At 33.0% G+C, this 57,144-nt stretch carries 48 protein-coding genes, 3 tRNA genes and 1 pseudogene; 23 read left to right on the plus strand and 29 right to left on the minus strand.

Annotated elements, in window-relative coordinates; genetic code table 11:
* Positions 1-550: 550 nt before the first annotated feature.
* The 13 genes from ACEN2I_RS16825 to truA all read right to left on the minus strand — a co-directional run bounded on the left by ACEN2I_RS16825 (position 551) and on the right by truA (position 19,882).
* On the minus strand, positions 551-1,387 hold the full coding sequence (locus ACEN2I_RS16825; protein WP_441767269.1) for an NmrA family NAD(P)-binding protein: 837 nt from the start codon (positions 1,385-1,387) through the stop codon (positions 551-553).
* Positions 1,388-1,458: 71 nt separating this feature from the next.
* Complete coding sequence (locus ACEN2I_RS16830; RefSeq protein ID WP_441767270.1) at positions 1,459-2,337, minus strand: helix-turn-helix domain-containing protein; 879 nt, start codon at positions 2,335-2,337, stop codon at positions 1,459-1,461.
* Positions 2,338-2,502: 165 nt separating this feature from the next.
* Complete coding sequence (locus ACEN2I_RS16835; protein ID WP_441767271.1) at positions 2,503-3,102, minus strand: nitroreductase family protein; 600 nt, start codon at positions 3,100-3,102, stop codon at positions 2,503-2,505.
* An 858-nt stretch (positions 3,103-3,960) separates the two neighbouring features.
* Positions 3,961-4,458, minus strand: coding sequence for a TPM domain-containing protein (locus ACEN2I_RS16840; RefSeq protein WP_441767272.1), 498 nt, complete (start codon positions 4,456-4,458; stop codon positions 3,961-3,963).
* A 381-nt stretch (positions 4,459-4,839) separates the two neighbouring features.
* Complete coding sequence (lpdA, locus tag ACEN2I_RS16845; protein WP_441767273.1) at positions 4,840-6,228, minus strand: dihydrolipoyl dehydrogenase; 1,389 nt, start codon at positions 6,226-6,228, stop codon at positions 4,840-4,842.
* Positions 6,229-6,566: 338 nt separating this feature from the next.
* Entirely contained in the window at positions 6,567-7,151 is a 585-nt protein-coding gene (locus tag ACEN2I_RS16850) for an NUMOD4 domain-containing protein (RefSeq protein WP_441767274.1), read from the minus strand.
* A 215-nt stretch (positions 7,152-7,366) separates the two neighbouring features.
* The gene (locus ACEN2I_RS16855; protein WP_441767275.1) at positions 7,367-8,131 is read right to left on the minus strand and encodes a LytR/AlgR family response regulator transcription factor; all 765 of its coding nucleotides are present in this window, start codon (positions 8,129-8,131) and stop codon (positions 7,367-7,369) included.
* Positions 8,132-8,308: 177 nt separating this feature from the next.
* Positions 8,309-9,628: a RagB/SusD family nutrient uptake outer membrane protein gene (locus ACEN2I_RS16860; RefSeq protein WP_441767276.1), complete on the minus strand. Its 1,320-nt coding sequence runs from the start codon at positions 9,626-9,628 to the stop codon at positions 8,309-8,311.
* 13 nt (positions 9,629-9,641) lie between these two features.
* Entirely contained in the window at positions 9,642-12,980 is a 3,339-nt protein-coding gene (locus ACEN2I_RS16865; protein WP_441767277.1) for a SusC/RagA family TonB-linked outer membrane protein, read from the minus strand.
* 22 nt (positions 12,981-13,002) lie between these two features.
* Positions 13,003-15,597, minus strand: coding sequence for a zinc-dependent metalloprotease (locus tag ACEN2I_RS16870; protein ID WP_441767278.1), 2,595 nt, complete (start codon positions 15,595-15,597; stop codon positions 13,003-13,005).
* Positions 15,598-15,682: 85 nt separating this feature from the next.
* Complete coding sequence (locus tag ACEN2I_RS16875; RefSeq protein WP_441767279.1) at positions 15,683-17,164, minus strand: sensor histidine kinase; 1,482 nt, start codon at positions 17,162-17,164, stop codon at positions 15,683-15,685.
* 120 nt (positions 17,165-17,284) lie between these two features.
* A complete protein-coding gene (locus ACEN2I_RS16880; protein WP_441767280.1) occupies positions 17,285-19,039 on the minus strand; it encodes an ABC transporter ATP-binding protein in 1,755 nt (584 codons plus the stop codon).
* Positions 19,040-19,135: 96 nt separating this feature from the next.
* Positions 19,136-19,882, minus strand: coding sequence for a tRNA pseudouridine(38-40) synthase TruA (gene truA / locus ACEN2I_RS16885; protein ID WP_441767281.1), 747 nt, complete (start codon positions 19,880-19,882; stop codon positions 19,136-19,138).
* 188 nt (positions 19,883-20,070) lie between these two features.
* On the opposite strand from truA, the gene ACEN2I_RS16890 reads away from it, so the two are divergent.
* Entirely contained in the window at positions 20,071-20,568 is a 498-nt protein-coding gene (locus ACEN2I_RS16890; RefSeq protein WP_441767282.1) for a metallophosphoesterase family protein, read from the plus strand.
* Positions 20,569-20,673: 105 nt separating this feature from the next.
* Here ACEN2I_RS16890 and ACEN2I_RS16895 read toward each other — a convergent pair whose 3' ends face one another.
* Positions 20,674-22,362 carry a tetratricopeptide repeat-containing sensor histidine kinase gene (locus ACEN2I_RS16895; RefSeq protein WP_441767283.1) on the minus strand — a complete coding sequence of 563 codons (1,689 nt, stop codon included), beginning with the start codon at positions 22,360-22,362 and terminating at the stop codon, positions 20,674-20,676.
* A 451-nt stretch (positions 22,363-22,813) separates the two neighbouring features.
* Here ACEN2I_RS16895 and ACEN2I_RS16900 point away from each other — a divergent pair, with 451 nt between their 5' ends.
* On the plus strand, positions 22,814-22,966 hold the full coding sequence (locus ACEN2I_RS16900; RefSeq protein WP_441767284.1) for a hypothetical protein: 153 nt from the start codon (positions 22,814-22,816) through the stop codon (positions 22,964-22,966).
* A 327-nt stretch (positions 22,967-23,293) separates the two neighbouring features.
* On the opposite strand, the gene ACEN2I_RS16905 is transcribed toward ACEN2I_RS16900, so the two are convergent.
* The 3 genes from ACEN2I_RS16905 to ACEN2I_RS16915 form a co-directional block, all read right to left on the minus strand.
* The gene (locus ACEN2I_RS16905) at positions 23,294-24,982 is read right to left on the minus strand and encodes an ATP-binding protein (protein WP_441767285.1); all 1,689 of its coding nucleotides are present in this window, start codon (positions 24,980-24,982) and stop codon (positions 23,294-23,296) included.
* A 171-nt stretch (positions 24,983-25,153) separates the two neighbouring features.
* Positions 25,154-25,816, minus strand: coding sequence for a response regulator (locus ACEN2I_RS16910; RefSeq protein ID WP_441767286.1), 663 nt, complete (start codon positions 25,814-25,816; stop codon positions 25,154-25,156).
* A gap of 165 nt (positions 25,817-25,981) precedes the next feature.
* The gene (locus tag ACEN2I_RS16915) at positions 25,982-26,395 is read right to left on the minus strand and encodes a DUF4293 domain-containing protein (RefSeq protein WP_441767287.1); all 414 of its coding nucleotides are present in this window, start codon (positions 26,393-26,395) and stop codon (positions 25,982-25,984) included.
* 184 nt (positions 26,396-26,579) lie between these two features.
* Between ACEN2I_RS16915 and rho the strand changes: the two genes are divergently transcribed.
* Positions 26,580-28,370, plus strand: coding sequence for a transcription termination factor Rho (gene rho, locus ACEN2I_RS16920; RefSeq protein WP_441767288.1), 1,791 nt, complete (start codon positions 26,580-26,582; stop codon positions 28,368-28,370).
* 107 nt (positions 28,371-28,477) lie between these two features.
* Here rho and ACEN2I_RS16925 read toward each other — a convergent pair whose 3' ends face one another.
* The 4 genes from ACEN2I_RS16925 to ACEN2I_RS16940 form a co-directional block, all read right to left on the minus strand.
* Positions 28,478-29,494: a M28 family peptidase gene (locus ACEN2I_RS16925; protein WP_441767289.1), complete on the minus strand. Its 1,017-nt coding sequence runs from the start codon at positions 29,492-29,494 to the stop codon at positions 28,478-28,480.
* Between the two features lie 7 nt (positions 29,495-29,501).
* Positions 29,502-30,467, minus strand: a complete 966-nt coding sequence (locus ACEN2I_RS16930) for a DUF3667 domain-containing protein (protein ID WP_441767290.1) — start codon at positions 30,465-30,467, stop codon at positions 29,502-29,504.
* 107 nt (positions 30,468-30,574) lie between these two features.
* Entirely contained in the window at positions 30,575-31,351 is a 777-nt protein-coding gene (locus ACEN2I_RS16935; RefSeq protein WP_441767291.1) for a dienelactone hydrolase family protein, read from the minus strand.
* A 121-nt stretch (positions 31,352-31,472) separates the two neighbouring features.
* A complete protein-coding gene (locus ACEN2I_RS16940) occupies positions 31,473-31,925 on the minus strand; it encodes an Lrp/AsnC family transcriptional regulator (protein WP_441767292.1) in 453 nt (150 codons plus the stop codon).
* A 152-nt stretch (positions 31,926-32,077) separates the two neighbouring features.
* Here ACEN2I_RS16940 and rocD point away from each other — a divergent pair, with 152 nt between their 5' ends.
* The 11 genes from rocD (at position 32,078) to moaA (ending at position 41,629) form a co-directional block, all read left to right on the plus strand.
* Complete coding sequence (gene rocD / locus ACEN2I_RS16945; protein ID WP_441767293.1) at positions 32,078-33,331, plus strand: ornithine--oxo-acid transaminase; 1,254 nt, start codon at positions 32,078-32,080, stop codon at positions 33,329-33,331.
* A gap of 188 nt (positions 33,332-33,519) precedes the next feature.
* Positions 33,520-33,972: a DUF1810 domain-containing protein gene (locus ACEN2I_RS16950; protein WP_441767294.1), complete on the plus strand. Its 453-nt coding sequence runs from the start codon at positions 33,520-33,522 to the stop codon at positions 33,970-33,972.
* A 554-nt stretch (positions 33,973-34,526) separates the two neighbouring features.
* Positions 34,527-35,699: a molybdopterin molybdotransferase MoeA gene (locus tag ACEN2I_RS16955; RefSeq protein ID WP_441767295.1), complete on the plus strand. Its 1,173-nt coding sequence runs from the start codon at positions 34,527-34,529 to the stop codon at positions 35,697-35,699.
* A 99-nt stretch (positions 35,700-35,798) separates the two neighbouring features.
* Positions 35,799-36,545: a sulfite exporter TauE/SafE family protein gene (locus ACEN2I_RS16960; RefSeq protein WP_441767296.1), complete on the plus strand. Its 747-nt coding sequence runs from the start codon at positions 35,799-35,801 to the stop codon at positions 36,543-36,545.
* A gap of 32 nt (positions 36,546-36,577) precedes the next feature.
* Positions 36,578-37,150: a molybdenum cofactor guanylyltransferase gene (locus tag ACEN2I_RS16965; protein ID WP_441767297.1), complete on the plus strand. Its 573-nt coding sequence runs from the start codon at positions 36,578-36,580 to the stop codon at positions 37,148-37,150.
* A gap of 6 nt (positions 37,151-37,156) precedes the next feature.
* Positions 37,157-37,951 (plus strand): uroporphyrinogen-III C-methyltransferase, encoded by a 795-nt coding sequence (gene cobA / locus ACEN2I_RS16970; RefSeq protein ID WP_441767298.1) that lies wholly within the window; start codon positions 37,157-37,159, stop codon positions 37,949-37,951.
* A complete protein-coding gene (locus ACEN2I_RS16975) occupies positions 37,951-38,187 on the plus strand; it encodes a MoaD/ThiS family protein (RefSeq protein WP_441767299.1) in 237 nt (78 codons plus the stop codon). The genes cobA and ACEN2I_RS16975 overlap by 1 nt, the downstream gene beginning before the upstream one ends.
* Before the next feature lie 10 nt (positions 38,188-38,197).
* Positions 38,198-39,277, plus strand: a complete 1,080-nt coding sequence (gene moeB / locus ACEN2I_RS16980; protein WP_441767300.1) for a molybdopterin-synthase adenylyltransferase MoeB — start codon at positions 38,198-38,200, stop codon at positions 39,275-39,277.
* 10 nt (positions 39,278-39,287) lie between these two features.
* A complete protein-coding gene (locus tag ACEN2I_RS16985) occupies positions 39,288-39,719 on the plus strand; it encodes a molybdenum cofactor biosynthesis protein MoaE (RefSeq protein WP_441767301.1) in 432 nt (143 codons plus the stop codon).
* A 1-nt stretch (position 39,720) separates the two neighbouring features.
* The gene (gene moaCB / locus ACEN2I_RS16990; protein ID WP_441767316.1) at positions 39,721-40,635 is read left to right on the plus strand and encodes a bifunctional molybdenum cofactor biosynthesis protein MoaC/MoaB; all 915 of its coding nucleotides are present in this window, start codon (positions 39,721-39,723) and stop codon (positions 40,633-40,635) included.
* Entirely contained in the window at positions 40,622-41,629 is a 1,008-nt protein-coding gene (moaA, locus tag ACEN2I_RS16995; RefSeq protein ID WP_441767302.1) for a GTP 3',8-cyclase MoaA, read from the plus strand. Before moaCB ends, moaA begins: the two co-directional genes overlap by 14 nt.
* Before the next feature lie 157 nt (positions 41,630-41,786).
* Here moaA and ACEN2I_RS17000 read toward each other — a convergent pair whose 3' ends face one another.
* The 3 genes from ACEN2I_RS17000 to ACEN2I_RS17010 all read right to left on the minus strand — a co-directional run bounded on the left by ACEN2I_RS17000 (position 41,787) and on the right by ACEN2I_RS17010 (position 45,114).
* The gene (locus ACEN2I_RS17000) at positions 41,787-42,392 is read right to left on the minus strand and encodes a hypothetical protein (protein ID WP_441767303.1); all 606 of its coding nucleotides are present in this window, start codon (positions 42,390-42,392) and stop codon (positions 41,787-41,789) included.
* A gap of 363 nt (positions 42,393-42,755) precedes the next feature.
* Positions 42,756-44,033, minus strand: a complete 1,278-nt coding sequence (locus ACEN2I_RS17005; protein ID WP_441767304.1) for a DUF2130 domain-containing protein — start codon at positions 44,031-44,033, stop codon at positions 42,756-42,758.
* Positions 44,034-44,232: 199 nt separating this feature from the next.
* A complete protein-coding gene (locus ACEN2I_RS17010) occupies positions 44,233-45,114 on the minus strand; it encodes a LysR family transcriptional regulator (protein WP_441767305.1) in 882 nt (293 codons plus the stop codon).
* Positions 45,115-45,327: 213 nt separating this feature from the next.
* Here ACEN2I_RS17010 and ACEN2I_RS17015 point away from each other — a divergent pair, with 213 nt between their 5' ends.
* The gene (locus ACEN2I_RS17015; RefSeq protein WP_441767306.1) at positions 45,328-46,035 is read left to right on the plus strand and encodes a class I SAM-dependent methyltransferase; all 708 of its coding nucleotides are present in this window, start codon (positions 45,328-45,330) and stop codon (positions 46,033-46,035) included.
* Positions 46,036-46,130: 95 nt separating this feature from the next.
* Here the strand turns inward: ACEN2I_RS17015 and ACEN2I_RS17020 are convergent, their stop codons facing one another.
* Positions 46,131-46,961 carry a M57 family metalloprotease gene (locus tag ACEN2I_RS17020; RefSeq protein ID WP_441767307.1) on the minus strand — a complete coding sequence of 277 codons (831 nt, stop codon included), beginning with the start codon at positions 46,959-46,961 and terminating at the stop codon, positions 46,131-46,133.
* A gap of 576 nt (positions 46,962-47,537) precedes the next feature.
* On the opposite strand from ACEN2I_RS17020, the gene ACEN2I_RS17025 reads away from it, so the two are divergent.
* Complete coding sequence (locus ACEN2I_RS17025) at positions 47,538-50,252, plus strand: S8 family serine peptidase (protein WP_441767308.1); 2,715 nt, start codon at positions 47,538-47,540, stop codon at positions 50,250-50,252.
* Between the two features lie 58 nt (positions 50,253-50,310).
* Here ACEN2I_RS17025 and ACEN2I_RS17030 read toward each other — a convergent pair whose 3' ends face one another.
* Complete coding sequence (locus ACEN2I_RS17030) at positions 50,311-50,916, minus strand: NAD(P)H-dependent oxidoreductase (RefSeq protein ID WP_441767309.1); 606 nt, start codon at positions 50,914-50,916, stop codon at positions 50,311-50,313.
* Positions 50,917-51,145: 229 nt separating this feature from the next.
* Here ACEN2I_RS17030 and ACEN2I_RS17035 point away from each other — a divergent pair, with 229 nt between their 5' ends.
* Positions 51,146-51,991, plus strand: a complete 846-nt coding sequence (locus ACEN2I_RS17035; protein ID WP_441767310.1) for an AraC family transcriptional regulator — start codon at positions 51,146-51,148, stop codon at positions 51,989-51,991.
* A gap of 96 nt (positions 51,992-52,087) precedes the next feature.
* Here the strand turns inward: ACEN2I_RS17035 and ACEN2I_RS17040 are convergent, their stop codons facing one another.
* The 3 genes from ACEN2I_RS17040 to ACEN2I_RS17050 form a co-directional block, all read right to left on the minus strand.
* Positions 52,088-52,573, minus strand: a complete 486-nt coding sequence (locus ACEN2I_RS17040; protein WP_441767311.1) for a hypothetical protein — start codon at positions 52,571-52,573, stop codon at positions 52,088-52,090.
* An 18-nt stretch (positions 52,574-52,591) separates the two neighbouring features.
* Positions 52,592-53,353: a C40 family peptidase gene (locus tag ACEN2I_RS17045; RefSeq protein WP_441767312.1), complete on the minus strand. Its 762-nt coding sequence runs from the start codon at positions 53,351-53,353 to the stop codon at positions 52,592-52,594.
* Positions 53,354-53,423: 70 nt separating this feature from the next.
* A complete protein-coding gene (locus tag ACEN2I_RS17050; protein ID WP_441767313.1) occupies positions 53,424-54,602 on the minus strand; it encodes an acetyl-CoA C-acyltransferase in 1,179 nt (392 codons plus the stop codon).
* A 240-nt stretch (positions 54,603-54,842) separates the two neighbouring features.
* Between ACEN2I_RS17050 and ACEN2I_RS17055 the strand changes: the two genes are divergently transcribed.
* From ACEN2I_RS17055 to ACEN2I_RS17080, 6 genes and pseudogenes are all read left to right on the plus strand, one after another.
* A tRNA-Ser gene (locus ACEN2I_RS17055) sits at positions 54,843-54,929 on the plus strand.
* A gap of 15 nt (positions 54,930-54,944) precedes the next feature.
* Positions 54,945-55,019 (plus strand) — tRNA-Pro (locus tag ACEN2I_RS17060).
* Positions 55,020-55,054: 35 nt separating this feature from the next.
* Positions 55,055-55,128, plus strand: a tRNA-Arg gene (locus ACEN2I_RS17065).
* Between the two features lie 316 nt (positions 55,129-55,444).
* Positions 55,445-55,870 (plus strand): annotated as a pseudogene (locus ACEN2I_RS17070) (site-specific integrase); the annotation flags it as partial.
* A gap of 445 nt (positions 55,871-56,315) precedes the next feature.
* Complete coding sequence (locus tag ACEN2I_RS17075) at positions 56,316-56,543, plus strand: hypothetical protein (protein ID WP_441767314.1); 228 nt, start codon at positions 56,316-56,318, stop codon at positions 56,541-56,543.
* Positions 56,544-56,674: 131 nt separating this feature from the next.
* A complete protein-coding gene (locus ACEN2I_RS17080) occupies positions 56,675-57,094 on the plus strand; it encodes an SDR family NAD(P)-dependent oxidoreductase (protein WP_441767315.1) in 420 nt (139 codons plus the stop codon).
* The last annotated feature ends 50 nt before the right edge of the window (positions 57,095-57,144 follow it).

Below are 57,144 nucleotides of genomic sequence, written 5' to 3' on the forward strand. Positions count from 1 at the left end.
TCAATTTCAATCTTAGTTTCTTTGATGGTTTTAAAAAATAACTTTATGGCATTAACTATCTGATTCTGATAAGAAGCAAGGTAATGGAAAAGAGAGAGCAACTATTTGAAATCGGTCTCTGTTTTCTATTGTGTCAGGTAGATGCCATATGCTTAAGGTTTAACTCCATTTGATACCTTCAAATTGTCTGATCTGTTCAATTAATTGTTGTGTATTTTTTGAAAATAGACAGTGATTCGCATTTCTTTTTATGATGGATTAATTGAGAAGACCAATTCATTTTTTTTGATTTTTAAGAATAATGAATATAAGAAAATTCTGTTTCAAATATTTATTTCAAGAAGATATTTAGAAAAATAGTACGGCCTAATTGTGTAAAAATTCCGATGAAAAACGATTGTTGTATGAGGGATGGAAGCGGTATCCTTTTGTGGAGAGCAACGGAACAAAAGATTTAGCGTACAGCCCGACCCGCTTTTTCTGCGGGACATGCCATAAAAAAATCCGACTCACCTTTGCAAATCGGATTGGTATAGAAGAATATGTTTTTTTATTGGTTAGTCGTATTCCAGATTCCGGTTTGGGCAGTTTCCTTGACGTAGTCGGTAAAATCTTTTGCTTTTCGGCCTAATACCTTTTCAATATCGCTGGTAATACTTGAATTTCGCCCATCTAAAACTTCCGAAAAAAGATAGTTTACCAGCCAAATTTCATTTTCGGGCACCTGGTATTTTCGAAGCATGTTACTATATTCTTCTAAAGAAAGAGCTTGAAAATTGATTTCCCTGCCGGTAATTTTTGCTATTTCGGCAATAGCCTGTTCAAAGTTGAGTAATCTCGGGCCAGTAAGTTCGTATGTTTTTTCGTTATGTTTTTCATGCAAAAGTGCTTCGGTTACCACAGCGGCAATATCATCAGCATCTGTAAAAGGTTCTGGAGTCTGCGCTCCTGGCAAAGCAACATGACCAGCTAAAATAGGTTCTAAAAAGATGCTTTCGCTAAAGTTCTGATTGAACCAGCTGGCTCTGACAATCGTCCAGTTTTTGGCTGTAGCTTTTACAATTTCTTCGCAAACCTGAGCTTCCTTTTCACCTCTTCCCGAAAGAAGCACCAGTTTTTGAACCCCATTTTGAGTCGCCAGAGTTGCAAATTTCTGAATTGTTTCAGATGCATAAGGAACGGCAAGATCGGGTTGAAAGGTGATGTAAACCGTATCAATACCTTCAATAATATCAGGCCAGGTTTCCGGGTTTTCCCATTGAAAAGCAGGAATTCCACTTCTTGAACCTATGTAAACATCTGCGTTGCTTACTTTTTTTAATAATTGTTTTACCCTGCGGCCTGTTTTTCCGTTTCCGCCAAGGACTAAAATTTTCTGATTTCCCATAATACATGATTTTTGATTAATGATACTGCAAAGATGCAAGAGTCATAACCAAATCATTTGTCGGAAAAGAATTAAGATTTGTTTGAAAAGAATTGTTTTTTTATTTCGTTGGGTCTGGATCCAAATTTTTTCTGAAAAGCATTCGAAAACGAGCTCAGACTTTCATAACCCACTTCCCAGGCAGCTTCCTGAACGGTTTTCTCTCTTTGAGAAAGTAATTCATAAGCTTTGTTTAATCGTTCTTCGTGAATGTATTTGTAAACTGGAACCCCAAATAACTCTTTGAAATTCTTTTTTAATTTGGTGCTGTTAAGACCAATAAGTTTTGATAACTCGTTGATAGTTGGAGGTTTTGAATACTGATCGCTCACGATATCTTTTGCCTTAAAAAGTTTCTCTTTGTCCTTTTCGCAAAATTCAGTTTTTTTATCATTAGACAAAAGGGCAAAATAATGGGACAGTAATTCATTAACCTGACTTTTTAAAAACAACAGTCTTGCATTGCCGGAATAAGTAGTGTTGAAAATTTTTTGAACTGCCAGCTGCATATCCAAAGTCATAAAAAAAGATGGCCCTTTTACAAAATGCTCTTTAGGATCTAATAGCTCAGGCAATTGTTTTTCGAAAATTTCTTTTTCGACTTGCGATAAAGTATGTAGGTTTTTAAGTTTCGTAAAGACACTAATCGATTGCAACGGTTTATTGGGCGCAATTTTATGGGCAAATTCTACTTTCTGATTGCCAAAAAAAGAAATCGCCAAACCTGTTGTATTCGTTAAATATTTTGTCTGATTATTGTGTTTGATCTCTAATGCTACATTGCCGGAACCATAAAAGGCAAAACCAACACAATCGCCATCTATTTCACATTTTTGAACAAATGTTTTTTCGGCATTGGAATGCTCGATAAGTACAATAAAATTGTTTAATTCTATGATGTCAGTTGTCATGTAGTGATTGGTTTTTTGCTATTTAAGGTGTTGTAAAGTAAATATATAAAATAAAATCAATCATATTCTAGTGTCACCCTTAGCGGAGTCGAAGGCTTCTAAGCGGAAAGGACTACAACTAATTTTATCCTGAGCGAAGCCGAATGAACTTAGCCCGACATCCTTTTAAATACTTTCAATCACACTTTCCTGAAGTCTTCTGGATTTTGGCGTAACCTCAATTCGGTTAAAATCATCTTCAGAACCGTAACCTACCGCCATGGCAAATAAAGGTTTGTAGGCTGACATATCAAGAATTGTTTTGTATTTATCAGATTCAATACCTTCCATAGCAGTCGAATCCAGGCCTAATGCAATGCTTGCCGTTAACCCAACTCCCAGTGCAATATACACTTGTTGCGACAGCCATATTTTTAAATCGGCTTCAGGCTTACTTGCTTTAATCTGATTGTACCAATTTCTTCTGGCTTCTGGTAATTCGGTATCTACAATTTCCTGAAAAGCATCCAGATCATCTGCAACACTAAATACAACCAATAGTTGAGCCTGATTTATTTTGTCGGTATTGTGCATCGAAACGGAAGCTAATTTTGCTTTGATTTCAGAATTCTGTATAAATGTGAATTTCCACGGCTGAATATTTATTGAAGAAGGAGTGAGGTATAATATTTCTTTCAAGGCTTCAATTTTTTCCTGAGGAATAGGCTTTTCAGCGTTGTATTTTTTTGCCGAGTATCTCTTTTTCATTAATTCTAAAATATTCATAGTGCTGCTTTTTAAACGTTTTGTCACATTAATTATTAGCCGCAAAGTTAATCTGATTACTTGAATATTTTAATAATTTTAGTTTGTTTCGGTGTATTAAAAAAGAATATTATCCTTTAGAACCCAGCTTATTTTTATTTTCTGTCTGTGGTTTTTCCAATGGCATTTAGCTGTCCTTTGCGTGTAGTAATCAGTTTTTGTAAACTATTCTCAATGATAATGAGTCCACGAATATAAAAACAAATTTACTATTTAAAATCAAGAAGTTAAGGATCGAAAAGACAAAATTAAGCGCTAATTCAGACAATTTGTTAATAGGAGTGACATTTGTCTTAATAAGCAGCAGAAGTATTCATTTTACCACAGCTTCTGTCCTGCTGTCCGCTATATCTTTTGTGTCGAACCCCGCCACAAAAGGATGCCGCTCCCATCAGGGCTGGAGTAGAGGTCTGTTTTTTATAAGTGCTATAAATTTAATGAATGCCTTTCCAAACGTTCCTTTAAAGTAGCTGTAAAGATAATTTGACGATTTTTATTACTTTCAAAAATAAAATCCCTGATGATTTGGTTTTTTTTAAATTTCCTCATTATTGAACTCTTTTATATTACAAAAATCAATCGAAAAATTGAGGTTCTTTTTAAATCTGGTGCCGAATGAGGGATAGCAGCGGTATCTCCCGATTTAGAAAAACAAAGCTTTTTAGCCGTAGTTTTTGTTAATTGGGAATTTAGCGAATAGCCCGACCCGCTTTTTTGCGGGTCATGCCATAAAAATTCGACTTGCTTTCATAAATCGGATTCTTAATTTGAAAAGCGTCTAGTAATTTTAGAGGATATAGAGATCTTCAGCTTGTATCTTTATTCTAAATTTTTAAATATTTGCAATACACCTTGTTGTAACCCTTTATTATAATCATCTTTTTTTAATTCGGGTATTATAAAAGTAGCAACAATATTTTCCATTTCTATTTCTTTACCTGTAGTCTTATTAAGCAATTTATTATAGGCTTGTACCTGAATCTGTCTCATTTTTTTGCTTATGATAATTAAAATTGAGGCATTAATCTTTAAATTATCAACTAAATATTTATCTAAATCTGATGCATATTCTGAAAGATCAGTGTAAGGTTCTATCGCAGGAGTCGTTATAATCAAAATTTTTAGATTTGACTTTGTTTCACCCGATTTTAAAATTCTCTTTAGATCTTCAATTTGCTTTTGAGTCAGTATTTTTTCGAAGTCATTTACATAATCGTATGATTTTGCAAAAATATTTTGTGTTTCAGTTTTTGTTTGAGCATAAAAACTATTCAGTAAAACAAAAGAAAGTAAAATAATGAAAAAAGTTTTTTTCATGAGTAGATTTGGTTTTGGGAAATGCAAAATTAGTACTTTATTATGAAACTTTACTTTGGAATCTTATACTAAAATGTTACGAATAGGTATGTTTTATAAATTAAATTTTTTTTAAGATAAATGGAATGTCTTTTTAATCAGCTGAATTCCTCGAGGCCTTGCCCCCGGGGTTATAGAGGAAAGTTTGAAAACCTAAGGTTTTCATAAAACTAAAAAAATTACTTTCTTCCGATTGATACCTAAATGGCTCTGCCTTGGGGTAAACCATCATTATCAACAATTCTTGGGTGTGCTTTGCCGATAGATGTTAATAAAAAAATCCGATTTGCTTTCACAAATCGGATTCTTAATTGAAATTATATATAACCGTAAAATGTTTTATTACAAGTGAATTACTTCGCCGTAAGCATCAGCTACAGCTTCCATAACAGCCTCGCTCATAGTTGGGTGAGGGTGAATCGATTTTAGGATTTCATGACCTGTAGTTTCCAGTTTACGCGCTACAACTGCTTCAGCAATCATATCGGTAACTCCGGCACCAATCATATGACATCCCAACCATTCTCCGTATTTGGCATCAAATATTACTTTTACAAATCCGTCAGGGGTTCCGGCAGCTTTTGCTTTTCCTGAAGCTGAGAACGGGAATTTACCAATTTTTAATTCATATCCTTTTTCCTTAGCTTGTTTTTCAGTTAAACCAACAGAAGCAATTTCTGGAGTTGCGTATGTACAACCCGGAACGTTTCCGTAATCGATTGGGTCTACGTGTAATCCTTTAATTTTTTCCACACAGTTAATTCCTTCAGCAGAAGCTACGTGCGCCAAAGCTTGTCCAGGAGTAACGTCTCCAATGGCGTAGTAACCTGGAATATTAGTTGCATTGTAAGCGTTTACCAGGATTTTATCTCTATCAACAGCGATACCAACTTCTTCTAAACCGATGTTTTCGATGTTTGTTTTGATTCCAACTGCAGAAAGCACGATGTCAGCCTCCAGAATTTCTTCTCCTTTTGCCGTTTTCACGGTAGCTTTTACGCCTGCTCCTGAAGTGTCTAACTTTTCTACAGAAGAATTAGTCATTACTTTGATACCCGCTTTTTTCAAAGATTTTTCAAATTGTTTTGAGATATCTTCGTCCTCTACCGGTACCACATTTGGCATATATTCTACAATAGTAACATCTGTTCCCATAGAGTTGTAAAAATGTGCAAATTCTACACCAATTGCTCCTGAACCTACGATGATCATAGATTTTGGCTGTGTTGGTAATGTCATTGCCTGACGGTAACCAATTACTTTTACACCATCCTGAGGAAGGTTTGGAAGTTCGCGTGAACGGGCTCCTGTAGCAATGATAATATGGTCAGCACTATATTCGGTAACTTTATTGTCTTTGTCTGTAACATCCAGTTTTTTTCCCGGTTTTAGTTTCCCGAAACCTTCAATAACGTCAATTTTGTTTTTTTTCATCAGGAAAGTAACTCCTTTGCTCATTCCTTCTGCAACACTACGGCTGCGCTGTACAACTGCAGAGAAATCTTTGTCAAATTCAGAAACTGTTAATCCGTAATCAGAAGCGTGTTTTAGATAATCAAAAACCTGAGCAGATTTCAGCAATGCTTTTGTTGGGATACATCCCCAGTTTAAACACACACCGCCTAAATTTTCTTTTTCAACTACAGCTACTTTAAAGCCTAATTGTGATGCTCTGATTGCTGTTACATATCCTCCGGGACCACTTCCTAAAACAATAACGTCGTATTTCATTTTTTTGGTTTTTAGTTTTAAATACCGAAAATGAGGTTTATAATTTCGAAACTCACTTTCCGATTTTTCTTTGTTATTTGTGATTGCGAATTTAAGGATTTATTTTAAAAAATGATTTAAAATTTATTTTTACCGTTTCAGATTTTGGCCTTTTCACAGAAATAGCGGGAATTGTTAATTGTAAATTGTGAATTATGAATTGTAAATTGATATTTTGAAGATAAATCTGAAAAACAGGTATGTTTCCAAAATAAACAAAGTCCAGGAACTTTAAGGTTCTTAGACTTATTAGGTTAAATATCATTAATAATTAATAATTAACCATTCACAATTCATAATTAAATTTTTACGTGCCCCCAGTTTTCTCCGCTGGCAATTCGTCTGATCTGCATTTCGCTTACGCCAAATTGTTTTGCAATCATCTTTAATCGTGTTTTTTGCTCAGGACGTGCTAATATTTTTTTGATCAGCATTACTTTTGTAGTGGTTAATTTTCTGCCGTCTGATTTTATATTGTGTTCAATCAGGTTCTTTTTTGCCTGGATAACGTGCGGACTTTTACGGCTGTGTGCAATCATTTCGGCTCTCGTGGCCCAACGCAGGTTTTTAACGTCGTCGTTATTTCGGATATAATCTAAATGAAGTACGTAAGTTTGTTCTTCAGATTGTTTTGGTATAAAATATTGTGCAACTAATTTGTAAAGAAAGAGATATTTATTGATGATTTTATCATCCTTTTTGACCTTGAATCTAAAGGTAGGATATCCATCGCTGAGCCCTCCTTTTAAAAGACGCCCGTTTTGTATATCATCTGTAAAACTAACTAATCTTCCTTTGTTTGAAATCGCATATCGAAATTGTAATGATTCATTAACTTCTATTTCTTTAAACTCCTCATTTGGATAAAATCTAATCTGTGGCATATTCTTTTGCATTGAATTTTAGGAACTCAAAGATAAATAATTCAAAAAAAATAATGCTATAATGCTGGTTATGAACTATTAATTTTATGATTCTTATAACGCTATTTTAACTTTTAAACTGTTTTTTGAACGGCTTAAAAATATAAACTTGTAAAAAAAAAAGATTTTGTGTTTTTTGGAGAATTTTAATTTTTTAAAAAAAACAGAGTTGTGATTTATTGGTCAAGCCAGTTTTTAAAATTATTTATTTCTTTTTTGCTGATAATTATAGGGTCATTTTCGACTGCCGGAACCGTAAGAATCAATTCAATTTTTTGGTTGTTGTGTTTAACAACTTCTTTTATAATATTTCGGTTTACGATATATTTTCGATTTATTTTAAAGAAAATGAAGGGATCTAGATTATTGATGATTTCAGTAAGAGTGCTATTGTATAAATAGCTGTTCCCGGATTTTGCATAGATAAATAAATGTTTTCCTGATGCCGCAAAATAAGTGATTTCTGATTCGTTAATAGAAATAAGCTTATATCCGTGGTTTACGAGAAAATGACGCTGTATTTTGTTTGTTTCCGGATTTTCTAATGCCACTAAAGATTGTAGAGTAACATCACTATTAAAACTGTCTTTTATTTTTTTGAATTTGGTGATGGCTTCTAATAACTCCTGTTCTTCAAAAGGTTTCAAAAGATAATCAATGGTAAAATGTTTGAAAACAGAGATAGCATAAGAATCGTATGCGGTAATGAATATGATTGGGCAGGAGACTGCTGCCTTCTCAAAAATTTCAAGGCTTTTTCCATCCCCAATATGAATGTCCATAAAGGCTAAATCGATTTGGTTCCCAGAAAAAAAAGATACCGCTTCTTTTACCGACTTCAAAACTGTGATTTCTGTTATTGCTAAAATATTTTGCTGTTCTAAAATTGATTTCAGATAACTGGAAGCAAGATATTCATCTTCAATAATGGCAATTTTCATTCTTTTTTGGACGTAAGGTTACAAAAGCTCCAAACAAGTGAAGCTGCTATTTAATTTGCAAATATATCAGATAAGGTTAATAATTAGTTAAAGAAGAAAAATTTTTATTGATTATAAATTAGAAACAAAAAAGGCCCAGTTACAAAACTGGACCCTTTTAAAAAAAAACAATAGGTATTATAGATTGGGATTGTTTAATCTCGCGTTTGCCGGGTAAATAATGGTATATCGCGGATCATTTTGCATTAATGTAAAATCTTCTCCATTGAAAGTGTGAACGATTTGTTTTTGTGAGGTTCTTCTTAAATCAAACCAACGCTGTCCTTCAACAGCAAACTCACGACGTCTTTCTTCTAAGATGAAATTTGTTAAATCAGCTGTATTCATTCCATTAACATCAATTTCAAGCTGCGTGTAAGCAGCTGCTGTGTATCTGTTTTTGATGAAACTTAAAACGGTTGTTTTAGCATCAGAAATATTATTAAGTTGTAATGAAGTTTCTGCTTTTGTCAAATACAATTCAGAAGTTCTGAAAGAACATTTTTGATCATCATTACCTCCTTTTTGAATTCTGTAACGGCTTCCACTTGCTAAAAAGTAAAGTGGGAAACGCAAATCGGTAGTTTTACTGTAAGCCGCAATTAAATCTGGTGAAGCGTATGAAGTTCCTTTAAGACCGTTAATGTAGCCATCTTCCAATGCAAGGATAGATTCTTTAGAATCGTATTTAGTTGCAAAAACCGAAGTAGCTTTTAAATCAACTAAATTATTATTGATTGCTAACGCATTGTTTGCAGCATCCAAAGATTTTTGCCATTGCTGTTGGTACAAATAAATACGGCTTTCTAAACTGTATAAAGCAGCTTTAGAGAAACGGTAATTTTTACCTGCTGTCTGCGTATTTAGGTTTATTAATTTCTTAGCTTCCTGTGTATCAGATATAATTTGGTTATAAATGACTTCAACACTTTGAGGAACAAAAGCTTGTTCTAAATCAATTTCCAACGCCAAAGGAACTCCTTTGTCTGAGGCAGCAGTTGCAGCATTGTAAGGTTTCCCGAAAAGATTAACCAAATCAAAATAAGCCATTGCTCTTAAGGCATATGCTTCTCCAATTAGTTGGTTTCTTTCTTCTGATACAGCTAGTTTTGGAGTTGCTTCATTAATTATCACATTCGTATAAAAAATTGCACTATACAGATCCTGGTACTGAAACGTAGTTGTAATACGATCCGGATTAGTATCTTTCCAGATATAAATGTCTTTATAAACATTAATTTCATCAGCAAATTCATTCATTGTCAACTCATCTGTACGAAGTGCTGTCAGTGATTTGTGTTCAGGGTATGTAATGTAGCCCTGTGTTAAAACGGCGCGGTATTGTTCAAGAGTCTCTGGCATAACACGTCCAACAGGAGTAATGTCCAGATAATCATCACAGCTTGTTACAGCAATTGCGGTAACAAAAAGTACTATATATTTTGAGAATTTTTTCATCTTTAATTTTTTTTTAGAAAGTTACATTACATCCTAAAGTGAATGATTTAGGAACTGGTTGTGCATAAATGCTTCCGAAAGTTTCCGGGTCAAAGTAACCTTTGTAATCGGAACTGATTACAAATAAGTTTCTTGCTTCAACATTGAATCTGATGCTTTGAATGTTTATATAATCCGTCAATGCTTTAGGGAATGTATACCCTAAACGCATACTGCTTAATCTCATATAGCTCATTTCGCTAACCCATGTATCTAAATAATTGTAAGTTGGGATTTGGTTTGATCCGGAATACCATAAATATGACATATATGAATCTCCCGTACCAGAATCCTGACTTGTAATTCCAGGTAAATTAGATGATGTGTTTGTTGGAGACCACGCATTTAAGATATCTCTACTGTAGTTTTGACCTCTGTCTACCTGTGTTCCATTATATGGAGGTGTTCTGGTAACAGTTTGCTTGATATTAAAAGAAGCAGCAATTGTAAGATCGAAATTGCTTACTTTAAAAGTATTTGTAATACCACCTGTAAATTTAGGATCTTTATCTCCCAGGTACGTAAACAAATCTCTGAATTGATCTGGATTTAAAGTTGATTGAGTTAATAACCCAGGGAAAAAATCAGCATAAGGATCATACAAACCAAAGAAAGTTTGTGTATTTACGGTTTCGCCTTTTTTATTCACAAATAACGGATATCCGTTTTCATCAATTCCGTTTGTTTTAAATCCAAATACAGCATTTACTGGATGCCCCTCCTGGTTTGGTAAAGAACTATTATCTCTTACCTGTAAACGGTCTATATTACTCTTGTTGTGGGATAAGTTAATACTTGTATTCCATTTAAAGTTTTGACGGTCAATATTCCTGGTAGATAAAGTAATTTCGAAACCTTTATTGCTTACTTGTGCCCAGTTCATGTTTGTGTACTCAAAACCATTTTCTAAAGGAAGCGCTTTTAAACCAAGTAAGTCTGTACTTTTTCTTCCGTAAAAATCAGTTACAATGTTGATGCGGTTATTAAAAAGACCTATGTCTGCACCAAGGTTAATGTTTTGAGTTTTCTCCCAACGCAATTTATCGTTTGGAGGGCTTGTAACAACAATTGTTGGTTCTGTTTGACCAGGAAGAATGGTACCTGTGCTATTTGATCCTACTACATATGGAGAAGTATTTTTGTCAATATTACCTTGTAAACCATAAGAAGCACGAAGTCTTAGGTTGGAAAGCGTTAAATTCTCTTTTAAGAAATCTTCTTCAGAAACTGTCCAGGAAGCAGATGTTGACCAAAGTGGTAAATATTTGTATTTAGGATCTACACCAAATAAATCTGAACCGTCGTATCTAACACTTCCAAAGAAGCTGTATTTTTTGTCGTATGTATAAGAAGCTGTAGCGAAGAATGATGCAAAAGCATTTTCGTTTTCAGTCTTAGTATACGTTTTATAAGTTGATTCAGTCGCATCCCCAGGATTTGGGAAAACAATCTGCTGTGTAGTTAAATTGTTTTTATCATAACCAAAACCTTTTGTTGAAACTAAAGTATTGTAATTTCTTCTTAACTCATTACCAGCCATGGCTTCAATTTCATGTTTTTCACCAAAAATCTTTTTGTAGTTAACCATCGTCTTTAGGTTGTACTGGAAGAAATCTGTATTTGAGTTTTGAATGACGCCACCTTCAGGAAGGAAATATTTGTAAGATCCGTTACTAAAATAGCGTGATTTTTCTTTTTGATTTCTGGTATAGTAAGTCTCTTTATCAGCGAATTTTTCACTAGAGCTATTATCCAATTGTAAACCTAACTGAGAAGTTACTTTTAAATCTCTTGTGATTTTGTACTCAGCATCCAATAAAGCTTTTACAGCTCTGGTTTTTAAATCATAAGAAGTGTTGTTTCTTTCTTCTAAGAAATTAAAAGGAACCAGACGTTCTGAGAAACCTGTAATATCCTGATCGTATTTATAACTTCCATCAGCATTGTATGGTGTTAAATATGGATTTACATTTCTGGAGTAGTTTGCAGGGTTGGTAAATGCACCAGTATCTGTTAAATAAGATGTAGTTTTATTTTCAGAACCAAAGATTCCAACACCTACTTTAAACTTGTCTGTAATTTCAAAGTTATTTTTTAACGTTAAGTTGTAACGTTTGAAACCAGTTCCAACAGTAGTTCCTTTCTCATCATAGTATCCTAAAGAGAAATAGTAGTCAGATTTTTCTCCACCACCAGATAAACTTAAACCATGCTGTGTATTTACTGCAGTTTGGTATAATAAATTGCCCCAGTCTGCATTATTATTTCTTAAATCGTTAATCGATTGCTGCGTTGCAGGATTCAAAGAAGAGAACCCACCAGTTCTGAATGCATCTAATTCATTAGAACCGTTTAAGATACGGGCAATATCTCCTCCTGTGTCTCTGTAAGTTAAATCGGCACGGCTTGCCATGTTAAGTTCTAAATCAACTTTTTCTGAAGAATTCATCAAATTTAGTTTAGAAAAATCAGGTCTTTGTGTGATAAAAGTGTTGGTATTAAAACTTACCACCATTTTACCTGCTTTACCTTTTTTTGTTGTCACAATAATAACACCATTAGCAGCACGGGCTCCATAAATAGCGGTTGCAGCAGCATCTTTTAAAATCGTAATGTCTTTAATGTCGTCAGGGTTCAGACCAGCAATAGAGTAGTTGTTTAATACGTCAATATTGTCTTTGTCGTAGTTTTGAGGAACTTCATTCCCTTCTAATGGTAACCCATCAAGTACCCACAAAGGATCTTGCGTACCATTAAGAGAAGCCGTACCCCTGATTCTGATTTTTGCAAGTGCTCCAGGTGCTCCAGATGGAGTACTAACAGCAACCCCTGCAATTTGTCCAACTAATAATTGGTCAATACTGGAAACCCCTGTCTGCTGGATCGCAGCCATATCAATTTTGGTAACAGCGGCAGTAAGTTTTCTTTTCTCAATTTTTTGGTAACCTGTTACCACAACCTCCTGAAGCTTTGCAGTTTCAGATTTTAAGTTGATAGTATAGTCTTTCTGTGCAGAAAGTTCTAAAGTATATGAAACATATCCCATAAAAGTTACTCTCAGGGAAGTTACATTTTTTGCTATTTTTAATTGAAATTTACCATCAAAATCGGTAGTAGTTCCAATAGTTGAACTCTGGATAATTCCCGCCATTGACGTTTTATTTGAAATCGAATTGTTTTCGACAAAAATAGAAGCTCCCGGGATAGGAGATTTATCACTTTCGTCCTGAATGATTCCCGTAATAGTTCGGGTTTCCTGCGAGTATCCTGCGATGGCCAGGAACAGCAGTAGGGCATGTAAAATTTTTTTCATGTTTTTGGATTTGGGTTATGTATTAAAAGGTTGTATTATTCAGGGCTTTGTCGATTCGTTGTATTAAATCGCGGTAATGGTTTTGGGTCGATTGATCTCCGGTACTTCTTTTTGTTCTTAATAACTGAAGTACTTTGCTTAGTTCTCCTTTTTTATCTGATGTTACTTCTGTTACTCTTTTTAATGCTGATTGATTGATATTTCTAACCATATGAGCATCATCCAAATAACTGCATAAGTGTGGCATGTTTAAAGTCTGCTGAATTTCGATGGTTTTTTTAACATCTGTTTTTTCAAATAATTTATTTGTCGAAACAATCAAAACATCAACATAATTTTTCTGTGTCATTCTTTCAAGAATAGTCAAAGATTTATTTTGGATGGTTCCTGCAAATACGTTCTGATGTATTTTTTTAAACAACTCATTTACGGTAAAAACGGCCTCTTTGGTTTTGTTTCTTTGATATAGTTCATTTTCTGTCATTCGAAGCAAACGGTCATCACTGAACAAATTATACATAACGTCGTATTGCAATTCTCTTGCAAGTGTGTACGGAGTATATTCGTAAGGTCCAATAGGTGAGTCTTTCAGCGGATTTGTTTTTTCTAAGATGTCATTAAAAAACAGCCATTGTGGAATCGTAATCAAATTTTTAACCAAGTAATCAGTCGCCCTTTTTTGCATTGTTGCCGGAACCGGAACATAACTTTGTTTGTTGTCTCCATGAACCGTTGTATTAAGATAAATACCACCAATATTGTTCATAACGTGGCTATTGTAAATTTGCCATTGCCCAATTGTTCCAATATATAGTTTACCTGTCTCATAATAGGATTCATTTTTATCGTATGTCCAGTTTAGGATATTGTCTACAACACGTTTTAGATTTTTTAAGCCGTATTCACTTGCTTTAACCGCATCATTTCCTAAATCTTCAGACTGAGAACGAGGATCAATTATACTTCCTTGTTGTTCTCCATAAAAATAAATCGGGTCATTTTGGTGCTTTGTGATTAAAGCATTCAAGTTTACAGTTTCGTTTTCGTTTGGGCCAAACCATCTATAGCCCCATTCAATAGCATATTTATCATATTCTCCAATTTTTGGAGTAATTACGGTAACACCATCTTCTGGCTGGGCCACATAATTATAACGGGCATAATCCATGATTGATGGAGCTGTTCCTCCCATTTTTGCCGTGAATTCTTTAGAACGTAAAGATTCAACATCATAAGCAAACGAAGATCCCATATTGTGTTTTAAACCAAATGTGTGTCCTACTTCATGAGACGAAACAAAACGAATTGCTTCTCCCATATGTTCGTCGCTAAAGGTATTTCCTCTCGCTTTTGGATCAATTGGTCCGGTCTGAATGCGCATCCAGCTTTGAAGGGAGGTCATTACATTGTGCCACCAGATAATGTCAGCTTCGATAATTTCACCACTCCTAGGGTCAACAACAGATGGTCCCATGGCATTCGATTTTTGCGAAGCAGCATACGTAATGACAGAATAACGTACGTCATCAACATCAAAATCTAAATCTCTCTCAGTTGGTTCTTTTGCAATAATCGCATTTTTAAAGCCTGCTTTTTCAAAAGCCACCTGCCAATCGTGAACACCGTCAATGATATATTTTCTCCATTGTTTTGGGGTCGATGGATCAATATAATACACGATTGGCTTTTTCGGCTCTACTAATTCGCCTTTCAAATATCGTTCTTCATCATCTTTCTTTGGCTCTAAACGCCAGCGGGTAATCAATTCTTTTTCAAGCATTGCCTGCTGTGCATCGGCAAAATACCAATGCTTTTCGGTAAAGAAACCAATTCGCTTGTCAGAAAAACGAGGTTTCATTGGAGTTTCGTCCAATAAAATAATATTACTTGTCACACCAAGCGTTACCGATAATGCCGGTCCGCCTTCGCTGATAGAAGTTGTCAGCTGTGATTTTACTACAATATTTTTAGGAAAAGATTTTAAACCTTCTATATAAGAAAGCTCCGATTTTACAGATCCGCCAAGACCAATGTTGCTCAAAACATCATTGAAGCTTTTTTGTTTTCCGTCAAAAATCTTATTTACTTTAATTACAACAGCGCTCGAATCGTTGTTTTTGGTTTCAATATCAAAAACCTCTATAATTGATTCAGAGAAATTATCAATGACAGATGCCGTAATCGCATCTTCTTTTGGTGAAGAAACTTTTGGTAAATATGATTTTACCCAGACTTTCTTTGCAATTGTATCTTTATAAAAGGATATTATTTTATTTTCATAATTCATTCCTTTGTTAAGTCCGGTATCATTAACCTGAAAAGGAACCTGAGATAATTTGTTTACAACCAGAAATTCTCTTTTAAATAAACTATCCTGAATTTCGAAATAAATATCGGTTTTAACCTGAATGATATTAAATAAACCTTTTTTAAGAGTGCCTTTTTTTATAAGGTCATTGTATGATTTTCCTTTTTTAGAGGCTGTAGAATCTTTTACGATTTCTGTTTCTGCCTCTTTTTTCTTTTTCTTTTGCGAAAAAACGACAACAGGAATTAATAAAACTAAAATTAGTATGCAGTATAATTTTACATTATGCAGAAATGCCTTTTCCCTCATTTTAAAGTTAAGTTAAAGTTAATTTTTGCCGAAACTATTCGTTTATAGTTCAAAAAAAAAACAAAAGGGAGTGAATGGCTTTTTTTTAGGAGTGAATGGATATTAAAGGTAAAATACAAACGAAATTGCCGTCTTTTTCTGAGGTTTCAAAATTGGTTCTGGAATAAAAAGTATAAATGCTGGAAAGGTATTTTAAACCAAAATTGGTGCTGGTTTCACTATGATTTTTTTTCTGAAGCGTATTGCTAATAATCACTTGGTTCTTCTGAATAAGAATTTTTATAGTCAACGGATTTTCCCTTGTTGCCATATTGTGCTTAATAGCATTTTCAACCACAATCTGAAAAGCGAGGTACGGAATCAATTTTCCCAATGCTTCTTCGTCTTCAATTTTTATGGAAAAGAAGAATTCTTCCTTAAAACGTGTCTGCTGTAAAAAGATATATTTTTCTATAAATAGTAATTCATCTTTCAATGGAACTATATTGTTTTGTGGTGGATCGATCAAATAGCGGTAAATGCGAGATAAATTCAAAGTGAATTTTTGAGCCGTTTTTACATCGCTGCCCACTAACATATAAAGTGAGTTGAGCGAATTAAACAAAAAGTGCGGATTAATCTGCTCCTTTAACTGCTGCAGCTGAATTAATGCTTTTTCCTTTACCACTTTTTCATTTTCGACAAGCAGCCTGTTTTTTTCTTTAATTGCAATTCCTTTTTCTTTGTATGCACGTCTGTTTGCATACGAGAATAAATAGAAAATCAAGAGAAGCATTATGGTCGTGATTGAATATATCCAGGTAGAATATTTTTTAATATATGCGACATTTTCGTTAATAATATTTTTTGGAAAATTAACGCATACAAACCAATGTAAATTTTTAAGGTCTAGTTTTTTTGTAAACCTGATAACATCAAGTTTTAAATACTCAGACATGGCAACTCTTTTTACATAATTTTGTTTTTTGCTGTAAACAGTATCAAGAGAGCGGATAGAAGAAATTTGGAAAATATTTTTGCCTATAAAAGTTGAATCAGGATGGTATATGCATCTCCCATTTTTATCAAAAATAAAAGCGTAGTTATTAGATGTTTTATCAGCAATAGACAAATAATCGCGTATTTTTTTTAGGCTGATATCGTAACCGCAACGAACAGTTGCATGATTTTTAGAAATTAGTTTAAAGTAAACCCGCCAGATCCATTCCTTTCCAAACGGCATAATTGTACTTACATAGTCTTCATTTTTGTGTTGAAAAACAAAATTTTCAGTATTATTAAATTCTGCCCGAATAGCAGTAGAATCAGTTCCAAACTGAATTTTTTCATCGTTAATCTGAAACCAGTTATTTACGACCAAAGAATTGGTTGTCTGTGCCGAGGATAAAACCTTTAAATTAGAAGACAAATTCTCCGGATTGCTAATTTTCAGAACCTGCTTTATTCGGTTTTCCTGTTCCAGCAGTTTTGAAAACTCCTGCGACAAGAATTCCTGTCTCTTGATAAAATCATGCTCTGCCAGAATCTCATTTTCTTTTTCAGTACGGTCAGTAATTAAGTTACTCAAAATGTAAACAGACGAAACAGTAACTAAAATTGTGAATGCGACGTAAATTAAAAATGCACGCCTGGATGTTATTTTTTTTAATTTAAATTTCAAAAGAAGTATATATAAATAGGAGTGTTTTTAATTAGCCACAGAAAATTGAGAATCATATAGGTTTTTATAATACCCATCAGTTTTCATTAATAATTCCTGATGTGTGCCTTGCTCTACAATAAGCCCTTTATCCATCACCACAATTTTATCTGCATTTACAATTGTTGCCAATCGATGGGCAATTACAATAGAAGTTCTTCCTTTAGTAATCGTTTCGGTGGCACGCTGAATTAATTCTTCGGAATAAGTATCAATTGATGAGGTAGCTTCATCTAAAATCAAAATACTCGGATTACTCACGTACGAACGTAAAAAAGCAATCAACTGTCGTTGCCCCGAAGAAAGCATTACGCCGCGCTCTTTTACATCAAAATCGTAATTATCAGGCAAACTCATGATAAAATCGTGAACCCCAATTTTTTTAGCAGCATTCAGAACCTGTTCACGTGTAATTTCGGGATTGTGTAAAGTGATGTTGTTGTAAATAGTATCAGCAAACAAAAAAACATCCTGTAAAACTACTGCAATTTGTTTTCTCAAAGAAGCCAAAGTATAATTCTCGATATTGTGTCCGTCTATAAAAATGGTACCGCTGTTAATTTCGTAAAAACGATTCAGTAAGTTGATAATGGTGGATTTTCCTGCTCCTGTTGATCCCACAATAGCAACAGTTTGACCTGAAGTTACTGACAAGTTAATGCCTTTTATAACTTCTTCTTCCGGAATGTAGCTAAAACGAACGTCCTTAAATTCAATGCTTCCTTGAAAAATGGGTGCTTCAAGAGTTCCTGTATCCTGAATATGATCCTGAGTATCGATAATGTCGAAAACACGATTAGCAGCAATCATTCCTAATTGCATCTCATTAAATTTATCCGCAATCTGTCTTAGCGGGTTAAACAGCATCGCGATGAACATAGTGTAAGAAAATAAATCTCCAAAAGTAGTAAATGGATCACCGTTTAAAATTTTAAATCCGCCATAAACAACCACTACACCTAAAGTAATAGAAGAAATAATATCGGCAATAGGAAAAAATATCGAGTTGTATAAAATCGTTTTTATCCAGGCAATACGGTGTTTGTCATTTATTTCTCTAAATTTTTCAGCCTCGATTTTTTCACGGTTAAAAAGCTGAACGATTTTCATTCCGGTAACGCGCTCCTGCACAAACGAATTCATATTAGCAATCTGCGTACGAACTTCCTCAAAAGCAACCTGCATTTTACGCTGAAAAATTCGGGTAATGTAAACCAGAATAGGCATGGCCACAACCACAATCCAGGTCAGTTTCCAATTCATGTAAAACATAAAAATAAGTACAACAAGCATTTTCATCAAATCACTTATAATCATAAATAATCCCTGACTGAAAATACGAGCGATCGATTCGATATCCGAAACAGATCTGGTAACCAATTGTCCAACCGGAACCAAATCAAAATACTTCATCCTAAAACTTAAAATGTGCCTGAAAAGTTTATTCCTAATGTCTTTTACAATATCCTGCCCGAGCCAGTTCGCCCAAAATACAAAGTAAAACTGAGAAAAGACTTCCATCAAAAGAACAATTCCCATCAAAACAATATATAGTAGCAAACCGCTTTTATCATGTGTTTTGATATAGCCATCAACAGTTTGTTTCAATAAATAAGGACGAAGTGCCGCAAAAATTGATAGCGAAACTGCAAAAAGAATAACGCCGTAATAACGCCATTTATAGGGTTTTGTATATTTTAAAATTCGTTTGAATAATCCGGTATCAAATGCTTTTGCTTTCATTTATTTTTTAAGAGCTATTTACTTCTTCAGTTCGCTATTGCTTGTGTCCTGCTTTTCGTTTCAGTCTTTTTTGTTTGTAAAAGATTTACATTGCAATCAGTGCTGTTTTATAATGTAATCGTAATCAATTTCGGTTAAATATAAACCATGTGCCGGAACTGAAAACCCTGCTTTTTCTCTGCTTTTACTGGCAATAATGTTTTCAAAATCGGTTAGTGTAATTTTATGTAAGCCAATGTTTACCAAAGTCCCTACAATAGAACGAACCATATTTCTTAAAAAGCGGTTAGCCGAAATGGTAAACATAAGTTTGTTGTTTTCTTTTTTCCAATACGCAGCAAAAATCGTGCAATCAAATGTATTGACATCCGTATGTACTTTCGAAAAACATTGAAAATCGGTATGATTGAGCAAAATTTCAGCAGCCTCATTCATCAAAGCTACGTCTAATTTTTGATTAAAATACCAGCTCAATCCTTCCAAAAATGGATTTTTAACCGTATTGATGTGGTATTCATATGTTCTTTTGGTAGCGTCAAATCGGCAATGTGCCTCATTGTGAACCATAATGATATCAAAAACGGCAATATCCTTGGGTAAATAGGAGTTGAGCTTGTGAATTAAATTCGGAACATCAATTGTATTTTCAAAATCAAAATGCCCATACATTTCCTGTGCATGTACTCCGGTGTCAGTTCTTCCGGCACCCATAATATTTATCGAAGAATTTAATAAAACCGAAAATGCTTTGTTCAAAGTTTCCTGAACAGACGATGCATTTGGCTGAAATTGCCAGCCATGATACTGTGTCCCGTTGTAAGCAAATTGAATAAAATATCTCAAGGTAAAGGTTCAAAGGTTCAGATTGGCAAAGGTACAAAGGTTTTTTTGAAGTTGCTAAGATTCTAAGTTGCTAAGGCTCGGTTTTTTTTAATGATAATACTGTAATGATATATCGGAGTTTGTCTTTGATAAGATATTTACAAAAAAAACTTACCAACTTAGTATCTTAGCAGTTCAGAATCTTACTTATGAAAAAAATCCTTCTTCTTTCCGATACACACAGTCATATTGATGATACTATTTTAAAATATGTAGCACAGGCCGATGAGGTCTGGCACGCCGGAGATATTGGTGATTTACATGTTACAGATACCATAAAAAATATAAAACCGCTTCGCTGTGTGTATGGTAATATTGATGACGCTCAGGCCCGATTAGAGTTTCCGTTACATAACCGGTTTCTTTGTGAAGAAGTCGCAGTTTGGATTACGCATATAGGCGGATATCCCGGAAAATATAATCCTGCTGTCAGGGAAGAAATGCAAAAGAATCCACCAAAATTATTCATTTGTGGACATTCGCATATTTTAAAAGTGATGTTTGATAAGAAAAATAACCTTTTGCATATGAATCCGGGAGCAGCAGGTAAAAGCGGTTTTCATCAGGTAAGAACGATGTTGCGCTTTGTAATCGAAAAAGACAAAATAAAAAATTTAGAAATCATCGAAATCGAAAAAAGAGTATAAAACTCTTTAGTGATTAGCTATTGCCTGATTTTGATAGATTTTTATCTAAAACAATAAAGGTTTTAATTATTTAGTGAATACAAACTAATCACTTTTTACTAACTGCTAATCACCCAGAGGAACCGTTACTTTAATACAAGTTCCCTCGTTTATTTTTGATTTTATATTAAAATGACCATTCAGGTTGTTTATTCTGGTTTTTATCTGATTTAGTCCAAATCCTTCAACAAAATTGAAATCGTTAACATCAAAACCTTTTCCGTTATCAGTAATTTCAATAATGAGTTCATTATTTCTTTCTGATAATAAAATCTCAGCCCTTTTAGCTTCACTATGTTTTATAATATTATTCAAAAGTTCTGAAATGATAAAATAGAGTCTTCTTTCAAATGTCTCAGCGTATCTTTTTTTACTTGAAATAGTATTCAGATATTCAAAATGTAAATTAGAATTCGAATATTTTTCACATAAGTCATCAAGAGCATACAACAATCCGAAACGAACTAATAGAGTAGGCAGAAGATCATGCGAAAGATCTCTAATTTTGTCATGTGTTTCGTCCAGAATAAATTTTGTTTTGATGATTTCATCAGGAACGGTGCTATGCTGGGATAAAAACACATTCAAATGCATTCCTGCTGATGAAAGTGAGGCACTTATGGTGTCATGCAAAAATAAGGCAACTTTTTTTCGTTCGCTTTCTTGTCCGTCAATACTGGCATTAATTATATTTTGGTGTATTTTATTCTGAATATTTTTAATTCTGTTTTTTTGTTTCAGTTTTGTATTTTGATAAAAAAAGTAAAAAAGAATTATAATAATGACGAATAAAAGAATTATAATGCTAAAAATCTTTTTGTTTCGATAATGTTCTTCCAGTAATAATTTTTGCTTGTTTTTGTATTCAGCTTCTATTTTATCGACCTCTCTTTTAAATTCGTCCAATTCAAGGTTAACACCAATCAATTTTGTTTTTTTTTCTTTTGCTAAATCGTTGATTTCATTAGTAAGGCGATTAAAGTCTAATATATTTTCATACGCTTTTTTATAGTTTTTATTTTTAAATAAAAAAGCAGCATATTTTTTATGTGTTATGGATAAATCAAATTTCTCATAACTTTCATTGCCTAATTGAATTGCCTTCAAAAAGTAATAATCTGCTTTTAGAGTATTATTTATGTGATCATTATATACGCCATTTAACATATTTAATGCAACTTCTGTTGATTCATCACCGTATTGTTTAAATTGATTTAGATATTTTAAAGATTGTAAACCCTTTTTGAAATTACTAATTTCAAAATAAGCCCAGGTAATACTAAGTTTTCTAACAAATATTACTGATGTATCAGAGGAAAGATTACTATATTCTAAGGACTTTTCATAATGAGCTATTCCTTTTTTATATAGTTTTTTTTCAAAAAAATAAATATTTGCTAAATTATTGTGAATATTACTTTTGAAAATGTTATTATCTGTTTTATTAATATAATATAAAGCTTTCTGGTAAAAAGTAAATGCTTTGTCAAGCATAAATAATTCATCAAAATTAGCTCCTATCAAATTATAACTGCGTGCTATACAATTAGCATCGTTAATTTCAATCGCATTCTTTAAAGCAGTTCTTGATTGTGTTAAAGACTTTTCGTAATTTTTAAGTTTAAATTTTTCTGTAGCATCAGTTAGTAATTTCTCAATTTCATTTTTTGAAAGGGACTTATTTTGAGAATAAAAATTAGAGCTAAAACAAATAAGTAGTATAACAATCAATGTAATGTTTCTAATTTTATGCATTTATGATAGCTTTATGTATTTATATTTTTTATAGATTTTTGTTTCAAATATAATAATTAAATTTATTCTTATTAAAAAGAGTTTTTATTGTAGTAACGATTTGATTTTTAATTTTTTACTATCTACAGGATAATATAAAGACGTATTTTCGGAATATTTAAGTAATTAAGGTTAAAGAAAAAAAAGATGTCTACTTTGGGCTAGTTTTAATAGTCTACGTTATTTGTTTAAATGTTTTTCTGTTAATTTTTTTTCTTGTTTTTTGTATTTTTACTTTTTGAATGAAAATATTTTAGTAAAAGTTGTTTATAGTAATAAAAAATACATTATTATTGTGTGACAGTTTTTTTTCAAATTAGACATTCTAACTGTTATTAATAAAAAGGCATATCTCTTAAGTGTGTCTGCTAATGATTAAAATAATATTAATGAATTTTAAACCATAAAAACTATGTCAAAAAGATTTTTAGAAACAGAAGGAGTACAAGATTTAGCAGTAATCGAACAAACAAATTTCTTTTTCGCGGATGAAAAGGAAGAAAAAGAGCAAGATGAGATGGAAGATAAACCAGATATTGATAAAGGAGGGAAGGTAGGTGTATAATATTACTGCTCCTCTAAATTATTTAATCAAAGCGATAAAAAACAATATAAACCAACAAAAACCATAAAATTATCTTAGAAAAATTTTTGAAGTAAAGGACTATAAGAATTGACTGGAAAAGAGCAAATATACATTCAAGGTGGGGTAGATGCAGATCCAGAAGAAGAGATAGAAAAGGTTGAAAAACAGAATTTTAATAAGTGAAATGAGGCTTATTTAACGATAATTAATTATACAAAAAAAAACGTTTCTAATATTTTAGAAGCGTTTTTTTGTTAAAATTGAATTTCTAAATTAAAAAATTATGAAATCGAAAGTGGAGTTCACTTAAACATTTAAAGGTATACTAATCATAACAGATGTTCCTTCGTTAATTTGTGATCTTACATTAAATTGCCCATTCAAATTGTTTATTCTGGCTTTGATTTGATTTAGTCCAAAACCTTCAATAAAATTAAATTTTTTAATATCAAATCCTTTTCCGTTATCAGTAATCTCAATAATCATTTCGTTATTGTTTTCAATCAATGAAACTTGAGCTTTACTGGCCTGACTATGTTTGATTATATTATTTAAAAGTTCAGAAATTATAAAATAAAGCCTCGTTTCAAACTTTTCGGTATATCTTTTTTTGATTGGAATAGTATTAACAAATTCAAAATGTAAAGTCGAATTGGAGTATTTTTCGCATAAATCATCAAGAGCATATAACAATCCAAAACGAGCCAATAAAGATGGAATAAGATCATGGGAAAGATCACGAACCTTATCATGTGTTTCATCTAATATTAATTTTGTTTTTGTAATTTCAACAGGAAGGCTTTTGTGTTGTGATAAAAAGACATTTAAATGCATGCCTGCTGAAGATAAAGAAGCGCTAATGGTATCATGCAAAAATAAAGCAATCTTCTTTCGTTCGTTTTCCTGTCCATCAATACTGGCGTTAATGATATTTTGATTTATTTTATTTTCAATATCTTTTATTCTGTTTTTTTGTTTCAGTTTTGTATTTTGATAAAAAAAGTAAAATAAAATAAGGCTAATTAGAAATAAAGACAAAATAATTGTTGTCATCTTGTTTTTACGAGCACTTTCAGAATGAAATAATTTTTCTTTTTTTTTACTTTCAATTCCCATTTTGTCTATTTCACGCTTGTATTCATCAATTTCAAGATTAATTCCTGCAATTTTTGCTTTTTTAGCCTTGTCTTCAAGATTGATTTGATCTGTTAATTCTTTAAAGGCATTTAGGTTTTTGTATGCACCTTCAAATTTTTTATTTTTTGATAAAAATTTCGCATATTCCAGATAGAGGTATGATAAGTCGGTTTTTTCATCATACTTTATCGCATTTTTTATTCCCTTTTGAAAATAATAATTAGCTTTTTGATTATCTTTTTTATGAGTATAATGCATCCCATTAAGCATATCTGTAACAGCAATAGTTGTTTCTATTCCATATTTATTAGAGTATTTATTGATGTATTTTAGATAAGGATATCCTTTGGAGAAATGTCCAATGTCAAAATAGGCCCATGCAATGTTAAGTTTGGTTAGAAAAATTTGTGAGGAATCTTTAGTAGCTCTACTGTAATGCAGTGATCTTATATAATATGAAATTCCTTTTTCGTATTTTTTTTTATCAAAACAATAAATATTACCAATGTTGTTGTAAAGCCAGTTTTGAAGTTCTAAATTATTAGATTTTTCCGCATAAATTAAGCTTTTTTGATAATAAAACAAGGCTCTGTCAGGTTCTAGTATTCCATCAAAATTAGCTGCAATTGTGTTATATGCTTTTCCAATTAGATAATTGTTTTGTGATAAAAGAGAATGATTTAAAAGTAATCTGGATTGTATTAGTGATTTTTCGTAGTTTTCTTTATGAAGGTTAAAAGTGGCTTCATCATAAAGTTTTAATAATTCTTTTTGAGAAAAGCTTCTATTTTGGCTTATAGAGTATGTGCAAAAAAGTAATAAACAAATAGTTGTTATAAAATTACGATAAACCGACATGTTGAAAAATTAGTGGTGCAAATATAGTTTATAATTTAAAATTAAATGTATAATAATTTTGTGTGTTATTTTTCAGAAAAAAAACACATTTTTTTTAAATATAGACTATTTGCGAAAAGGGTACTAATTTGTATATTTATGTAGCTTGAAATAATGATTTTTTTGAAACCATTACGATTTAATCAAATTGTTTTTTATAGCATATTTAACAAGCCCAATGGTATTTTTTGTCTGTAGCTTTTTCATGATATTTTTGCGATGTGTTTCTACAGTATTAGTGCTGATAAATAATTGCTCGCTAATTTCTTTCCCACTGTATTCAAGCGAAATTAGGGTTACAATTTCTAATTCACGAGAAGTCAATACAGAGTTTTCAGTAATAAATGTCTTGTTTAATTTAGGATTATTCTCTGTAAAAGTGTTGAATATTTTCTCTCTTACGGAATTACAAAAATATTCTTCACCCTGGTTCACGAATTCAATAGCTTCAATAATGTTTTCGCCGGCACATTTTTTTGTGAGATAACCACTGGCTCCTAGATTCATTACTTCCTTAATAATTTTTAAATCATCATAGCTGGACAAGATTATGACTTTGCAGGGATATCCTTTTTGATGAAATTCTTTTAAGACTTCTATTCCGTCTTTTTCAGGCATACTCAGATCCAGTACCAAAATATGGGCATTGTTAGCCGTTACTTCATCAAAAATATTCAACCCGTTAGAGGATGAGCCTACAATTTCGAACTCAGAAACAGTACTTAATAAATTGGTCAATCCATCTATAAGTACTAAATGGTCATCGGCGAGGTGTATTCTTATTTTATTTGTCATAAAGAGATTTAAATAACAATAGCGAAATTATGAAAATTCTACTAGTAATATTGGATTTATAAAGTTTATTTTCTTTGTTTGTTAGTAAATATAGTGAATTTTCCACAAAAAAACCCGAATCATATAATTCGGGTTCTCTTCGCGCAATAAACTAAGTTTATAGGTTTATCTCAAACGATCCACAGATTTTACGAGATCTTCATCCTTTTTGATGGCCTTATTAGCTAAAACTAATAATACGATAGCAACAATTGGTAGAAACATCCCAATACCTTTCTCAGAAACAGTAGCTGCTTCTCCAGATAAATTTAGTGAGCGGTAAACAAATAATCCTAATAAAATTAAATTTAATATTATGTTCAGTCTGCCCATAACAAACTGATTTTGTCTTTTTTTGTATGAAATGATACTGATGATAGTAAGCATAGTGCTTAATCCCAATAAGATAGTGTAAAACTGGTCCTGCATAAAATAAAAAGGTTTTCCATTGTTTGTTGTCCAAAGAGGAACAAAAAACAGCAAAACGCCTGTTGTCAAAAAGGTAAGCAGTAAATATATCGTTTGAATTCTTTGTATCATGACCTGAAATTGTTTTACAAAAATATATTTTCTTTTTTATAAATACTATTGTATGATAAAATTTTATTCGTATTATTGCATCATAATACCGTAAGCACTTCATACTGCGGTCAATTCAAAATAATTATCTACCTATTTTTTTTACAGTATTTTCCTTTAAAATAATTAAATTCATAGAACATTCATGTTTGATATTTCTGCATTAAAAGAAATGAAGCTTTCTGAGCTTCAAGAAATAGCTAAGTTAGCTAAAACTATAAAGTTTAATGGTGTCAAAAAAGAGACTCTAATAAGTCAGATTCTAGCACATCAAGAGACTACTAATGCACCAACTGCTATAGAAGCGGCAGATGATGATAAACCTAAAAGAGCCAGAATAGTTCCTGCAAAAAAAGCAGCCATTTCAAAAAATGCTCCAGTTCTTGAATTTGATAGAGTAGAGGAAACTCCTGAAAAAGTTGAAACTCCGGTAATTTCAAAACAAAAATCAAAAGTTTTGGAAGCTTTACAACCAGAAGAAATTGTTGAAACTCCGGTTGTAGAGAAAAAAGGACCTAAAATTGTGAAATTTAGTAAGTCCGCTTACGAGAAAAAAGTCGCTTTGCAAAAAGAAAAGGAAGCGGTAAAAGAAGGCAATGCTGAAGAAACAGTTGAAACAGAAACTAATGCTCCTATAGCTGCTCCTGCACCTGAAAAAACTGAAGGAAATACTCCGGTAAAAAAGATTAATCCAAATCAGAATAAAAACCAAAATCCAAACCAAAACCCGAATCAGAATCCAAATCAAAACGGAAATAATGGTAACCCAAATCCAAATCATAAAAACAAAAAGAATAATTTCAGGGATTCAGACTTTGAATTTGACGGAATTATAGAAAGTGAAGGTGTTCTTGAAATGATGCCTGACGGTTACGGATTTTTACGTTCATCCGATTATAATTATTTAGCTTCTCCGGATGATATTTATTTATCAACTTCGCAAATCAGATTGTTCGGTCTTAAAACCGGAGATACTGTAAAAGGAGTGGTTCGTCCTCCTAAAGAAGGCGAAAAGTTTTTTCCGCTTGTAAGAGTGTTAAAAATTAACGGTCATGATCCACAGGTTGTACGTGACAGGGTTTCTTTTGAACATTTAACTCCGGTCTTTCCCTCAGAAAAATTTAAATTAGCCGAAAAAGGCAGCTCAGTTTCAACCCGTATTATCGATTTATTTTCTCCAATAGGAAAAGGGCAGCGTGGTATGATAGTCGCACAACCGAAAACGGGTAAAACCATGTTGTTAAAAGATATTGCTAATGCGATTGCCGCCAATCATCCAGAAGTTTATCTGATCGTTCTTTTGATTGATGAGCGTCCTGAAGAGGTTACTGATATGCAAAGAAGTGTTCGTGGAGAGGTTATCGCATCTACTTTCGACAGAGAACCGCAAGAACACGTGAAAATTGCAAACATTGTTCTTGAAAAAGCAAAGCGTCTGGTAGAATGCGGACACGATGTAGTAATTCTTTTAGATTCGATTACCCGTTTAGCAAGAGCTTATAATACCGTTCAGCCTGCTTCTGGTAAAGTTTTAAGTGGAGGTGTTGATGCGAATGCACTTCAAAAACCAAAACGCTTTTTTGGAGCGGCAAGGAATGTAGAAAACGGAGGGTCATTAAGTATCATCGCAACAGCATTAACAGAAACAGGTTCTAAAATGGATGAGGTTATCTTTGAAGAATTTAAAGGTACGGGTAATATGGAACTTCAATTAGATCGTAAAATTGCTAATAAACGTATTTTCCCTGCAATCGATCTTACTTCATCAAGTACTCGTCGTGACGATTTATTATTAGACGAAAAAACATTACAAAGAATGTGGATCATGCGTAAATATCTGTCAGATATGAACCCGGTAGAATCTATGGACTTTGTAAACGAACGCTTCAAGAAAACCAGAAATAACGAAGAGTTTTTAATTTCTATGAATGACTAGGAAGAAAGTTCTAAGTTTTTTTGAGATTGTAAAAAAACTAAATGAATATAAAAAGGGATGAGTTAAACTCATCCCTTTTTGGTTTTTAAACACTTGAAGTCTTAGAACTATTTCTTATCCACAATCGGTCTATTCTCTCTATTAGCTAAATCCCAGGCAACAACAAATGCTAGTTGAGTTCTTTTAGTTAAGGCATCGTATTCTATTTTTTGTGGCTCATCACCTTTTCCATGATAATCTTCGTGAACTCCGTTAAAGAAGAACACTGCCGGAATACCATGTTTTGCAAAGTTATAATGATCAGAGCGCTCATAAAAATGATTTGGATCTTTAGGATCATTAAACTTAAAATCTAAATCTAACTTAGTGTATTTTTCATTTTGAGCTACGACAATGTTGTGTAAATCTGATGATAATCTATCAGCACCAATTACGTATACGTAATTGTTCGTATTAGCATGTTCAACATCACGACGACCAATCATATCAATATTGATATCAGTGATAGTGTTGGTGATTGGGAACAATGGATTTTCAGAATAGTAACGGGAACCGTGTAAACCATGTTCTTCACCTGTTACATGCAGGAATAAAATAGAACGTTTTGGTCCGTGACCTTCTTTTTTAGCTTTAGCGAAAGCTTTTGCCATCTCAATTACGGCTACTGTTCCGGATCCATCATCATCAGCTCCGTTATAAATATCACCATCTTTAATGCCTACGTGGTCATAATGAGCAGAAATTACCAGCACTTCATCCGGTTTTTCAGAACCTTCAATATAGGCCCAGATGTTTTCAGAATCTGGTAGGTTTTCATTGTGTCTGGCATTCAAAAAAGCTGCCGGAATATGTTGGTAGTAATCAGTTGCCCCTTTAGGAAACGAAACCCCATTTTTTTTATATTGCTCAATCATGTAAAGGCCTGCTTTTTTCTGTCCTTTTGAGCCAGTTTCGCGCCCCTCCATTTCATCTGAAGCAACTACATACAACATGGCTTTTAAATCTTTTTGGGTAATGGTCTTTGCGTACTTAGTTGGATCTGAATTGTCTTTAGGAACAACTGACTGCGCATTTTTACATGAAAATGTTGAGACAATTAATAACAGAATTATAATTTTTTTCATTAGGGGGTTAGTGTAAATTAATGAATATGTAAAAAACATAAAAAGTTAGCAAAAATACAATAAAAATGGAATTTATAATGAATAAGAATACACTTTTAATAAAGGAAACAATTCTGCTTTCTCCATAAAAACGATGGTGAGCAGGATAAAAATAGTAAGACATCCAGATTATGCCAACAAAATTTGTAATATCCGCTATAAAACTTAAACTGTTTCCAAAGAGATCAACAATTTTCTGGAAGATAAAAAGAATTAGGAATATTAAAAGCAAAAATGAAAAATAATGCAGCGTAAATATCCCGTGATCAAAATAATACCATTTCTTTTTATCGTGAAAAATCCACAAAAAGAAAGCAAAGAAAGGCATGATGATAAATAATATTTTGGGAATATTATGAACAAATGATTCAATGAACTTTTCTATAATTTCTGCTTTTGTATTGTTTTCTGTCACATGTACTACTTTTTCATAAACCCAATATTGAAAATCGGTATACTTTTCACTTTCTTTTCCGTATTTTTGAATAGAGTCAATTTCTTTCAGTGACGCTAATTTAAAATGTGTACTTTTATTAAATGTCTTAATGTTTAAATTGTCAGTTTTCTCGAGTTTTGAAGTAATTTCTTTTTCACTCTTATTTAAATTTTCACTTACATGAGAAGGAAATAGTGCAATCACAAGAAAAGTAATAAAACTGATAAAAATATAAAGACGAACCGGAGCCAGATAAGACAATCGTTTTCCGGATAAATATTCTTTAGTTAATGTTGAAGGTTTGAAAAGCAGGTTTTTAATCGTTTTCCAAAAAGCATTTTCATAATGCGTTAAATCTTCAAAGAAATGAATGAATAAATGATGAAATGTCTTTCGGCTATCTGTGTTTTCCTGGCCGCAGTTTGGACAAAATTTTTGTTCTACAACGTGCCTGCAGTTTAAACACGTTTTGTCTTTTCGAATCGGACTATGTGACATTGGTTATTAATTGAAGTGATTTATGGTTTAGTTTTGTTGACACAGATTAAAAAGATTTTTTAAAATCTGTATCAATCCGTTTAATCTGTGGGCTATTTTTTAAAAGTTTATTTTTTCAATACTTCATTCAGAAAAAGCTGTAAATGTTCAAAGGAGCGTTTTGCAGCAACAGCATTGTAAGCAGCACCTTTTGAGTTGTCGCTTCCAGCCTCAGGGTTAGTAAATGAGTGTACAGCATTCGCATAATAGATCATTTGCCAATCGGCTTTTGTGTCACGCATTTCCTGTTGAAAAGCAGTAATTTCTGCTGCAGATTCATAAGGATCATCTGCTCCGTGGCAAATCAAAACTTTTGCAGTAATTGTTTCAAGCGGTCTTGAAGCATCTTTACCTAAGCCGCCATGAAATGAAGCGACACCTTTTACGTTCAAATGACCACGCGCAGCTTCCAAAACTCCTGTTCCTCCAAAACAATATCCAATAGCTGCAATATTATCAGCATTTGCACCTGATTTGATTAATTGGTCTAAAGCCAATTGAATTCGTTTTTGATACTCTTGATAGTTTGTTTTAAAAAAACCGGCTTGTTTTCCTGCTTCTGAAGTGTTCGTTGGATAATTTCCTTCGCCATAAATATCAGCGATAAAAACATGGTATCCTAGTTTTGATAAATTCGCTGCAATTTCTTTAGAAGCATTATCAATTCCAAGCCAGGCTGGCAAAAGTAAAATACCGGGATTGTGATTGCTTTTTTTAGCAGTTTTTATCGATAATCCGTTTAAAACCTGATTTCCGTCATTGTATCTCACGGTCTTTAATTGTGCATTCATAGTATTGCTAAGAGATAAGAGGATAGCTAAAAATAAAAGAGCTGTTTTTTTCATAATTTTCACAATTTTAAACAAATATCTGAAATATTATGGTACAACAAACCTCAAAAGATGTTTTCTTTTGAGGTTTCTATAAAGAATTTAAATAATTGAAAATTATCAGTTTAGAAGTGATTTATAAAGTAATATTTCTTTTAAAAGCACAGCCTAATTCTACAATAGAATCGGTTTTGGCAATACCTGAAATCCGATCAATTTTTTCATAAAGCACTTGTCTCATGTGTTCGTGATTTTTAGCTATTATTTTTATGTACAGTGTAAAAGAACCGGTTACATAATAACATTCTGTAATTTCTGGTATGGCTTTTAATTCTTCAATAATTCTGTCTGAATCAGAATCTTTATTGAGTGTGATTCCTGTAAAAGAAGCCCAGTCATAACCAATTTTTTTCTCATTAACCAAAGGTTTAATTCCCGAGATAATACCTTGTTCGATCAAACGACTTACACGTTGATGTACCATGGTATTTGAAATTTTTAATGTGGTAGCAATGGATGAAAATGACATTCTGCCATCTTTTTCTAACTCGTTTATAATTTTGATGTCAAATTTATCTAATGTATCCATTTTTATTAGTTTTAAAATTAAATTGACTTTTATGTTTTAAGTATTTAATTAAATTGACTTTTAATAATTAAAATAAAGTCAAAAGTATTGATTTATATTGTAAAATAACATAATATCATTATTTTTGTAAAAGATTTTAAAAAATTATAATCATGCCACATACACAAGAAATTCTTTCATCAAAATCGGAGGTTTTGATCGAAAAAGAAAATAAATACGGAGCTCATAATTACCATCCGCTTCCTGTAGTTTTAGAAAAAGGAGAAGGGGTGTATGTCTGGGATGTTGATGGAAAGAAATATTACGATTTCTTATCCGCTTATTCTGCGGTCAATCAAGGGCATTGTCATCCTAAAATTGTAGGGGCAATGGTAGAGCAAGCGCAAAAACTGACCTTGACTTCCCGTGCTTTTTACAATGATCAATTAGGAAATTACGAAGAGTTTGTAACCAATTATTTTGGTTTTGATAAAGTTCTGCCAATGAATACAGGAGCTGAAGCCGTTGAAACAGCACTTAAACTTTGTAGAAAATGGGCTTACGAAGTAAAAGGAATTCATGAAAACTTGGCGCAAATTATTGTTTGTGAAAATAATTTTCACGGAAGAACAACAACGATTATTTCGTTTTCGAATGATGAAAGCGCCCGTAAAAGTTTTGGGCCTTTTACAGAAGGGTTTATAAAAATTGAATATGATAATCTGGATGCTTTGGAAAAAGTATTGGAATCTTCTAAAAATATAGCAGGTTTTCTTGTCGAACCAATTCAGGGAGAAGCCGGAGTTTATGTTCCGAACGAAGGATATTTAGCGAAAGCAAAAGCACTTTGTGAAAAACATAATGTATTATTCATTGCTGATGAAGTGCAAACCGGAATTGCGCGTACAGGAAAATTACTGGCCGTTCACCATGAAAATGTACAGCCTGATATTTTAATTTTAGGGAAAGCGATTTCCGGAGGTGTTTATCCAGTTTCGGCTGTTTTGGCAAATAACGAAATTATGAATGTAATTAAACCCGGACAGCATGGTTCTACTTTTGGCGGAAATCCGGTTGCAGCATCGGTTGCTATTGCGGCTCTTGAAGTGGTAAAAGACGAAAAATTAGCAGAAAATGCAGAACGTTTAGGAATCATTTTAAGAAAAGGATTAAACGAAATTGCTGAACGTAATACCTTAATTACGTTGGTTCGTGGAAAAGGTTTGCTGAATGCTATCGTAATCAATTGTAATGAAGAATCAGATTTAGCCTGGGAAATTTGCCTAAAATTCAGAGATAACGGTTTATTAGCAAAACCTACGCACGGAAATAAAATTCGTCTGGCTCCGCCTTTGGTAATTACAGAAGATCAAATAAAAGAATGCCTTGAGATTATTGAAAAATCTTTAAATGATTTCAAAAATTAAATTTTAGTCTTACAAAAGAGTTAAATTCAGCTGCGATTCATTTGGTTCGTGGCTGTTTTATTTTACACAAATTGGAATTATATAATGAAATGGATTAATTGTATAAATTTTAAATTGTGAATGTGAGTAGTTTTGAAAACTTTACAAACAAGACCTAAATTTGTTTAACCTTATAAAAAACACATCAGATGGCTTACGCAAATAATGATTTAACACGCTTTTTAGATGCACAAAACAAACTTTATCTTACGGCTCACTCCGAACTAAAAAAAGGCAAAAAAGAAACACACTGGATGTGGTTTATTTTTCCACAAATAAAGGGCTTAGGAAAAAGTACAATAGCAAATCATTATGCTATTGCAGATCTTAAAGAAGCAGAAGGTTTTTTAAATCATCCTATCTTAGCGAAACATTTGATTGAGATTTGTAACGTGTTATTAGAATATAAAACAAAATCAATTGAGGCTATTTTGGGAGAATTAGATGCCAGAAAACTTCGTTCTTCGATGACTCTTTTTACTCAGGTAGAAAATGCCGATCCTATATTTCAGGAAATACTGGATGTCTTTTTCTCAGGATATTCAGATCCGCTTACTTTGTCAAAAACAGAAGTTTTATTAGAAATTGCTGTCGCATCCTAAATTTTACTTTCTTATTAGTTATATAAATCAAAAAGCGATTGTTTTTCGGACAATCGCTTTTGTTATAATTGCTTAAAATATCAAAAAAACAATTAATTTTTAGTCGCTGCCCCTTGAATCACTTCATTTTTTTGTTTGAATTTACTATATTGAACTACTCAGGTTTTTTCTGCCCAGTCAAAATATTTAGACGGGAGATCATTTAAAATTCGCAGATTTTGCTGTACAACATTTTTGGTCCCGCATCTTTCATTTTCTAAATTATAATGTTCCATTGGTAAGACGAATAGATAGAAACCAGTTTTTATTTACCTTTCCTAAGTGCTATGTCTCCAGCTCTTTTAGAGAATATGAAAAGATTACGTTTTACTTCTAAAGCACTTTTTTTTCAAAACCAGAATTTTTTAAATGAACTGATTTTATTTAAACGTTGATATCAAATAAATTAGAGTAATTTTATAAATAGAAAATTAAATTAATTTTTTTTAACTACACTAGTGATAAATACTTATATTTGTAATAAGTATTTGTACTTAGTTTTATATTTTTGGTAAATGATACAAGTAAATGAGGCTTTAATAACCATAGCAGAAAATAGCTCAAAAATGCCGTTGCAAAAAAAGGCAGTGAGTAAAGCTCTGGGATATGTTCTGGCAGAAACGATATATTCGCCCATTGCAATGCCGCCTTTCCGACAATCAGCGATGGATGGTTATGCTTTCATACATAGTGAAAAACAGCAATATGATGTTGTAAGCAGTTCACAGGCAGGGGATCATTCTAATATAAAACTGAAAAATAACGAAGCAGTCCGAATTTTTACAGGTGCTTTTGTTCCGGATGATGCTGATACCGTTGTGATGCAAGAGCATGTAATGGCCACGGAAAATTCAATATTGATTACCAGAATGCCGGAGCAATTTGCAAATGTTCGTGCAAAAGGGGAGCAAATTAATAAAGATGAAATAGTTTTTGAAGCCAATACTCTAGTCACACCGGCTGCAATTGGTTTTTTGGCTTGTCTTGGAATTACAGAAATTACAGTTTACAAAAAACCGAAAATTGCCATTTTGGTTACTGGAAACGAATTGGTAAAACTGGGCAAAAAACTGCCAAAAGGTAAAATTTATGAAAGCAATTCAGTAATGTTGCAGGCTGCGCTTCAGACAATAGGTATAAACAAAACAAAAGTTTTTAAAGTAAAGGATAATCTTAAAACAACAAAAAAGGCTTTAAAAGCAATATTGACAAAACATGATGTTGTTTTAATTTCGGGCGGAATTTCAGTTGGCGATTATGATTTTGTAAAAGAAGCATTACTCAAAAATGGAGTAGAAGAACTCTTTTATAAAATCAATCAGAAACCAGGAAAACCAATGTTTTTTGGCAAAAAAGAGGAAACTTTGGTTTTTGCTTTACCAGGAAATCCAGCTTCATCATTGACTAATTTTTATATTTATGTTTGTCCGGCAATTAAAAACAAAATGGGTTTTTCTGTAATTCATGTAACAAAAATTATTCGAAAATTAAACTCAGATCTTACAAATGACACAGGTAAAACTTTGTTCTTAAAAGCTAAATATGACGAAACAACTGTTACTGTTTTAGAGGGGCAAAGTTCGGCAATGCTTAATACTTTTGCCGTAGCAAATAGCTTATTAATCGTACCGGAAGATGTAGAACAATATAAAAAAGGACAATTTGTAACATTGCTGCCAATTGATTAGAATAAAGAGGGAAGAATTTGAGCCTTAAGATGCAGTGTTTAAAATTAAACATATAGTAAAGAACCTGAAACCTGAAACAAAGAAAACCTGAAACAAAAAATGCAGTTACTTACTTTTGAAAATATAATCTTATTCAGCTTTACATTAATAGTAATTGCATTTCTGTATTCCAGTGTAGGACACGGCGGAGCATCTGGTTATTTGGCTTTAATGACCATTTTTGCTTTTCCCGTTGCGATTATGAAACCTTCGGCATTATTATTAAATTTATTTGTTTCAAGTATTTCTTTCTTCTTTTATTACAGGATGAATTATTTTAAACCAAAGTTGTTTTATCCATTTGCAATAGCTTCAATTCCGGCAGCATTTATTGGAGGATTTGTTACTTTAGACAATACGATTTATAAAGTTATTTTAGGAATTGTATTAGTTTTTGCAGCTCTTAGATTATTTGGAATATTTAATTTTGAAGAAAAAGAATCGGTTCAGATAAAATTACCTTTTGCGTTGGCAATTGGATCTATAATTGGATTGTTATCCGGAATGCTGGGTATTGGCGGCGGGATTATTTTAAGTCCAATTTTATTGTTTTTTGGATGGGCTTCGGTTAAGGAATCAGCGGCAATTTCAAGTCTGTTTATATTTGTAAATTCATTTGCAGGAATGTTAGGATTTCTTATGGGAGGAAAAATAATTCCGACAGAAAGTTTTTATTTGGTTCCCATTGCAGTAGTCGGAGGCGTTTTAGGAGGTTTTTACGGAAGTGGATATTTCTCCAACAAAACCTTAAAAATAGTTTTGGGAACAGTGATTTTAATGGCAAGCATAAAATTGATTTTTCCTTAAAAGAAGATGGTTAAACCTGAAACAAATTAATTATGAAAAAACTAACAGCATTTATTCTTTGCGGAGGAAAAAGTTCCCGAATGCAGTCAGAGAAAGGATTGGTTTTGTTCCAGGAAAAACCATTTATAGAGCATATTATTCAGGCTATTTTGCCGGTAACCGAGCATATTCAGTTGGTTACAAATACAGAAGATTATGATTATCTGCCTTATCAAAAAATAGCTGATATTGTTAATGACAAAGGACCTTTGGGAGGAATTTTTACAGCATTGACAAATTCTGAAACCGAATTCAACCTGATTTTGAGTTGTGATATTCCATTGATTTCTTCAGAATTGTTAACGGAATTAATTTCAAAACACAATCAGGAAGCTCACATTGCCATTTTTGCCACAGAAAGCAGAGTACATCCGCTAATCGGAATTTATTCAAAAGCATTATTGCCGGTTATCAAAGAAACAATTGAGAATGATGACCTTAAAATGATGAATTTTTTAGCAAAAGTTCCTCATCAGATTATAAAAATAGAAGAAAGTGAAAACTTTCCTTTAACCAATATTAATTCGGCTGACGAATTAAATGACCTGAATATCAATTTAAGTTAACAGATTATGCAAAACGTAAGAACACCAAAATTAACAGTAGTTGGCGCAGGGCCTGGAGATGCTGAATTGATTACGCTAAAAGCTATAAAAGCTTTAGAAGATGCTGACGTAGTTTTGTATGATGCTTTAGTAAATGAAGAGTTGCTCCAATATGCCACCAACAAAGCAGAAATTGTTTTTGTAGGTAAAAGATTGGGCTGTCATGCTTACACACAGGATCAAATCAATGAATTAATTGTTTCAATGGCAAATCGTAATGGTCATGTAGTGCGTTTAAAAGGTGGTGATCCGTTTGTTTTTGGACGTGGAAGCGAAGAAATTGAATACTCGGAAAAATTTGGATTGGAAACAGCAGTTGTTCCCGGAATTTCATCAGCACTTGGTGTTCCTGCTTCAGTTGGAATCAGCCTGACCCAACGCAAAATTGCAGAAAGTTTTTGGGTAATTACAGGCACAACATCCAATCATGAATTGTCTAAAGATGTTCATTTGGCTTCAAAATCTGCTGCAACTGTTGTAATTCTAATGGGAATGCACAAATTGGATCAAATCATTTCGATTTATAAAGAAAATCGTAATGATGATTTGCCAATTGCCATCATTCAGAACGGAACTAAAAATTCAGAGCAAAAAGTAGTGGGAAACATTAGTTCGATCACTAAATTAGTTACTGAAAAAAATATTTCATCACCAGCAATTATTGTGATTGGTGAAGTGGTGAAAAATACTTCAAAATTGAACTCTTATTTTAAGGAACATTTTGAAGACGAATTTATATATCAGAATTTAAATTTAGAATAATGATTGAGATTAAATATTTTGGAGCTGTAGCTGAAAAAACCAAATGTGAGTTCGAAAAAGTTGATTTTTCTGAAGTTTCGCTGCAACAATTATTGCAGGATTTAGAAATAAAATACCAATTCGATTCCCTTAATTTTAGTGTGGCTGTCAATCAAAAAATAGTACCAAAAACAACCGAATATAAATTGCTGACAAGTGATGTTGTCGCTTTATTACCTCCTTTTGCAGGAGGATAAATGAGTTTTTATGAAAGATTCAACACGTTACAACCGACAAATAATGCTGCCTGAAATAGGAGAGGATGGTCAGTATAAATTATCAAAAGCAAAAGTTTTGATAATTGGAACAGGGGGGTTAGGTGCGGCTATTTTGCCTTATTTGGCTGCTGCTGGTGTAGGTGAGATCGGAATTGTTGATGATGACATTATCGAAGTTTCCAATTTGCAGCGTCAGGTTATTTACAAAACTTCGGCTGTTGGAAAATATAAAGTTGAAGAAGCAAAAACAATGGTTTCAGAATTAAATCCGTTAGTAAAAATTAATGCGATTGCAGAGAGACTTTCAGGAAAAAACGCGATTGATTTATTTGAAAGTTATGATATTATTGTAGATGCCACGGATAATATTCAAATAAAATATTTAATAAATGATGCCTGCCTCATCACAAATAAACCAATGGTTTACGGATCTATTTTTAGGTTTCAGGGTCAGGTTTCAGTTTTTAACTATCAAAATGGTCCGACTTACAGATGTTTATATCCAGACGAAAATAGTTCATCTGCGAATTGTACAGATGCTGGCGTTATCGGAATTTCAGTCGGAATTATTGGCATGTTTCAAGCCAATGAAGTAATAAAAATAATTCTAGAGGTGGGAGAGGTGTTGAGGGGTAAGGTACTGGTTTATAATGTTTTAAATAATGAACAGCAAAAGTATGACTTTGAAAAGAATAGTTCTTTTTATTTAGATAAAATAGCCTTTGAAGAAAAATATAAAACTGTACAAAACGTTACAGATGAAATTGATGCAGCGACTGTCTTGAATCAAATGGATTCGTATGAAGTACTTTTTTTAGATGTTCGAAATTTGGATGAGCTTCCTAAAATTAATTTCAAAAACGGAATTCAGATTCCGTTAATGAATTTAGAAAACGAAATTGATAAACTGAATTCAGATCAAACTATTTATGTGTATTGTCAATCGGGAATCAGAAGTAAAATGGCGATTGAACAGCTTCAGAAAAAGAATTTCAAGAACATAAAAAGTATTACCGGAGGCGCTTTGGCATTGAACCAATTATTCAAAAAAGAATCGCTTTCGATTTAAAATATAAAAAATGAGTAAAAATGTATTTATAGAAGGACCAATTTCTCCTGAATTTATCGCTGAGTCGATTGCCAAACACCAATCCAAACATACGATTGGTGCCCATAATATTTTTCTGGGTCAGGTTCGTGCAGATATGATTCATGAAAATGCGGTTGTAGCCATTGATTATTCGGCTTACACGGACATGGCGAACGAAGCTCTGCATGCCATTCGTGAAAAAGCATTCGCTAAATTTGACTTAACCTGCATGCACATTTATCACAGCTTAGGCGTGGTAAAAACGGGTGAAATTTGTCTGTTTGTTTTCGTTTCGGCAGCAAGACGCAAACAAGTTTACGAAGCTACAGAAGCAATCGTCAACTGGATTAAAACAGATGTACCTATTTTTGGTAAAGAAATGTTTGAAAACGATACATTCACATGGAAACAAAACACCTAAAATGGTAGATATTACGCATAAAATAAGCACTTTAAGAGCCGCAACCGCTACAGCAATTGTCAAAGTGAGCAGACAGGGAACAATTGATGCTGTTTTGAATAATCTGGTTCCGAAGGGGAATGTGCTTGAAATGGCAAAAACAGCCGGATTGTTTGCCGTAAAAAACACGCATTTATCAATTCCCGATTGTCATCCAATTCCAATTGAATTTACATCGGTTGAATATAAAATTGAGGGTTTAACAATTCAGATTATTTTTAATGTAAAAACAGTTTACAAAACAGGAGTTGAGGTCGAAGCGATGCACGGTGCTTCTATTGTAGCATTGACAATGTATGACATGCTGAAACCAATCGATAAAGAAATTGAAATTTCAACCATCAAATTAATCAATAAAGAAGGCGGAAAATCGTCTTTCAAAAATAAGTTTCCAAACATAATTAAAGCAGCTGTCTTTGTTTGTTCCGATTCGATTTTTGCAGGAGGCAAAGAAGATGGTTCCGGAAAAATCATAGTTGAAAAGTTAGAATCTTACGGAGTTGAAACAACACATTATGAAATCATTCCTGATGAGATTGATATGATTCAGAACAGAACTAAAGCTTTTGCAAAAGAATGTCAATTGGTTATTTTTACCGGAGGAACAGGATTGTCTCCGCGAGATGTAACTCCCGAAGCATTGTCACCATTACTGGAAAGCAGAATTCCGGGAATTGAAGAAGCCATTCGTAATTATGGACAGCAGCGAATGCCGTATGCCATGTTATCCAGAACAGTTGCAGGGACATTAGGGAAAAGTCTGGTTTTGGCTTTGCCGGGATCAACAAAGGGAGCCAGGGAATCTATGGATGCCGTTTTTCCGCATATAATGCACGTTTTTCATATTTTAAAAGGAAAAAATCATGACACCCTCTAAAACCATTTTAACGGATGATTTTGGGCGAAAGCACAATTATTTGCGCATTTCGCTGCTGGAGAAATGCAATCTGCGTTGTACGTATTGCATGCCTGCTGACGGAATTGCATTGTCTCCAAAAGCCAGTTTAATGACGGCTGAAGAGATTTTTGCAATTGCGCAGACTTTCACAGAAAATGGTGTGGACAAAATCAGACTGACAGGAGGAGAACCTTTATTACGAAAAGATTTCCCTGAAATAATTTTGAAATTAGCAACTTTAGACACTTCACTTTCAATTACAACCAACGGAATCCTTATCGATCGTCATATTGCGGTTTTAAAGCAGTCTAACATAAAAAAAATTAATTTAAGTTTAGATACACTGGTTGCTTCTAAATTTCATTCCATAACGCTTCGAAATCAGTTTGAGAAAGTAATTGATAATCTGCATTTGCTTTTGAATCATGATTTTCAGGTGAAAGTAAATGTAGTATTGATGAAAGGTTTCAATGAAAATGAAATTATTGATTTTGTTCAATTGACTCAATTTTTGCCACTTTCTATCCGATTTATAGAGTTTATGCCTTTTGCTGGAAACGATTGGGACAGAAGCAAGATGGTATCACAGAAAGAAATTTTATCACAAGTGGAAGAGTATTTTTCTTTAGACAAAATTCAAAAACTGCATGACGAAAAAAACTTCACCGCCAGAACGTATAAAATTGAAGGTTTTCATGGGGATTTCGGAATTATAAGCTCCATTACCAATCCGTTTTGTGATGGCTGTAACCGAATTCGCCTGACAGCAAACGGAAAAATCAAAAACTGCCTTTTCTCAAACTCTGAAACCGATTTGCTGACCGCTTTTAGAAAAGGAAAATCGATTACTGAATTGATTTCAACATCAATCAAGAACAAGAAAAAAATAAGATCAGGAATGGTTACCATTTCTGAAATGGATGACCCTGATTTGCATTTTGATAATCGAAGTATGATTGCGATTGGAGGATAAATTTTCTGATGATTTTGTCTTTGCGAGTTACAAAGCAATCTCACTAATATTCGCAACTGTTTTGGATATGCTGAATATGCTTGCTACTTTCCTTGCCATGACTTGTATTAGGCAATAAAAAAGGTTCAACTTTATTCAAGTTAAACCTTTTTTGATATTATTTTTTCTTTTTAGCTTTGGCTTTTTTTTGAGACTTTGCTTTCTTTTTTGCTATTTTTTTTGCCTTAGCTTTATCCTTGGCTTTTTTAGCTTTTTCTTTTTTCTTTGCTTTTGCTTTTAGTTTTGCTTTTTTGGCTTTTTCTTTCTTTTTGTCCTTTTTAGCTTTTTCTTTTTTCTTAGCTAATTTCTTTTTCTCTTTTTCCTTTTCTTTGTCTTTCACTTTTTTAGTTTTTTTTGCGGTTTTATCCTTTTTAGTTTTTTCAATTGAAACCGCTTCGTTAGTATTCTCGTTCTCTTCTTTTACTTCTGGATCAGTTGTTTGTGTAGCCGTAGTCTTACTCTCTGGTTTTGCAGCCGCTGTTACTGCTTTTTTTCTAGTAGCTGGTTTAACCGGAGCTTTAGTTGTTGCAGTTTTTACAGTTGCAGTACTTGTTTTAGGTGTATTTGTTTTAGCTGTTTCAGCTTTAACCGGTACAGTTTTACGGGCAGGTGCTTTTTTAACAGGTGTATTTTCAGTTTTTACAGGTTCTGTAACGGGCAGTACAGGGTCAGTTTTTGGAGAATCAATTTTCTCAGGATTCATTTCTTCAGTCTTTTTTTCCATAATTATAGGTGTGTTTTATTATGATTATCTTTACGAATGTAACCAAATCGTTAATTTACAGTTAAGTAAAGATAATTATAAAACAAGCTTCTCAATGTTAAGTTTTTCGATAAAAATTAATAATAAATTATTGAAAATGAGTTATTTGATTTTATTGCTAATAATGAAAATCAAAATTACTTAACAATTCTACATGGAAAACGAGGTAATGTACTTTCGAAGTAAGGTGTGTGACGTTTGTATGAAACGTCTTAAAAACTATAATCCTAGCCCAGATGGAAACGGCATCCTTTTATGGCGGGGTTCGCCATAAAAGATATAGTGTACAGCTGGAATAAGTTCCTGATGTTTATAAGTGAAAAGCTATTCTAATTCTTTAGGATCTTCGCTATCGTCCTCAATAAAATCCAATTCTAAGGCTCTTACGGTTTGTACTGCATTTCCGGCGATACCGCGAATGGAGCCATACATTCCTAACGTGTTATGCACTACTTTTTCGATTTGTTTTTCGCGTTGTTTCCAGATTCGCTGCATCGCTCTTTTTTCGGCATCAAGATCGCCCTGCATTTGTGTAAAACCTTCTACGATTCCTTCAATCTGTAAACGGAATTCATTGCTGGTTAAGAAATCATACAACATTGACATTTTATCGCCTTTGTTTTCCTGCGCCTGAACCGCCTGACTAACCTGAATTAAAGACTGGCGCAAAACGGCACTCAAACCTTTAAATTCTTCGTAAGTACAAATCCAGATTCCGTCGCGCATGCCCATTCGATCCATTCCGGTAGGCATTACTTCAGTCACTAAAACTCCAATATTGGCTCTTTTTGTTCTGATATCATTTTTAAATTTCTCAATCCAGGACGGCTGAAATGATTTGGTTCGCTTGCTTTCGTAATAAATAGAACCACAATTTTGTAGTTCACGTGTATTTACAATTTGCAGACAATCGGCACCATTAGCACCTTTTTTAACTTCATCAATACTGTCCAGCGGAAAATTATTTGCAAGCCATTCTTCAATCGCTAGTTCCATTACTTCGCCTTGCAGTTGCATAGAACCTTGTTCCTGCTTGCGTTTCATTTCTTCGATGAGCTTTTTCTGGTCATCAGATTGTTTTTGGTATTCTTTTATTTTAAGTTCGTTTTTTTCTTCTTCCTGTTTGCGGATTTTATCGCGTTCTAAAGCTAAGGTTGCGTTCAGTTGTTTTTGAGCTTCGGCTTCGATGGCTTCTTTCATCTCCAGTTTTTCACGTTGGAGTTTGGCAATTTCGGCTGTCATTTTATTCAATTCGCGAAGTTTTTCTGATTTTTCAGAAAGTTCTTTCTCCATCGAAAGCAAACGATCTTTATTTTCTTCGTCGAGTTTTGTTTTTAGTTTTTCAGTAATATCTTTTTCAGCTATCTTTTTTTCACGTTCAAGACGTTCAGCAAAAAGTTCGTTTTCCTGTTTCTTTTTGGCTTCAAATTCGGATTTGGCTTTTTCGAATTGTTCGTTTCTAAGTTCCAATTCTTGTTTTTGAGCATTGGCTTTTTGTTGATATTCTTTACGAATACTATCTTCTAATTGATGTTTTAAAATATCATTTACATCGATGGTAGTTCCGCAGTTTGGACACTGAATTGAAGATTGTTCAGCCATTTTTATTGATTTTTTAACGAGAATTATAATTTGCTAAGGTATTTAAAAGTTCTTTCTTTTTAAGGAATTTACTTGTGATAAATTGTAACTTTTTTTTTTCCACAAACTAAACGAATTTCAATAATTAGTCTGTATTTGTTTTCCTTGCGATCTGCAATTTAAGCATTTTTGTTTTTTAGTTTTTACGGGTTTACATAATTTAATTTTTAAATTTCAATAAAAAATCAACAGCAGATTTTGTAATTTCAGAATCATCTTCTTTTGAAGTAATTAATGAAACATTTGTATATAAATTGACTTTCTTCAATTCGATAAACCCAATTGCTGAGTCTGAATTTTTTTTGGCAATGTTAGATGGAACAATTGAAATTCCCAGTCCGTTTTTGACTAATTGTACGATGGAATTGATATTGTTAGATTCATGGACAACTTTCGGCGTAAAGCCATAAAACGCACACAATTCCAATAAGACCTCATGATAATGTGGAGCGTAATCTTTATTAAAAAACACAAAAGTTTCATCTTGTAGATTTGGAATTTCTTCTTCGGATTTAATTTGAATTAAACGCTTGTTATAAACCACCGAAAAACCATCCTGAAACCATAATTGCGACTTTATTTTAGGAGATTTTACGGGTGACCTAATAATTCCTAATTCGATTTTTCCTTGTTCTAAAGCATCAGTTTGTTTGGTTGTAGAAACTTCAAAAAGCTTGAAATTTACATATGGAAATTGTTCTTTCAGATGTTTTATCAAGTCAGAAATTGTACTTGAATAAATAGAACTGATATAAGCGATTCTGAATTCGCCAGAAATATTCTCGGCTATTTTTTTTGTTTTAATAGTAATGCGCTCCAGATTCTGAAAAATATTTTTTATTTCTTTTTCAAAATATTTTCCGGCTTCTGTTAGTTCTACTTTTTTGTTGTTTCTGATAAAGAGTTTTACCTGCAGTTCTTCTTCCAGTTCCATAATCTGCCTGCTCAATGGCGGTTGTGAAATAAAAAGTTTCTCAGAAGCTTTGGTAAAGTTTAATTCTTCGGCTACAGCCAAAAAATATTTCAAGTGACGTAATTCCATGATACTTTTAAGGTATTATTAATTGATAAAAATAGTATTTTTAAAGTATTAATGAAAAAAGTAGTTTTGAAAAAGAAAAATAATTCTCTCGCAGATTCGGCAGATAGGACAGACCATTATTAATATATTATTCTTAATCAAATATCCAGGTCAATAATAGTAAAAGATCCTCTAAATCTGCTAATCTACGGGAGACAAAAGACTAAAAAAACTATGAAAAAATCAACTATTGAAGAGATCAGAGCACGTTTTGACAATGATGTCGATCGCTTTTCAAATTTAGAAACCGGACAAGTAGCAACAATCGACGCTGCAATTTCTTTAGAATTAATTACAGAAGCTTCTAAAAGAATTGTTCCAAATGCAGTAAATGTTTTGGATATTGGCTGCGGTGCCGGGAATTATACTTTGAAAATGTTGTCTAAACTGCCAAATTTGAATAGCACTTTGGTCGATTTGAGTCTACCAATGTTAAATAGAGCTTTTGAAAGAGTTTCGCCAGTTACAAAAGGAAAAGTAGAAGTGAAACAAGGCGATATTCGTGAAGTCGAATTACCAGAAAATCAGTTTGATATTATTTTAGCCGGAGCGGTTTTGCATCATTTAAGGGATGATGAAGATTGGGAAACGACTTTTACTAAAATATTCAAATTGTTAAAACCGGGAGGCTGTTTTATGATTTCGGACTTGATTACGCAGGATACCGAATTGTTAAATGAATATATCTGGCAGCGTTATGGCGATTATTTGGAAGGGATTGGGGGTCCTGAATATCGCCAGAAAGTTTTGAATTACGTTGAGAAAGAAGACACACCAAGATCCATGAATTACCAATTGAATTTAATGAAAAAAGTTGGTTTTACCAGTGTCGAAATTTTACATAAAAATATGTGTTTTGGTGCTTTTGGCGGGATTAAGTAATAAAAGTATCGTGGAAAGATACCTAATAAAAGAGAAGCTGCCTCACACATGAAGCAGCCTCTTAATATTTTGTAAAGAGAACTTTAATTCAACTTCTAATATAGATAATTCAATGCTGTAACATCATTACTATTGAAAGCGCCTGTTTCACTTGAACTGAAACATGCTCTCATGTAAGAAGTTGAATCATAGCCTGAAGGTGTTCCAGGGATTAGGATTGCTCCAACACCGGCTGTTCCCTCGCTTGTATTTTGTCCACAACTTTGACGGCTGAACCAGTCTGTGTGACGTAAACCAATACAGTGTCCAATTTCGTGAGCAGCTACGTGTGCATTTACATTTGTTGAATAACTATCTAATCCGGAATACAATGTAACTGAATTGTAAGGATTTCCTCCTGAAGGGAAACCTGCTACTCCACCCGCAGATCCAGTCTGTCTTTTTACAACAATGTTTGCACCTGAAGTACTTGAACTAAATGTTAGTGTAAAATTAATAGACAATCCTAAATTATTGTATCTGTTTATTGCGGCTGTCAATCCATTACGCATAACTGTACTAAGAGCCGTTGTACCAGTTCCTGTTAATCCAACAACTTTGATAGTTTTTGGAGCAGATACTAAATTAGTAGTACGGTATTGTTCTGTGGTAATACCTCCGTGAAGATCCATTTTGTTTAATTGATCAGGAGTAATCATAATATCTCCTTCTATAAGAAATGCATCCTCGGTAGTACCATCCAATTTGGTGTTTTTAATCACCTGAACATCTGTGTTATTTAGCGATAGAGAACTAATTTTAGTTAACACCTCTGGTGTTACTTTTAGAGATCCTTGCTCTGATTGAACTGTTTCATCTTCTTTGTTGCATGACAACAGCGTTAGCGTTATAAATGATAAGGCTAAAATTGATTTAATTTTTTTCATAAATAGGTTATTTTTTAGGGTTTGTTAAAAATAAGTTGATAAAAAGGGGTTCTTTACAAAATATTTGTAATATTTATCTTCAAATTTAATTATTTTTTTATATTAAAATACTTATAAAATTAGTATTTAACAAAATTAACATTTTTTGTTAAATTATTTTATATGGTTTTTAAATAAAATTTATCATATTATGTATGTGAGATCAATGAAATCAATAACTAAATATAAATCAGACTTTTAAGTTTTATTTTTAGATTGTAACCTTTCACTTAGTTTAGCGACTGTTAAAAACTGATTTTAACGTTTTGTGAATTTTTAAAATACAAAAAGGGGATATATACACTATTGCATATTGTTGTAGGTTATGAAGATCGTGAATGAAATAAAAAACGCTTATTTTTTTTACAAATAATTTAATAACTTTGAATTGTTTAGAATGTATAAATGTTTTAAATAGAAATAATTAATCACAAATTTCATCATTAACTTGTCTTTAATTTAAGAAATATAAACAGGCCAAATAGTCAATTTAGAACATCAATAAGAATGTCGTAATTGCCCCAACATCTAGAGTAAATGAAGACACAAATTACTTTTTTTCTTTTTATGATAACTATGATCTGTTTCTCACAAAGCCCTGACAGATGGAAGCGATACATAAAAAAAGAAAACAAAAAAAAAATTGAGAAATACTATTTTACATCTTTGGGAAATGCGCAGCACAACAAATACAAGGTCGTAAAAAAACTTGACAGTACTTTTTGTATTGTTGAAAATGAAGGTTTGAGGTCTAATCAAACTTTAAAAGAAATTCTTCCGGTAAACAGCTTATGGAAATTGCCGGTAAATTTTTCAAATCATACTGTAGATAAGCAGTATATCATAGCCACTGATAGTATCAATGCGTTAATTACTGATTTGAAATCAATACCTATTTCTGATATCAAAATACTGGATAATCATCTTGTACTGATAAAAAGTGATTCCAAAAAAATTATCGATGAGATTATAACTTTGGGCAGTGTGTCTTCTGTTTCACAGGAATCACTACAGCCAAGAGGAGAATCTAAAATAATAGATCAAAATCTCAGTGTCAATTATATAAATAAAGCCAATGCTAATTTTGCTCTTTTAACAGGCGAAAATCAGGTAGTAGCTGTTAAAGATGATTTTTTTGATGTAAGTGATATTGATCTGATAAATAAACACATTTCTTCTCAAGCAGAATCTCCTATTGTGTCAAGCCATGCGACTGCTATGGCGACTATTATTTCCGGATTAGGAAATAGTTCTGCATTAGGAAAAGGTGTCGCTCCAGAGGCTAAAATTCAATCATCTGACTTTTCCAACATCTATCCTGATGAAGTTGCTACTTTGCAAGGAGCTGCCACTCAAAATCATTCCTATGGTACAGAGATTGAGAATTTTTATGGTTCGCTCGCTAATGCTTATGATTCTCAATTATACTTAAATATAGATTTGACTCATTGTTTTTCTTCAGGTAATAGTGGACTTCAAGGATATAAATCTATTACCGGGAATTTCAAACAATCCAAAAATAGTATCGTATTGGGCTGTATTGACCAAAACGAAATAATTATGCCTTTTTCTTCAAAAGGCCCAGCCTATGATGGACGAATAAAGCCGGAATTAGTGGCCTTTAGTACACAAGGAACTTCAAATGCTACAGCATTAGCAACAGGAATTATTACGCTGATGAAACAACATTATAAAAATCTAAACAATGTTTCTTTAGCTAACGCCATGGCAAAAGCTGTTTTAATTAACAGTGCAAAAGATTTAGGTAATACAGGGCCGGATTTCACTTATGGTTATGGTAATATTAATGCTGATAAAAGTTTAAAGACAATCAGTGAACATCGAATCATATCTGGTAACTTGACAACTGCTCAGACGAATTCACATACGATTATGCTACCGGAAAAGGCAAAAAACTTAAAAATTACATTAGTCTGGAACGATTTGCCTGCTGCAATCAACAGCAATATAAGTTTAGTAAACGATTTAGACCTGGAAGTTATTTCTGCTGACAATAGTATTTTTTTACCATGGATTCTTAATCCTGATGCTCCACTGCAGCCAGCTGTGAGAGGAAAAGATAAAATAAATAATATAGAACAGGTAACTGTTGAAAACCCTGATTCCGGGTTCTATATAATCAATATTATGGGTTCATATGTATCGGGTACCTCTCAGGAATATTGCATTGCTTATGAATATGAATTAGAAAATCAATTTGAATGGAATTACCCTGTAAACAATGATAATTTCCCTTATGATGGTAAGACTATTTCTCCTTTGAAATGGAATTCTTCATTTTCTGGTATCTCCGGACAATTATCTATTAGTTATAATAATGGGCAGACTTGGGAAATTCTCGAAAATGATGTAAATCTGGATAGCGAACAATTTATTTATATGCCTGCAGAGCGAAAATTTTCAAAAGCAAAATTAAAAATGACCATTGGTAATACAGATTATATTTCTGATAGTTTTACGATTTCTTATGATTTAAACATTAGTACCAGTTTAGTTTGTGAAGGTACAACAGAAATTAACTGGGACAAACCAACTGATGTTTCTTCGTTTAATATTTATCAACTAACAGGAGATCATTTACAATTTAAAGAGCAAACCACAAACGCTACTTATACCTATACTGATGGAAAAATTTATACTGTTGTTCCTGTATTTAATAACAGCGAAGGCATTAAAAGTGAGTCGACATTACAGTATGCTCAAAATTCAAATTGTTATTTTGAGTTGACTTTTGCAGAAGTTTTTGAGGAGAACAAAGTAAAGATTGATGCGAGCCTTTTCAGCCTGTATAATATCAAAAGAATTGAGTTAGTAAAAATAAGTAATAATGCTGAGAGTGTTATTGGTACTATAAATGATATCAATTCAAAAACATTTTCTTTTTTAGATGCAGCTCCAGTAAAAGGAACTAACAAGTATAAAATAAATATAATCTTAGAAAACAATAATGTAATAAGTTCATTAATTCTGGATACTAATTATTTAGGCAATGATTTGTTTTTTGTTTATCCCACGCTATTAAGCAAAAATGAAGAATTAAATATTGAAGGTAAAAAAGAGGGAACCGCTATTTTCTATTTGTACAATATGAGTGGAAAAAGCACGATTATTTCTCCTATATTTTCTAAAACCAATATCATCAATATAAAAAATCCTGCATCAGGAATTTATATCTATAAAATAATTACAAGCTCAGGCGAAATGCAAACAGGGAAAGTTGTCATTTTTTAAATCATTGTTACGTTTTTAATTTTCAGGGAAAGAGAATACGGTCTAAAATTAGATCTCATTATATGTTTTTGAAAATTTGCTCTAAGTGATTAATGTAGTTTTTCTTAAAGATGTCAATATTTTCGGCTGTTGCGCCTTTTTCAACGTCGTGGAAATGAAAGCCGTCCAGTTTTTCCATACCTGTAAATTTATTCATTTTATGAAAACCAAACATGGCACCGTCATCGACAGATGTTTCTTCGAAGAATTCTCCCGGAAGTGTAAATGCAGTTGCAGGTGCGTTCCAGCTTGTGGTTAGCATGTATTTACGACCGTGTAAAAGTCCACCAGTTCCGTAATTAATGTCCGGATTTGTTCTGGTTCTTCCGTCGCTTTTGTATATTCCTTTATTATGTCCGGCTGTAAAAACATCGTCTATGTATTTTTTGAAAAGATTGGGTAATTGAAACCACCAAATTGGTGTGTGATAAATGATAACATCAGCCCAAACAAATTTTTCGACTTCTTTTTCTAAGTTAATTTCTTCTTTAATGGAGGTTGTTTTTATTTGGAATTGCTTGCTCTTCATTAAGTATTCGATAGTCCAGTTGGTAACGGTTTGGTTGAATTTCCCACCTGAATGTGCGAAATTTTGACCTCCGTTGATAATAAATATTTTCTTCATATTTGTAAATGTTTTTATTTTTCTGTTGTTGTGTGAGGGGTAGCAGCGATATCCTTTTATTTTTTTCATTAAAAATAAAAGATTTAGCGGATGACCCGACCCCGCTTTTTTTGCGGGGGCACACCCAAAAATTCTTTATTATTTTATATCTTAAATTATCTGACAAAAATATACCTTTTTTAAGTGTTTAAAATGGTATATATTTTCGTTTATTAGGTATATTTGCAAAATGAAAAAAGAAAATTTATACGAGCCGTTTACCGTTTCTTTCGAAACTCTTGACCAATATCCGGATGTTGGTGATTGTCATAATTTCTTTGAATTGGTTTATATCTTGGGAGGAACAGGCTCGCAATGTATCAACAAAAATATTTTTAAATATGATGCGGGGCACATGTTTCTATTGACGCCAGAAGATTGCCATAATTTTACGATAGAAAGTGAAACGAAGTTTTTCTTTTTAAGGTTCAATGATATTTATTTGAAAAATTCGAGTTTGCAGAATGAAAATATTCAGCGTTTAGAATACATTTTACAAAATGCTAATCATCAACCGGGCTGTATTTTAAAGAATGATGCTGATAAATGTTTGGTTAAGGTAATGATTGAAGCGATTTGCCGTGAACATCAGGATAAGGATGTTTACAATAAGGAATTGATTCAGCAGTTGGTTAACACGCTGATTATTATCGTTGCCAGAAATATTGCGAAGTATTTGCCGGAACAGGTAAATGTTGGAGCTGAAGGTAAAGCAATTGATATTTTGCAGTACATTCAGAACAATATTTATTATCCGGATAAAATTAAAGCAGAGTCAATAAGTAATTATTTTGGAATTTCGAATACCTATTTGGGCAGATATTTTAAGAAACATGCCAGTGAAACGATGCAGCAATACATTGGCAATTATAAAACGAAGCTGATTGAACATCGTTTGCAATTCAGTGATAAGCGAATTAATGAAATTGCGTATGAATTTGGTTTTACGGATGAGAGCCATTTTAATAAATTCTTTAAGAAACAAAAGGGTAGTAGTCCTTCGGCGTTTAGGAAAACTATCAGGATTAGTGCCTGATAAGTTTACACGCGGATGAGACTAATTTAAGAGGGCTTTATTTTTTTTCCACTTATTCACATTAAAATGATTTTTTAATCTGTGAATGTATATTTCTTATCTAATAACTGTAGTTTCTGTAAATTTTATATCTTCTAATTTTGCATTTTTATTATCAAGGAAAAGCTGATTCATTGCATGAAATTCGGCGCTCCTTCCTGCGATTTTTATCATGGTTTCCTGCGACAGAGTTTGGAAGTGTTTTTTAGAAACCTTGAAAATTATTTGATAAGATTCTGTATTTTTAAACTCTCTTTTGATTTCTTTTTTAGTTGAGTCAATTTCATTATACGTTTCAAGCCAATTTATTTTTGGAAAGCATAATCTAACAAAGGCGATAGGAAGAAAAACATATATTTCTTGTGCTTCAAAATCATTTTTACACAATTTGCATAAAATTTCAAATAGAACATCTTCATTAATATTTTTGTCTAAAGATTCAATAAAACGGATTACATTTTCAACTGAGATTGCAAAATCAGGACTTATGAAATCTTTTGATTTATGAGTTTTACTCTTTAATAGAAAATTAAAAAATTTCATGTTTTGTTTATTCGAAAACTAAATTATTTTTTTAATTACACGAAGATTATGTGTGTGTTTATTTAATTCAGGATTGTAAATTCCTAAATGATCTAAACGGTCAATGCGCACTTTTCCGCTGGCGTGAATGATGTAATTATTTTCCATGATGATTCCGACATGAATGATGTTTCCTTCTTCATTATCAAAAAAAGCTAAATCGCCGGCTTCACTTTCTTCAATGAAGCTTAAAGGTTCGCCATCAAGGGCTTGCTGAGAAGCGTCTCGATGAATTTTGTAACCGTTTAGTTTGTAAACCATTTGTGTAAAACCGGAGCAATCGATGCCAAAAGGTGTTTTTCCGCCCCAAAGATAGGGAGCATTCAAATACATGAAAGCAGTATTTATCAAAGCGCTTTTAGGTTTTATTCCACTGGTTTTTGTTCCTTCGAAATCGAAATTTGAAGTATTGATTTCACTGTTATTTAAAAAGGTTAAGGAAGCACCAAGTGGAATTGGCAGTAATAAATTATCCGGCGCGCTGATGTAATCAATTAAATCTGCATTTAAGATAATGGCTTCTTTGCTTAGCTGATTATAATTAGTTTCTGAAATTACCTGATACTGTTTTGAATCTACCCATCCTTCATAATCATCAAACTGAATTTTTATTCGGGCCCATTGATTTTGGTGTTCTAAAATTTCGATGTGTTCGCCAAACAAAAGCTGTGTAACGATTTCACTTCTGTCACTTGGCTCAGATCGAACGGGTACTATGGCTAGATTGCAAATTCCGAACATTTAAGGTAATTTATAAGTTGAAAATAAGGAGTTGTTTTTTTAATAAACAACTCCTTATTTGATAATTTATTTAGGCTCTTTCGATAATAATTGCAGATGCACCGCCACCGCCGTTGCAAATTGCAGCAGCTCCGGTTTTGGCATTGTTTTGTTCCAGAACATTTAGTAAAGTTACAATGATTCTGGCACCTGAACATCCAAGAGGATGTCCTAAGGAAACTGCACCACCATTTATATTTACTTTATCGTTGTCTAAACCAAGTATTTTTGAATTGGCTAATCCTACAACCGCAAAAGCTTCGTTGAATTCGAAATAGTCAACATCTTCGATTGTAATTCCAGCTTTGTGCAACGCTTTTGGTAATGCCTTTGCCGGACTTGTTGTAAACCATTTTGGCTCCTGAGCGGCATCAGCGTAACCTTTGATGTAAGCTAATGGTTTTAATCCTAATGAAATTGCTTTTTCCTCAGACATTAAAACTAAAGCAGCAGCTCCGTCATTTATTGTGGAAGCATTTGCAGCAGTAACAGTTCCTTCTTTTGTAAAAACTGCGCTTAGTGAAGGAATTTTATCTAATTTCACATTAGTGTATTCTTCATCTTTTGAAACAATAATTGGTTCACCACGTCTTTGTGGCACTTCAACCGGAACAATTTCGTTGTCAAATTTTCCAGTATTCCATGCTTTTGCGCTTCTTTCATACGATTGAATAGCAAAATTATCCTGTTCTTCACGGCTAATTTTATATTCAGACGCACACAAATCAGCACAAACTCCCATTGCGTTGTTATCATAAGCGTCTGTCAAACCATCTTTTTGCATTCCGTCAAGCATTGTTGCTGGGCCGAATTTAGTTCCGTTACGCATTTGTACGTAGTGTGGAATCAAACTCATGTTTTCCATTCCTCCCGCCACTACGATTTCTGCATCGCCACAAGCAATAGTCTGCGCGGCAAACATAACGGCTTTCATTCCGGAAGCACAAACTTTGTTTACAGTTGTAGCAGCAACTTCTTCAGACAAACCGGCAAAAAGCGCTGCCTGACGCGCCGGAGCTTGACCAACTCCCGCTTGTACGACGTTACCCATAAAAACTTCATCAACTAATTTTGGATCCAGGTTAATTTTTTGAAGCGCCCCTTTTATAGCGGCAGCACCTAATTTTGGTGCGGGTACGGTAGATAAACCTCCCATGAAACTTCCGATAGGTGTTCTAACGGCAGAAACGATAACAACTCTTTTGTTCATTTTCTGTTTGATAATAGTTAATCAAGCAAATTTAATCTTTATTTATACAATTTCAAATTTTGAATCAATTCGATTAGATTATAAATTGAACATGAAATTTATGTTAATTCTATTTGTTTGATTGTGAAGTGTTTTAAAAAAAAGATTGAAAAAAGATAAAAAAAAGCTCAGAAATACTTGTGAGAAATATAATGTTGTGTTACATTTGCAACCGCAAAATAGGGCATGTTCCTTGAGCTTGGAGAGTTGCCTGAGTGGCCGAAAGGACTTGTTTGCTAAACAAGCGTATGGGGAACTGTACCAAGGGTTCGAATCCCTTACTCTCCGCTTCAGTTTTGCCTACGGGGTGTAGCGTAGCCCGGTTATCGCGCCTGCTTTGGGAGCAGGAGGCCGCAGGTTCGAATCCTGCCACCCCGACTTTTTTTTAAGTCTTTTTATAAAAAACTTATTTTGGTTCCATAGCTCAGCTGGATAGAGCAACGCACTTCTAATGCGTAGGTCGAAGGTTCGAATCCTTCTGGGATCACTGAAATTGAATTTTAAGCCAATTAAAATTCAGTTAAACAGCTGAAAACCCGCACTTTGTAAAGATGCGGGTTTTTTTATTCTTCGTTTATATTTTCAAAAAGCCACAAAAATGCGGATCAATACGATTCTGTGGCACATTCGTGGCGTATTTGAAATTTATAAAAAAGCGCCACAGATTCAGACTTAAGTATTTGAAAGTTAACATGTAAACCGCGTTAATGACCTGATTTATAGATGTTTTAATTCGATATTTATTCACTTGAATTTTGAATTATGTTAGAAAGCAGTTTTGGATTAACTTTTTTTTGAAAGAGGAAAAGCATAAATTTTTTACAACTCGTCTAACTGTGGTTAGAGATGTTTTTGTCTTTCAATGTTATAAAAGCCTTGCTTACATTGATGTTTTTAATTTGAAACAATCTGATTTAAAAGTGGGTGTCGATGGTGAGAAGTGGATAATGTCTGGAAGGCAGAAAATAGGAAGTCCTATTAATATTCTACTGCTACCTAAAGCTGTTGAGATAATTGAGAGGTACAAAGATAATCGTCTTTGTGTGGAAAGGAATTCAGTACTTCCGGTGAGTTTAAATCAGAAAATGAATGAATACATTAAGGAAATAGCTGATTTGTGTGGTATCCCAAGTGCTTTGAATACTCATAAAGCAAGAAGAACCTTTGGAAGCACAATAACACTGAACAATAATGTCCCAATTCATGTGGTAAAGGAAATGTTAGGACATCTATTGTTGATATGCCAAAATTTGGGAATAACATTTAAACCAATATCACAGTTTCCCCCAAATGGAGAGATTTTATTATATTTTGGCAGAAAGAATAAACGGAATAAAGGATAAAACACATTAGTGCTTTACCCTTTATTTATTACATTTGCATTAATGATTTCCAAGGTAATCAAATGAAAGTAAGTGCAGTAAGCACGATTACTAAATCGTTACTGTTTAAGTTGCTAAAGATTGATATAAAAATCTATAATTTAGTCTTTTGCATTATTCTTCATAGTTACTTGTGACTTATTTTACATTCTTTTACAGATAGAAAATTAAGTCCTCCGGTATTCAATAGGGTATATTGCAGAGTCATGGTGGACCTGCTGAGTGGGTAATGTCGTTTTTGTATTTTACTGAATCTGCATTATCATGAGAAATTAAGATTTAAAGACTTTTTTTGGTTTCAGAAGGAATTTCTCCTAAAGTTTTTACTTCTGAAGTTTTGAGGTTAGAAGCACACCAGCTGATTCAAAAGAAAATCGAATACACACCCACCAAAGACATCACTTATCATGTCTTAACTACATACGCTCAGGAAATTTGGACCGTGTTGAATACCTTGATAGAATTTGGATTATCAAATCCCCAGAAGGTCATCAGATTGTTTCACTCAGATAAAAATTAAACGCTGTTAATTGAAGTGAAAATTTCTGTTTCACTGTATATTCTGCCATTAGGTTACAAACATCTGCGGTTCGCCTACAAATATGAATGTCTGTCTTATTAATTTTGCCCTATTAAAATAAATAAAATCTTATGGCACAGGAAAATAGAGTGTGGTTTATTACGGGATCATCCCGTGGTTTCGGACATATATGGACAGAAGCAGCATTGAAACGCGGCGATAAAGTAGTTGCTACAGCAAGGAATTTGGAAAGCATTTCCGATTTTAAAGAAAAATATGGCAACCAGGTATTGACCCTGGAGTTGGATGTAACAAATCCTGAGCAGGTCAAAGAAGCTGTTAAGAAAGCCCACGAATATTTCGGAAAACTTGATATCGTTCTAAACAATGCAGGCTATTCATTGGTCGGCACTATTGAGGAAGGTACTACGGATGAGATCCGTACTTTGTACGAGACCAACATCCTTGGTCCAATACATGTTATTCAGGCAGCATTGCCAATCTTGAGAGAACAGGGTTTTGGTGGATCAATACGAAAACCTGAGGAGTAGTAAAAATTAAGCATAAATATTAGTTAGTCTAAAAAGGAAATATTCTATAT

This window comes from Flavobacterium sp. W22_SRS_FK3, assembly GCF_052113665.1.
GTDB lineage: Bacteria > Bacteroidota > Bacteroidia > Flavobacteriales > Flavobacteriaceae > Flavobacterium.

Bases quoted from the DNA above. Each gene is read 5' to 3' on its own strand.
- ACEN2I_RS16825 (WP_441767269.1), bottom strand. From the start codon at position 1,387: ATGGGAAATCAGAAAATTTTAGTCCTTGGCGGAAACGGAAAAACAGGC.
- ACEN2I_RS16830 (WP_441767270.1), bottom strand. From the start codon at position 2,337: ATGACAACTGACATCATAGAATTAAACAATTTTATTGTACTTATCGAG.
- ACEN2I_RS16835 (WP_441767271.1), bottom strand. From the start codon at position 3,102: ATGAATATTTTAGAATTAATGAAAAAGAGATACTCGGCAAAAAAATAC.
- ACEN2I_RS16840 (WP_441767272.1), bottom strand. From the start codon at position 4,458: ATGAAAAAAACTTTTTTCATTATTTTACTTTCTTTTGTTTTACTGAAT.
- lpdA (WP_441767273.1), bottom strand. From the start codon at position 6,228: ATGAAATACGACGTTATTGTTTTAGGAAGTGGTCCCGGAGGATATGTA.
- ACEN2I_RS16850 (WP_441767274.1), bottom strand. From the start codon at position 7,151: ATGCCACAGATTAGATTTTATCCAAATGAGGAGTTTAAAGAAATAGAA.
- ACEN2I_RS16855 (WP_441767275.1), bottom strand. From the start codon at position 8,131: ATGAAAATTGCCATTATTGAAGATGAATATCTTGCTTCCAGTTATCTG.
- ACEN2I_RS16860 (WP_441767276.1), bottom strand. From the start codon at position 9,628: ATGAAAAAATTCTCAAAATATATAGTACTTTTTGTTACCGCAATTGCT.
- ACEN2I_RS16865 (WP_441767277.1), bottom strand. From the start codon at position 12,980: ATGAAAAAAATTTTACATGCCCTACTGCTGTTCCTGGCCATCGCAGGA.
- ACEN2I_RS16870 (WP_441767278.1), bottom strand. From the start codon at position 15,597: ATGAGGGAAAAGGCATTTCTGCATAATGTAAAATTATACTGCATACTA.
- ACEN2I_RS16880 (WP_441767280.1), bottom strand. From the start codon at position 19,039: ATGAAAGCAAAAGCATTTGATACCGGATTATTCAAACGAATTTTAAAA.
- ACEN2I_RS16890 (WP_441767282.1), top strand. From the start codon at position 20,071: ATGAAAAAAATCCTTCTTCTTTCCGATACACACAGTCATATTGATGAT.
- ACEN2I_RS16895 (WP_441767283.1), bottom strand. From the start codon at position 22,362: ATGCATAAAATTAGAAACATTACATTGATTGTTATACTACTTATTTGT.
- ACEN2I_RS16900 (WP_441767284.1), top strand. From the start codon at position 22,814: ATGTCAAAAAGATTTTTAGAAACAGAAGGAGTACAAGATTTAGCAGTA.
- ACEN2I_RS16905 (WP_441767285.1), bottom strand. From the start codon at position 24,982: ATGTCGGTTTATCGTAATTTTATAACAACTATTTGTTTATTACTTTTT.
- ACEN2I_RS16910 (WP_441767286.1), bottom strand. From the start codon at position 25,816: ATGACAAATAAAATAAGAATACACCTCGCCGATGACCATTTAGTACTT.
- ACEN2I_RS16915 (WP_441767287.1), bottom strand. From the start codon at position 26,395: ATGATACAAAGAATTCAAACGATATATTTACTGCTTACCTTTTTGACA.
- rho (WP_441767288.1), top strand. From the start codon at position 26,580: ATGTTTGATATTTCTGCATTAAAAGAAATGAAGCTTTCTGAGCTTCAA.
- ACEN2I_RS16925 (WP_441767289.1), bottom strand. From the start codon at position 29,494: ATGAAAAAAATTATAATTCTGTTATTAATTGTCTCAACATTTTCATGT.
- ACEN2I_RS16930 (WP_441767290.1), bottom strand. From the start codon at position 30,467: ATGTCACATAGTCCGATTCGAAAAGACAAAACGTGTTTAAACTGCAGG.
- ACEN2I_RS16935 (WP_441767291.1), bottom strand. From the start codon at position 31,351: ATGAAAAAAACAGCTCTTTTATTTTTAGCTATCCTCTTATCTCTTAGC.
- ACEN2I_RS16940 (WP_441767292.1), bottom strand. From the start codon at position 31,925: ATGGATACATTAGATAAATTTGACATCAAAATTATAAACGAGTTAGAA.
- rocD (WP_441767293.1), top strand. From the start codon at position 32,078: ATGCCACATACACAAGAAATTCTTTCATCAAAATCGGAGGTTTTGATC.
- ACEN2I_RS16950 (WP_441767294.1), top strand. From the start codon at position 33,520: ATGGCTTACGCAAATAATGATTTAACACGCTTTTTAGATGCACAAAAC.
- ACEN2I_RS16955 (WP_441767295.1), top strand. From the start codon at position 34,527: ATGATACAAGTAAATGAGGCTTTAATAACCATAGCAGAAAATAGCTCA.
- ACEN2I_RS16960 (WP_441767296.1), top strand. From the start codon at position 35,799: ATGCAGTTACTTACTTTTGAAAATATAATCTTATTCAGCTTTACATTA.
- ACEN2I_RS16965 (WP_441767297.1), top strand. From the start codon at position 36,578: ATGAAAAAACTAACAGCATTTATTCTTTGCGGAGGAAAAAGTTCCCGA.
- cobA (WP_441767298.1), top strand. From the start codon at position 37,157: ATGCAAAACGTAAGAACACCAAAATTAACAGTAGTTGGCGCAGGGCCT.
- ACEN2I_RS16975 (WP_441767299.1), top strand. From the start codon at position 37,951: ATGATTGAGATTAAATATTTTGGAGCTGTAGCTGAAAAAACCAAATGT.
- moeB (WP_441767300.1), top strand. From the start codon at position 38,198: ATGAAAGATTCAACACGTTACAACCGACAAATAATGCTGCCTGAAATA.
- ACEN2I_RS16985 (WP_441767301.1), top strand. From the start codon at position 39,288: ATGAGTAAAAATGTATTTATAGAAGGACCAATTTCTCCTGAATTTATC.
- moaCB (WP_441767316.1), top strand. From the start codon at position 39,721: ATGGTAGATATTACGCATAAAATAAGCACTTTAAGAGCCGCAACCGCT.
- moaA (WP_441767302.1), top strand. From the start codon at position 40,622: ATGACACCCTCTAAAACCATTTTAACGGATGATTTTGGGCGAAAGCAC.
- ACEN2I_RS17000 (WP_441767303.1), bottom strand. From the start codon at position 42,392: ATGGAAAAAAAGACTGAAGAAATGAATCCTGAGAAAATTGATTCTCCA.
- ACEN2I_RS17005 (WP_441767304.1), bottom strand. From the start codon at position 44,033: ATGGCTGAACAATCTTCAATTCAGTGTCCAAACTGCGGAACTACCATC.
- ACEN2I_RS17010 (WP_441767305.1), bottom strand. From the start codon at position 45,114: ATGGAATTACGTCACTTGAAATATTTTTTGGCTGTAGCCGAAGAATTA.
- ACEN2I_RS17015 (WP_441767306.1), top strand. From the start codon at position 45,328: ATGAAAAAATCAACTATTGAAGAGATCAGAGCACGTTTTGACAATGAT.
- ACEN2I_RS17020 (WP_441767307.1), bottom strand. From the start codon at position 46,961: ATGAAAAAAATTAAATCAATTTTAGCCTTATCATTTATAACGCTAACG.
- ACEN2I_RS17025 (WP_441767308.1), top strand. From the start codon at position 47,538: ATGAAGACACAAATTACTTTTTTTCTTTTTATGATAACTATGATCTGT.
- ACEN2I_RS17030 (WP_441767309.1), bottom strand. From the start codon at position 50,916: ATGAAGAAAATATTTATTATCAACGGAGGTCAAAATTTCGCACATTCA.
- ACEN2I_RS17035 (WP_441767310.1), top strand. From the start codon at position 51,146: ATGAAAAAAGAAAATTTATACGAGCCGTTTACCGTTTCTTTCGAAACT.
- ACEN2I_RS17040 (WP_441767311.1), bottom strand. From the start codon at position 52,573: ATGAAATTTTTTAATTTTCTATTAAAGAGTAAAACTCATAAATCAAAA.
- ACEN2I_RS17045 (WP_441767312.1), bottom strand. From the start codon at position 53,353: ATGTTCGGAATTTGCAATCTAGCCATAGTACCCGTTCGATCTGAGCCA.
- ACEN2I_RS17050 (WP_441767313.1), bottom strand. From the start codon at position 54,602: ATGAACAAAAGAGTTGTTATCGTTTCTGCCGTTAGAACACCTATCGGA.
- ACEN2I_RS17080 (WP_441767315.1), top strand. From the start codon at position 56,675: ATGGCACAGGAAAATAGAGTGTGGTTTATTACGGGATCATCCCGTGGT.